The organism is Ruminococcus sp. (genome assembly GCF_024691275.1).
GTDB lineage: Bacteria > Bacillota > Clostridia > Oscillospirales > Ruminococcaceae > Ruminococcus.
The window spans coordinates 1-44,576 of sequence record NZ_JAILNU010000087.1; the positions used below are offsets into that span (position 1 = coordinate 1).

35 protein-coding genes and 2 pseudogenes are annotated in these 44,576 nt (G+C 43.2%); 18 read left to right on the forward strand and 19 right to left on the reverse strand.

The window, feature by feature from the left end; genetic code table 11:
- The 4 genes and pseudogenes from K6G33_RS10525 to K6G33_RS10540 all read right to left on the reverse strand — a co-directional run.
- Positions 1 to 276 (reverse strand): annotated as a pseudogene (locus tag K6G33_RS10525) (glycoside hydrolase family 11 protein); the annotation flags it as partial.
- A gap of 353 nt (positions 277 to 629) precedes the next feature.
- Positions 630 to 2,354 carry a hypothetical protein gene (locus K6G33_RS10530; protein WP_296779201.1) on the reverse strand — a complete coding sequence of 575 codons (1,725 nt, stop codon included), beginning with the start codon at positions 2,352 to 2,354 and terminating at the stop codon, positions 630 to 632.
- Positions 2,355 to 2,640: 286 nt separating this feature from the next.
- Positions 2,641 to 5,241, reverse strand: a complete 2,601-nt coding sequence (locus tag K6G33_RS10535; RefSeq protein ID WP_296779203.1) for a dockerin type I repeat-containing protein — start codon at positions 5,239 to 5,241, stop codon at positions 2,641 to 2,643.
- A 165-nt stretch (positions 5,242 to 5,406) separates the two neighbouring features.
- On the reverse strand, positions 5,407 to 5,976 hold the full coding sequence (locus K6G33_RS10540) for a haloacid dehalogenase-like hydrolase (RefSeq protein ID WP_296779205.1): 570 nt from the start codon (positions 5,974 to 5,976) through the stop codon (positions 5,407 to 5,409).
- Between the two features lie 271 nt (positions 5,977 to 6,247).
- On the opposite strand from K6G33_RS10540, the gene K6G33_RS10545 reads away from it, so the two are divergent.
- The 4 genes from K6G33_RS10545 (at position 6,248) to K6G33_RS10560 (ending at position 11,259) form a co-directional block, all read left to right on the forward strand.
- Positions 6,248 to 7,171 (forward strand): YwqG family protein, encoded by a 924-nt coding sequence (locus tag K6G33_RS10545; RefSeq protein WP_296779207.1) that lies wholly within the window; start codon positions 6,248 to 6,250, stop codon positions 7,169 to 7,171.
- The gene (locus K6G33_RS10550) at positions 7,171 to 7,779 is read left to right on the forward strand and encodes a M48 family metallopeptidase (RefSeq protein WP_296779210.1); all 609 of its coding nucleotides are present in this window, start codon (positions 7,171 to 7,173) and stop codon (positions 7,777 to 7,779) included. The genes K6G33_RS10545 and K6G33_RS10550 overlap by 1 nt, the downstream gene beginning before the upstream one ends.
- A 151-nt stretch (positions 7,780 to 7,930) precedes the next feature.
- Complete coding sequence (locus tag K6G33_RS10555; protein ID WP_296779211.1) at positions 7,931 to 8,668, forward strand: PIG-L family deacetylase; 738 nt, start codon at positions 7,931 to 7,933, stop codon at positions 8,666 to 8,668.
- On the forward strand, positions 8,665 to 11,259 hold the full coding sequence (locus K6G33_RS10560) for a YfhO family protein (RefSeq protein ID WP_296779214.1): 2,595 nt from the start codon (positions 8,665 to 8,667) through the stop codon (positions 11,257 to 11,259). Before K6G33_RS10555 ends, K6G33_RS10560 begins: the two co-directional genes overlap by 4 nt.
- Positions 11,260 to 11,483: 224 nt before the next feature.
- On the opposite strand, the gene K6G33_RS10565 is transcribed toward K6G33_RS10560, so the two are convergent.
- Entirely contained in the window at positions 11,484 to 13,112 is a 1,629-nt protein-coding gene (locus tag K6G33_RS10565) for a hypothetical protein (RefSeq protein WP_296779216.1), read from the reverse strand.
- Between the two features lie 418 nt (positions 13,113 to 13,530).
- On the opposite strand from K6G33_RS10565, the gene K6G33_RS10570 reads away from it, so the two are divergent.
- Complete coding sequence (locus K6G33_RS10570; RefSeq protein ID WP_296779219.1) at positions 13,531 to 14,262, forward strand: RNA polymerase sigma factor; 732 nt, start codon at positions 13,531 to 13,533, stop codon at positions 14,260 to 14,262.
- The gene (locus K6G33_RS10575; protein WP_296779222.1) at positions 14,249 to 15,313 is read left to right on the forward strand and encodes a hypothetical protein; all 1,065 of its coding nucleotides are present in this window, start codon (positions 14,249 to 14,251) and stop codon (positions 15,311 to 15,313) included. The genes K6G33_RS10570 and K6G33_RS10575 overlap by 14 nt, the downstream gene beginning before the upstream one ends.
- 57 nt (positions 15,314 to 15,370) lie before the next feature.
- Here K6G33_RS10575 and pncB read toward each other — a convergent pair whose 3' ends face one another.
- From pncB to K6G33_RS10590, 3 genes are all read right to left on the reverse strand, one after another.
- A complete protein-coding gene (gene pncB / locus K6G33_RS10580) occupies positions 15,371 to 16,576 on the reverse strand; it encodes a nicotinate phosphoribosyltransferase (protein WP_296779224.1) in 1,206 nt (401 codons plus the stop codon).
- Positions 16,577 to 16,595: 19 nt separating this feature from the next.
- Positions 16,596 to 17,120 carry a cysteine hydrolase family protein gene (locus K6G33_RS10585; RefSeq protein ID WP_296779226.1) on the reverse strand — a complete coding sequence of 175 codons (525 nt, stop codon included), beginning with the start codon at positions 17,118 to 17,120 and terminating at the stop codon, positions 16,596 to 16,598.
- 64 nt (positions 17,121 to 17,184) lie between these two features.
- Positions 17,185 to 18,003: an NUDIX domain-containing protein gene (locus tag K6G33_RS10590; protein WP_296779228.1), complete on the reverse strand. Its 819-nt coding sequence runs from the start codon at positions 18,001 to 18,003 to the stop codon at positions 17,185 to 17,187.
- Positions 18,004 to 18,208: 205 nt separating this feature from the next.
- On the opposite strand from K6G33_RS10590, the gene K6G33_RS10595 reads away from it, so the two are divergent.
- The 6 genes from K6G33_RS10595 to K6G33_RS10620 all read left to right on the forward strand — a co-directional run bounded on the left by K6G33_RS10595 (position 18,209) and on the right by K6G33_RS10620 (position 25,446).
- On the forward strand, positions 18,209 to 19,198 hold the full coding sequence (locus K6G33_RS10595; protein ID WP_296779230.1) for a LacI family DNA-binding transcriptional regulator: 990 nt from the start codon (positions 18,209 to 18,211) through the stop codon (positions 19,196 to 19,198).
- A 160-nt stretch (positions 19,199 to 19,358) separates the two neighbouring features.
- Positions 19,359 to 21,284, forward strand: a complete 1,926-nt coding sequence (locus K6G33_RS10600; RefSeq protein ID WP_296779231.1) for a PTS transporter subunit IIBCA — start codon at positions 19,359 to 19,361, stop codon at positions 21,282 to 21,284.
- A gap of 5 nt (positions 21,285 to 21,289) precedes the next feature.
- Positions 21,290 to 22,624 (forward strand): glycoside hydrolase family 32 protein, encoded by a 1,335-nt coding sequence (locus K6G33_RS10605; RefSeq protein WP_296779233.1) that lies wholly within the window; start codon positions 21,290 to 21,292, stop codon positions 22,622 to 22,624.
- Positions 22,614 to 23,579 carry a carbohydrate kinase gene (locus tag K6G33_RS10610; protein ID WP_296779235.1) on the forward strand — a complete coding sequence of 322 codons (966 nt, stop codon included), beginning with the start codon at positions 22,614 to 22,616 and terminating at the stop codon, positions 23,577 to 23,579. The genes K6G33_RS10605 and K6G33_RS10610 overlap by 11 nt, the downstream gene beginning before the upstream one ends.
- 11 nt (positions 23,580 to 23,590) lie before the next feature.
- Complete coding sequence (locus tag K6G33_RS10615; protein ID WP_296779236.1) at positions 23,591 to 23,848, forward strand: HPr family phosphocarrier protein; 258 nt, start codon at positions 23,591 to 23,593, stop codon at positions 23,846 to 23,848.
- 299 nt (positions 23,849 to 24,147) lie between these two features.
- Positions 24,148 to 25,446, forward strand: a complete 1,299-nt coding sequence (locus tag K6G33_RS10620; protein WP_296779261.1) for a GGDEF domain-containing protein — start codon at positions 24,148 to 24,150, stop codon at positions 25,444 to 25,446.
- Between the two features lie 83 nt (positions 25,447 to 25,529).
- On the opposite strand, the gene K6G33_RS10625 is transcribed toward K6G33_RS10620, so the two are convergent.
- From K6G33_RS10625 to K6G33_RS10660, 9 genes and pseudogenes are all read right to left on the reverse strand, one after another.
- Positions 25,530 to 25,940: a hypothetical protein gene (locus K6G33_RS10625; protein WP_296779238.1), complete on the reverse strand. Its 411-nt coding sequence runs from the start codon at positions 25,938 to 25,940 to the stop codon at positions 25,530 to 25,532.
- Positions 25,941 to 26,031: 91 nt separating this feature from the next.
- Positions 26,032 to 26,232 carry an FAD-binding protein gene (locus K6G33_RS15285; RefSeq protein ID WP_367270501.1) on the reverse strand — a complete coding sequence of 67 codons (201 nt, stop codon included), beginning with the start codon at positions 26,230 to 26,232 and terminating at the stop codon, positions 26,032 to 26,034.
- A gap of 95 nt (positions 26,233 to 26,327) precedes the next feature.
- A pseudogene (locus K6G33_RS10630) lies at positions 26,328 to 27,695 on the reverse strand (FAD-binding protein); the annotation flags it as partial.
- A gap of 219 nt (positions 27,696 to 27,914) precedes the next feature.
- A complete protein-coding gene (locus K6G33_RS10635; RefSeq protein ID WP_296779241.1) occupies positions 27,915 to 29,126 on the reverse strand; it encodes an alpha/beta hydrolase-fold protein in 1,212 nt (403 codons plus the stop codon).
- 141 nt (positions 29,127 to 29,267) lie between these two features.
- Positions 29,268 to 30,548 (reverse strand): HAMP domain-containing sensor histidine kinase, encoded by a 1,281-nt coding sequence (locus K6G33_RS10640; protein ID WP_296779242.1) that lies wholly within the window; start codon positions 30,546 to 30,548, stop codon positions 29,268 to 29,270.
- Between the two features lie 9 nt (positions 30,549 to 30,557).
- Positions 30,558 to 31,295 (reverse strand): response regulator transcription factor, encoded by a 738-nt coding sequence (locus K6G33_RS10645; protein WP_296779244.1) that lies wholly within the window; start codon positions 31,293 to 31,295, stop codon positions 30,558 to 30,560.
- A gap of 16 nt (positions 31,296 to 31,311) precedes the next feature.
- The gene (locus K6G33_RS10650; RefSeq protein WP_296779245.1) at positions 31,312 to 33,237 is read right to left on the reverse strand and encodes a serine hydrolase; all 1,926 of its coding nucleotides are present in this window, start codon (positions 33,235 to 33,237) and stop codon (positions 31,312 to 31,314) included.
- 14 nt (positions 33,238 to 33,251) lie between these two features.
- On the reverse strand, positions 33,252 to 35,765 hold the full coding sequence (locus K6G33_RS10655) for an ABC transporter permease (protein WP_296779246.1): 2,514 nt from the start codon (positions 35,763 to 35,765) through the stop codon (positions 33,252 to 33,254).
- Between the two features lie 5 nt (positions 35,766 to 35,770).
- Positions 35,771 to 36,532 (reverse strand): ABC transporter ATP-binding protein, encoded by a 762-nt coding sequence (locus tag K6G33_RS10660; RefSeq protein ID WP_296779247.1) that lies wholly within the window; start codon positions 36,530 to 36,532, stop codon positions 35,771 to 35,773.
- 340 nt (positions 36,533 to 36,872) lie between these two features.
- On the opposite strand from K6G33_RS10660, the gene K6G33_RS10665 reads away from it, so the two are divergent.
- From K6G33_RS10665 to K6G33_RS10675, 3 genes are read left to right on the forward strand one after another with little or no spacing between them, the layout of a single operon-like run.
- Positions 36,873 to 37,301: a GtrA family protein gene (locus K6G33_RS10665; RefSeq protein WP_296779249.1), complete on the forward strand. Its 429-nt coding sequence runs from the start codon at positions 36,873 to 36,875 to the stop codon at positions 37,299 to 37,301.
- A 5-nt stretch (positions 37,302 to 37,306) separates the two neighbouring features.
- Positions 37,307 to 38,059 carry a glycosyltransferase family 2 protein gene (locus K6G33_RS10670; RefSeq protein ID WP_296779250.1) on the forward strand — a complete coding sequence of 251 codons (753 nt, stop codon included), beginning with the start codon at positions 37,307 to 37,309 and terminating at the stop codon, positions 38,057 to 38,059.
- The gene (locus K6G33_RS10675) at positions 38,056 to 39,936 is read left to right on the forward strand and encodes a hypothetical protein (protein WP_296779252.1); all 1,881 of its coding nucleotides are present in this window, start codon (positions 38,056 to 38,058) and stop codon (positions 39,934 to 39,936) included. The genes K6G33_RS10670 and K6G33_RS10675 overlap by 4 nt, the downstream gene beginning before the upstream one ends.
- Before the next feature lie 126 nt (positions 39,937 to 40,062).
- Here K6G33_RS10675 and K6G33_RS10680 read toward each other — a convergent pair whose 3' ends face one another.
- The gene (locus K6G33_RS10680; protein WP_296779254.1) at positions 40,063 to 40,842 is read right to left on the reverse strand and encodes a hypothetical protein; all 780 of its coding nucleotides are present in this window, start codon (positions 40,840 to 40,842) and stop codon (positions 40,063 to 40,065) included.
- Between the two features lie 260 nt (positions 40,843 to 41,102).
- Between K6G33_RS10680 and K6G33_RS10685 the strand changes: the two genes are divergently transcribed.
- The 3 genes from K6G33_RS10685 to K6G33_RS10695 all read left to right on the forward strand — a co-directional run bounded on the left by K6G33_RS10685 (position 41,103) and on the right by K6G33_RS10695 (position 43,988).
- Positions 41,103 to 42,377, forward strand: coding sequence for a hypothetical protein (locus K6G33_RS10685; protein ID WP_296779256.1), 1,275 nt, complete (start codon positions 41,103 to 41,105; stop codon positions 42,375 to 42,377).
- A 136-nt stretch (positions 42,378 to 42,513) separates the two neighbouring features.
- Positions 42,514 to 43,419: a hypothetical protein gene (locus tag K6G33_RS10690; RefSeq protein ID WP_296779257.1), complete on the forward strand. Its 906-nt coding sequence runs from the start codon at positions 42,514 to 42,516 to the stop codon at positions 43,417 to 43,419.
- Positions 43,416 to 43,988, forward strand: a complete 573-nt coding sequence (locus K6G33_RS10695) for a sigma-70 family RNA polymerase sigma factor (RefSeq protein ID WP_296779258.1) — start codon at positions 43,416 to 43,418, stop codon at positions 43,986 to 43,988. Before K6G33_RS10690 ends, K6G33_RS10695 begins: the two co-directional genes overlap by 4 nt.
- A 365-nt stretch (positions 43,989 to 44,353) precedes the next feature.
- Here the strand turns inward: K6G33_RS10695 and K6G33_RS10700 are convergent.
- Positions 44,354 to 44,576: hypothetical protein (locus tag K6G33_RS10700; RefSeq protein ID WP_296779259.1), on the reverse strand; the 223-nt coding region annotated here is incomplete at its 5' end.

Sequence of the window (44,576 nt, forward strand, 5' to 3'; positions counted from 1 at the left end):
TCCGAAAGCCTTATAGTTCTTCTTCTGACTATCATAGTTCTTTCCCATACGTGCAAGGAAATTCTCGATGCCGCTCCATGAGCAGGTGAAAGAACCTGCGGAAGGCTTCCAAGAGAAGTTGCCCTGACCGTTCTGATTCCAGACTTCCCAGTCGAATCCGCCTATACTGCCTTTATCCTGATAGTCGGCAGCATTTGATATCATCGGCATACTTGATGCAATCATCAATGCTGAAACCGTACCGCTGACAAATCGTTTCAATCCTTTAAAATTCATAATACCAACTCCTCATTCTGTATTATTTGTTTGAATATGTGTGTACGAATCTGCCCTCCTTTTAGTAGAAGTAGGATAAAAATACTAAATAAATAACGCCTAAATTATTTGTTTTCACTCATAATACACCATTTGTACAGATTTGTAAAGATTATACAGCAAAAACCGCAAATAACGTTTACAAAAAAGCAATAAATGATTAGAACACTTTTTAGCACTTTATACAAGTAAACGTAAAAACAGCTGTTGGATAAATCTTCTTCCAGCAGCTGTTAAATAAAAGAACTCTTGCAGTATTTCCGCCGCAAGAGTTCTTTCGTAATTATAATATTTTAAACGAAGAATGTAAAATATCAGTCGTTTGTGTTGCCTAAGAGGATTGCACGGTCGTTTTCATCACGAACGCCGTCATCATTTGCATCAAGGAGTTCAAGCTGGAACTGTGAAAGATCACTGTGCTCAGGATCTGCGAAATATGCCTCTACAACAGCATAATCCTTCTCATCGTATGCGCCGTCGTAGTTCATATCGCCTCTTGGCAGATTGATAGAAAGATAATCCTCAAAATAGTTACCCGGTGCCAGTACTTTTAATCTTTCAGCAGCACCGTCATCTGAGATATACTGCTTTTTCGGTACAACAATATTTCCTTTATCGTCCTTTATGCATATGGACTTTGTAACTATTTTCGTATTGCCGGCTTTATTTCTGTTTTCAACAATTATTTTATAGCTTCTTCCGTTTCCGCGTCCATCTTCACAAAGCTCTGTTATATCTGTGAAAAAAGGACCGCTGTATACAACAGATGACTTCGTATCCACACTTTCAATTCTCTCAAGCTCATGCTTACCGCAAGCATTACCAATAGAAACATCATAGAAATTGTTTGTCAGTATTTCAACTTCTGAAACAAGCTTTATATTCTTCTTAGAAACATTTACAGTATATGCATTGTCAAATGCGTTAGCTCTTGTTAATCCTCCTTGTGCAATATCCGGCTTTTTCTCTAATCTGCTTTCAGCATATACCGCATCATACATTACCCAGTGCCAGCCTTTTACTCCAAAATCATCTCCGTAGGAATTATATACTTTGAATGCACCTTTTTCACCCGGATCTATTTTTTTGTTTTCGTTTATATCATACTCAAAATTATCATCATATCCAACTATTGTCAAAGCGTGATGACCATTTTTATCTGTTACTACATTCTGATAGATAATAACGTTATTTTCGCCATTTTTTTCTGTGATACCAAATATATTATTTTTATAACCGTAATGCGTTGAAGTTGTTACAATTTTTCCCTCATTCAGTTTTTCCTTGATGTATGTTATAAACTCATCTTCGCTAAGGTCATCATACAATTTCTTTTCTTCGTAATTATCCACTCTTACCCCAAGTGCTTCAAAGAGTGCCTGCTCATCTCTTGGAATTGCTCTGTATTTCTTGTCAATTCGGTAGTAAAGATCTTCTCCATTAACAGGAATAAAGTTTTCTTTTTCTTTTTCACTAAGTTTTTCAAATTCGTCAGAACTGATATATTCACCTTTTCGTCTATAATACTTTTCATTTACCTTTTCATATAAGTCCTGATATTTTTTACTAAGCTCTTCATAGCGCCAATTAATTAAGTAAGAAATATTACTAAGTTTTCCCGTATTATCACAATATATCCCATAATATGTATCATAAGGAAAATCCTTCATTTTAAGAGCACCTCTGTGCTTTAAAACAGAATAATTATTTGAGAAAGTTGTACCACAATTACATCCGCCGGTAGCCTGTGTATATGTTGAATACGGTGAATATGTAAAATCTATATCCGCCTTTGGATCAATTTTGCGTAAAGCTTTTCTTGCTTCATATGTAAACTGATAATAAGTGTTTGCGCAAGCTGTACACGAAGATGTTCTTCCCTGATCTATATAATCTTCCGGGAAATACTCTGATTTACTGAGGTCTACACTTGACGGCAGTTCATTTGATGCACATACTGATGTACTTGGTACAACTGATGCAAGAGTTGAGATCATGCCAAAAGCTGCAACAAGAGCTGTAATTTTATTCTTTTTCATTTTAATTTTCCTTTCTGGATCAAATTTATGTAAAGCTGTTTATCTTGTGTGATAAAACTGCGCTTACATCATACACTCTCGGCACATTCAACTCACATCGGACAAATGAGCAAATAATTTAATGTTAATTACATATTTTTTTAAATCTGACAGCAAAAAATATACACCTCTCACAAATCTCCGCCGTCTACGGTCACACATAACAGAACTGACTCCGCTTTGCCTGCGAAGTCAGTTCTGTTATTATATCTATATCATGTTTTCTTTTGCTCTGACATTTTTATTCTCAGAATGGTGAAATTACATTGTTATCAAGGATATTTATATAATAAATATCGGGGCCAAACGATGAATAGCTAAGATACTTTATATAATCCTGTAATTCCTTACAATCCACCCAGCTAAGACAATCTCCTGACGTAAACAAAAACTTAGCCATTGGCTTTCCTGATTTGTCGGCTCCGATAAGATATATCGTAGACTGACCTGCATCGTTCATCAATCCAACACCTTCAGTCGACTTATCATTCACATGATCGCTTATCTCATCTGAAAGCTTTCTTGTTCTGCCTATTACTTCGTCAGGCATACGTGATCTGACTGCTCTATTGTTTCCGATAAATCCTGAAATAGTGTCATACCAACTCGTATCGGCGGAACTATCCATTTTTATGAGCTTGTCATATGCATTAGCGGGAGCGTAATTATCTTCATACGGATAATACTCCATGCTGTAGCCGTCGCCGTTCTCATCATAGACAGTTATACGCTGCTGAATTCCCCATGCATGATTCTCATACTTGCATACAAGCATCGGCTTTGGGTCACTAACGAGCCCAAACTGTGCTGCACTGCCGTTCAAGAGCATTTTTCTCATGCTGATAAGATCGAAAATATCTATAACACCGTCTTCGTTTATATCGGCATTTTCAGCCTTTTTGAGCTTGCCCTTGTTTAAGAGCCACGACTGTAGAGTAACAACGTCGGAGATACCCATTGCACCGTCATAGTTGCAGTCGCCCTTTATGAGCGGATCTAACTCTCGTGCGCTGATCTCCTCAACATTGCAGTTGATATCGAAGCGATAGAACTTTGTTTCCTTTCCCTCAACAGTTCCGCTGTAATTGAAAGTCATCTTGGTCGTTCCCGGTCTTGTTCCTTTATAAAGGAATACCTGAGCGTATTCATCACCTTCTACGGGAAGAATGTGCGGATTATTGAAATAATACTTGAATACTTCCTTTACTTCAGGGATACCGTCCTGTATGGTCTCAAGGTAATGACCGTGTGAAGCCTGACAGAAGATGATATATCCGTCGCGTACTGATACCACACCGTTTTCCTTTGCGAACTCCTCAGCCTCAGCTACACAGTCAGGGAGCCAGCCAAAAAGATCGGTCTCCTTGATATTTCCGTCCTCATCTGTCTCAAACTTCAGGCGGCAGAATCGCTGATATTCACCCTCGACATTTACAGGAGCACAATCCCACTTTACCTCCAGCCATGAAGAAGCTTCCGGCTTGAACACCTCAACGCTGTAGCAAAGACCTGTAAGCGCATCATTGGCATTCTTCTCATTCAGGCCATACTTTTCAAGCGCCGAAAGGTACTTATTGTATTCTTCTCTATCATTCTTGTCAGGCTTTTTGGGGATACCAAGCCCGTATATCTTTGAAGATACCCTGCTCTCATACTCTACAGGAACATTCATGTATCCTGCTGAAGGCTTCTGTGAAGCTCCTGTTCCGCTTTTATCAGACACAGAAGCATCTTTGAAGGAAGAAATATATGTGTTGTAATCTTCACCGTTAGACTGCATTCTGCGGACACAGACAATATATCCGTCCTGTATGTACGTAGCACCGTGTTTGCACTCGAATTCACGGGCAGAATCGAAGTCCGTGGGTATCCATTCGGGAAGCTCAGTATGATTTTCAACTATTTTATAATTTCTGTAAAGTGATTCGTATGCTTCGATAGAAAAATTCTTGCTGATAGTCTGATCATTCTTATGATCCGGCGAAGTCACTGTGAATTCAACGTCGATATTTCCCGTTGAGACCACCTTATACAGCCTTACTACTCTATTTGTGCCGCCGTCGGTAATATAGCTCATACTCGGAAGGCTTTTTTCCACATTGTAGCCTAACATCTCCGCTATACGGCCGCTTCCGCTCTGCCTCATTTCAAGCCTATAACCTGCTGCTTCGGGAACATCTCCGCAGTAAACGATATAATCCTCATACGCACACAGATTTCCGTGTTCCTTGATGAACTCGTCATACTCTGCGGGACAGTCGGGCAGAAACCTGAACACATCAAGCTGCTCGCCCTCGAGACCCGACCTCTTGAACGTATACACATAAGACTCCGAGCCTGTTTTCACCGTGACATCAACGGTCTGGTAAAGGCTTGTATATACCTCGACCCTGAAATAGTTATCATCGCCAAGATGCTCAATATCACAGCCGACAGCATCAAGTCTTTCCATGAATGCTTCATAGGCTTCGGTATCGCTCTTATCAGGGATATCATTCCTGCTGAAACGCAGATCAGCATAATAAACCCTGTACGATTCTGCATCATCGCTTCCTTCAACTTCCGAAGAGATATCATAGTATCCTGCTTCCGGCACTTCATCTGTACGCTGCTGAACGATGCACATATGCTTTCCCTGAGTATAAGCCGAACCGTGCTCGTTGCTGAATTCCAGCGCGTCAAGATAGGTCTTGGGCACCCAGTCAGGAATTCGCTCCCTGTAGTATCCGTCTACATATTCCCACTCATCATCAGGGTAAATATCTGCCGATGCAAATGTTGAGGTCACTGACGACATTACCATTGCTGCTGAAGCCAGAAATGCGAATAGTTGTTTGTATAATTTCATAATAAGCCCTCCCTTTTGGAAAAAATGAACTGTATATAAAGTATAACGAAAAAAGAACAACAATGTGCGGAAGTAATTGTAAACAAACTGTTAACATTTATCAAACTATACTATTCGTAATCCACAAAAAAACAGCTCCGCACTTAAGCGGAGCTGCTTCAGGAATTATTTGGTCACGAGTTTAAGTTTGCCTTTTTTCACAATGAAGACCTTATCGGCTATATCCATCAGCGCTCTGTCATTGTACGAATCCGTAAACAGGCAATTTATACGTTTATTGCCGTATATTTCCTTATATCTTCTGACCTTGTTGTCGCCGAAATTAAAATACTTCATTTCATTTTTTTCGTCGTCGATCTCACTGCTTATGATATTCTTTGTATTCAGCAGCTTTTTTATCCCATGTATCAGAAAGTCGGGACCCGCCGTAATTATAACGTCGTCCTCTTTTATTCTTTTCAGCATATCCCTGTCCAGCTTGTGGAGCTTTTTCTTCCAGAACTGTTCAATAGAATCCATCAGCTCCTGTCTGTCAACGATGATCTTGCTCATAAAGTTATTTATCTTTTTCAGCAGCTTTTCCTTTTTTACCAGACACAGCTTGTATTTAATCATATTATAGAATACAGACGGAAGATAAAGAAGTATCTTCTTATTGTTCTTTATCATAAACAGTGCAAGATCGACTGAACTTTCCCCCCTATAGATCGTGTTGTCGAAGTCAAAAACTTTCATTAACATCACCTCTTCCTAAAGGATTGTTTTAAGGATCATACCGTAAAAGCGCAGCGCTACGGTATAATTGCCGGATTGCAGGGAGCAGATCTTTGACCTGCGCATCTGCATGGGCTTTTAGATAAAATAATAATTGGTCTTGTATTTATTATACCATATAAATATAAAAAAAGCAAAGACATTTTCAATGCATACTGTAAAAGTTGAAATCCTTCTACAAATATGCTATAATGAGTACACTTTAATATCAGAACTGAAAGGAAAATGATATATGGGATTATTTGATATTTTTAAAAAGAAGCCCCTGCAAAGTCCTGATGTACAGGAAGAGAAGTCCGAACAGCCTGCCGCACTTCCCGAGGAAAAATCTGCTTCGACTGAAAAAGATGACCGAGATGAAGCGAAAGACATGGACATCGCCAAAAAGGTCCTTGAACAGCTGCAAAGGGACACTCTGAAACCCGTTCTGCGGTTCAGTCTAACAGACGCTCCTGCTTCACTGTTTGCAAGCAAGGTCGGCGGCTTGCCGTATCTTCCGTCCGACTCGGATATCCCCGCCGATAAAAACGGCGACCCGTTGCAGTTCCTTGCACAGGCAGACTGCCGCGAACTGTCAGACCTTCCTGATTTTCCCCACAGCGGACTGCTGCAATTCTGGATAGGCAGGGACGACGGATACGGACTTTTCAATGAAGGGGGCAGCCGTGTTATATGGTATGAGACTATCGACGACACCGTCACAGAAGAAGCTGTCCGCGCAAGGCTCGATGCCCTCCCCGAAGCCGATTCACCTGTGAACGGCGAGTACGGCATGGTATTTACTCTGCAAAAAGAAGCTGTACCGTCGGCAGTTTTCAACTTTTCACAGCTTTTCACTCCGATATTCAACAAGCTATGTCCCGAAAATCCTATCGAGTCCCCTGATGATCTCGGCGACGATATAAATGAGATGATATGGAACTACACTGAAAACAGCGGACACAAGTTCGGCGGCTACCCAATGTTCACTCAATGGGATCCCCGCGATGAAGACGACGCAATAACAGTGCTGCTTTTCCAGCTCGACAGCGACTACAGTGGCAAAGAAACTAAGGTGATATGGGGAGATTCAGGTGTTTGCGGCTTTTTCTGCACTCCTGAGGAGCTTAAAGAGCGTATCTTCTCAAATGTGCTGTACAACTGGGACTGCTGCTGATGATGAAAAAGCAATATGCATCGGCAGCCCGTACCTTTCCCGAAAATTCTCAGCTTATCCGCAGCAGACGCAAAACTCTTGCTTTACAGATAGCCGAGGACGGTCATCTTATCATACGTGTACCCATGAAGTGTCCTGAGAGTGAAATAGCTTCATTCATAGACAAGCACCGCAGCTGGATAGAAAAGCACTCAGAGAAAGTGCGTCAGGCATATGCAATGGCTCAGCAGCTCGAACCCTTCTCTGCTCAGGACATACGCTCAATGGCTGAAAGAGCTGCCGTAATAATACCTCAGCGCGTAAGGTTCTACGCTGAAAAACTGGGTGTCACCTACGGAAAGATAACTATACGCGCTCAGAAGACAAAGTGGGGAAGCTGCACTTCAAAGGGCAACCTCAGTTTTAACTGCCTGCTTATGGAAGCTCCGCCCGAAGTGCTTGATTCCATCGTGGTGCATGAGCTCTGCCACCGTATCCACATGGATCATTCAAAGCTGTTCTACAGCAAAATATACAGCGTTTTCCCTGATTACGACAAGTGCAGCAGCTGGCTGAAAGACAGCGGCGGTATCCTTATTAAGCGTCTGACCATGGGAAAGGGTCAGTGATACCTGATATACGTTTTGGTAAAATATGCCGAATTACAGATATATGTGCCTATTATCTTTTACTTGATAAGCTCATATCCATATGCTATAATACAATAAGACATAAACACTTATAACATATATTGCAGCTTCGTGCTGTACAATAACTGCCATGAAAAATCAAAAATCAAATAATATTAAAAGGAATCTTATCATTGCCGCAGCTGTCCTGATATGCACAGCTGCGGTGATCGCAGGCATTTTCTGCATAAACCGCAAAAATGCCTTTTCGGTAGCTCCGCTGACACAAAGCCGCATCAATGAGCTTGATCTCAGCAGAGCCTCCAATATCATGATAGTCGCTCACCCTGACGATGAGACCATATGGGGCGGTTCCCATCTGCTGGACGGCGGTTATCTTGTGGTATGTATCACCAACGGAAATAACGCGGAAAGAGCTTCCGAATTTCGTGAGGCTGTAACAAGCTCGGGAAATATCCCGCTCATACTCGATTATCCCGACAAGGTTAACTTCAGACGCGCTAACTGGACAAGCATACAGGACGATATCGAAGCCGATATCAGCCTTGTGATGTCTGCCAAGCACTGGGATACGGCTGTGACCCATAATCCCAAAGGCGAATACGGTCATATCCACCATAAGTTCACAAACAGACTGACGGTTCAGGCGTTCAACGAAACACACTGCGCGGACAAGCTGTATTTCTTCGGCGATTACTACAAAGCCGCGGATATGAGCTCTGCTGCAAGCAAACTCACACCTATCCCACAGGACAGACTTGACAAAAAGACCGACCAATGCAGCATCTACAAATCTCAGAAACGTGTCATGAGAAATCTTTCGCATATGTTTCCGTATGAAAACTGGAAGGAATATACCACAAAATGAACATATATCAGAATAAATTTACGTTGCGGCGGGACATACCTGCAATATGCACCATATTTGCAGTTACGCTGCTGATAATATTCTCCTGCCTCAGCCCCGATACGGTCTACGGTTCAAAGGCTGACTGGAGCTCTCAGCACTATGCTGTCCCCGAATATCTTCGCACACTTTTTTATGCTACGGGAGAACTTTTCCCGTCCTATGCCCCAAATATCGGCGGTGGCGAGAATATCTTCTCGCTATCGTATTACGGACTTTTTTCTCCGCTCATACTGCCGTCATACCTTTTTCCCTCGATACCAATGGGAAAATACATCATGTTCACTGCTATACTCGGAGCGCTCCTTTCCGAGTGTGAACTGTACCTGCTTTTCAGACGGCGTTATACGCTGAAGATCTCTTTCCTTACGGTACTCTTCTTCGCGTTTTCCACACCGCTCATTCTCAATACCCACAGGCATATAATGTTCACTTCATATATGCCGTTCCTGCTCCTCACCATACAGGGAGCAGAACTGTACTTCCGCACGGGAAAAAGGTCGCTTCTTGCCTTCGGGACATTTCTCACTGTTATGTGCAATTACTTCTTTGCCATGTCCGCAGTCATGTCACTTATTGCATACGGTATATGGCTGACACTCGAAAAAAAGGGCAGTCCCGACTTCAGGAAGCTTATCCCATATACCTTATACATTGGCATAGGAGTGCTTTCCGCTTCCATACTGCTTCTTCCGACACTCCATGTGATACTTTGCGGCAGAGATGTATCGGAATGTACTTTTTCACTAATCTCGCTTGTCCCCGAGATACGCTTTGATAAGCTGACATATTACAACTCAGCTATGGGACTTTCAGGATTCGGCGTATTCTCGGCACTGTATTTCCTTGCAAAGGGAAACCGCCGCCAGAGATTCACAGCAGTACTCATCTTCTCATTCGCACTGTTCCCGCTTACCCTGTACGTGCTTAACGGAACTCTCTATGCAGACCCGAAGGTACTGTTCCCGTTCCTGCCGCTGGCACTTACTCTTACAGCTGATATGCTCAAAGAGCTGGATCGCTTCAAAGGGATACGCCTTATCATCGTTTTTGTCATGATCTCTGCCGTATCTTTCTTTGTGAACGATATGTCGCTCTTTACAGGTGCATTTCTTGCCGATGCGTTCATTGCAGCGATCGCTGTTTACGCATACAGCAAAACTCATAAGAAGTTCCTGATATGTGCTTTCTTTATCATTCCGTTCACAGCCTGCGTTTTAGGAAATCATTATGACGAGCTCACAAATATAAAGGCTTACGATACCGCCAACTCAAAAACCGTGTCCGAGCTGGTATCACAGCTTCCCGAAAACGAGCTCTACCGCACAGCTATAGATACCTCAAGGCTTTATACCGTCAATAAGGTGTACTCTCCCAGCCACTATCAGGATACACTGTATTCGTCGATCCATTCTCAGGACTACAACCGCTTCTACTTCAATGAGATGTTCAACGAAAACGAGTACCGCAATTCGGCTCTTACCACACGCACACGCAACGTATTTTTCAACAGCTTTATGGGCAACCGTTACTATATAACGAATCAGCCCGTAAGCTACTGCGGACTTGAAAAAATAAAGGAAACTCCCGACGGATATTTCCTCTATGAAAACAAGAATGCCTTCCCTATGGCTTATTTCAGCGCTAAAACCATGAGCGAAAGGCAGTATTCCTCACTGGGATATCCCGATAAGATAGATGCTCTCATGCGCTATACTATCGTTCCCGATGATATTCCCGACAAAGACTTCCGCTCGGAGTTCAAGCCTGTGGATATAGGTGATATATTCAGGAATTCCGACAATTATGACGAAAACGGCGAAAAAGTCATCAGAACTGTCGGCGGTTCAGCTGAGTTCAGCTATGAGCTGCCCGAGAATGTACGGGGAAAGCTGCTGCTCATACGCTTCCATGTCTCAGATCCCAAAAATATCGGCAAATTCAACTGGGAGACCAATGACGATATCCGAATAAAGATCAACGGCGTGAAGAACACTCTCAGCAGTCCCGAATGGAAGTACTGCAATCACAACAACTGGTTTGAATACGTTATTTCCGATATGAAGGATACTCTCGATATCAGCATCACAGGCAAAGAGGTGCATATCTCCGATATCAGCGCGTTTGCCCTTGACCCGAATGTGCTCGGAAATCCGGCTGCCGAACGCACCCCGTTCAAGCCGGATATGCGCGTTTCTCGCGGCGACATGATATGCGGCGACATAAATGCTCGGTCGGACGGATACTTCTGTACAAGTCTGGTTTTCCATAAGGGCTTCACGCTCCTCATTGACGGCGAAAAAACCGAGCCGGTAAAGATCAACAAAGCCTTCCTCGGCTTCCCTGTTAAGCAGGGAGAACATAATGTGGAGATACGCTTCAAAGCTCCCATGCTCACCGCAGGAAAAGCCCTCTCTGCACTGGGATTATCACTGCTGATACTCTGCATGATAATCGACATAATCTATGACAGAAAGCTGATATATGCTATCCTAAGGCATATATTCCGCCGCCGATCAGCTTCAAAGAAGCGCAGTACAGCACGTTCGTAAATACTGTGAAATGAATAAAGTACCAAAGCTCTCAGGAAGGTATCCTGAGAGCTTTTTGCAAAAAAATGCTCCCCTGAAAGCCTATGGATGGAAAGCTTATCAGAGGAGTTTAAACAATAGGGAGCATGGATAAATTAAATCATATCCGTGAATGTAAAATGAGTATATGAATTATGATAATGAAATGAACTGGAATGGTAATAGGGGGAAATTACCAAAATAACTTAAAGCTCTTTGTGTAAGAGCATATACTGGATACCTAAAGCGTCCATGTTGGTAACACCATCGTTGTTGCCGTAAATATCAGCATTTTTAGCACCCTGTGGTGTGAGTGTGTACTTTTCAGGATTTGCAAGGCTCTGCATTACGAAAACTGAATCTGCAAGATCAGTACCGCCGTCAACATTTGAATCGCCCTTCAGATCAGAAACTTTCTCTTCCTTATTTGGGATTATGCTGAATTTGCCGTAGTAAGTGAGGTCGTTCCAATCCTTTGAAATTGTTGATGTTGAATATATATCAAAACCGTCAAGGAAAACGAACCAACCTGTTACGGCAATGTGATCGCCGACCTTTACATTAGCAAGGTCAGGGCTTGTGTTTATGTTAAAAGCGACAGGAAGCTTATCGTTAAGGATGAGTAATTCCTCATCTACCTTCTCAGTAACTACTGCATCCTCAAGCTCGATATTATAAGCTATATTACCGAAGTATGAAAGTCTCTTGTCAAGCACCTTATGTGGGAATTCGTCCTTTATCTCGATTGTTGCATACTTCTCGTAATCATTGCTTTCAGAGATAAGCTCATATCCGCCGTCAAATACGCTGAACTCATCCTGCCATGGATAATACAGGAACCAACCGTCGATCTTTATAACATCGCCGTGTCCTAACTCATAGATGTCCTGCTTTCTTGAATCAAACAGCCATCTGATACCGTCCTCATCGACTACAGCACCGTAATCGATCTCGTGAACAGTAACTGTCTTTTCTACCTTATAAAGAGTCTGGAAGTAATAATGGAAAGGATATTTCCCCTCCGGCTGCTTCACATCATCTTCTCTGAGTGTAGGAATATATGCTTCAGTAGTTGTTGTCGGAACAACTATTTCCTCCACACAGGTAGTTGGTCTTGATAAGTATTCCTGAAGTTCCTCTTCAGTGCTGTAAGAGAAACACTCTGCATACTGGTGGATATAAATGTTTGAATCAACGTTATAGTACATATCTTCTTCAGCATCATAAGCCAGAACACCATCAATGCTTATCTCATTACCGAATTTGAACATATCGGTATACTTCTGCTTACCGCAGCTTACGAACACCTTCATGCCATTGCTAAGAAGTATCGTATCTTCAGTGCTTTCGATAACATATTCTCCCAATGTTGACAGCTCGACCTGTGGAAGTCCTGCTATTTTCTCTTCGAGAGCTTCATCCTTTGTTGTGTCCGTACAAGGTGTAAGTGCTATCTCACCTGTACAGTTAAAATATATATCTTCACTTTCTCTGTAAGCAAACACGCCTGAAATATCTATCTTATTTCCCTTTTTGAACATATATTTGTATTTTTTGTTTTCTCCGCAGGCAACATAGAGCCTTTTTCCGTCTTTGAGCTCTATCACCTCATCAGTAGAATCAACGACTTCAACGCCGCTGTATTCCAGAGTAACTCTTGGGAGCTTTGCAAAAGTCTGTAACTCAGTGTCTGCTGCCTTCTCACCTGCATTAATGCCCTCGGTCACATTTACAGGAGCCGTCTCATCAGAAGCAGCTACGACAGGAGTTGTGATCTGTGCAGAAAGTGACATTATTACTGAAAGAGCAACTGCCAGATTTTTTTTGATGTTCATTATAAATACCTCCTTATGAACAACCTGTTTTCGGATACACATAATTTACGTTCATGTCCTGATATTTTATTTCAGAGAGCGTCCTCTCAAATAATTATTATGATCTATAGATCTGTGAGCGAGGTTTCAAAACCTTTACACTTATTAGTCTTTCAAGATAAAAAAAACACTCACCTTTTTTCAAAAAAAATTTTCATTTTTTTGAAAAAAATACAAAATGACCGTATATAGGCAAATAATTCAGTAATATACCAATTCCAAAAATATCCTTGACACTTCTGAAAGATTGTATTATAATTAACAATATACAATTACTTCTTTTGTATGAATAAATTAAAATTAAAAAATATATCTTTCTGATGAGTGTTTTCAGCAAAAAAAGAGATCAATTGAATAATAATGTTAAGGAGGCAGGAGCATGATCTCTACTTATCCGCAAACAGATCGACTATACGAACCGAAGAATAAATTCCTGAAATATGCTGCTGCGTATCACGATGTTTTTTCAATAGCATTACAGATGCTGCTCTCTCCCGATGACGACAGCACGATATTTGATAAACCGCAAAACCGTTCCGAAGAAGAAAAGCTTAGGAACAGGAAGGGTGCTCTGGATTATCAGCGCTTTTTAGACGGCGACAACGACGGTATGTCGGAAGTGATACGTGAATTCAAGGACGGTCTTTCACTATATATCAACAGTATGATACGCAATATCTGCGAAGCTGAGGAGCTTATGGAGGAGACCTTTGTCGAGCTTATCGTCAAACGCCCGAAATATTCAGGAAAAAGTTCCTTCAAAACATGGCTCTATGCCATAGGAAGGAACATAACCTGCGACTATATCAAAAAGAGATCAAAGAACTATTCCCTTCCCATTGATGAGCTTTACGATATATCTGACCAGAAAAATCTTGAAGCCTCATACATCCAGCAAGAACAGAATATCACTCTTTATCATGCACTCGAAAATGTCAACACAGACTACAGTCAGGCACTTCACCTTGTCTATATCGAGGGTTTGAGCATTTCGGAAGCGGCTGAGATAATGCATAAGTCCAAAAAGCAAATGGAAAACCTTATCTGCCGCGGGAAAAAAGCGATGAGAGCTGAGCTTGAAAAGGAGGGCTTCGTTTATGAAGGACTATAAACAGGTCACTCAGAGCGTCTTCAAAAAAGCTGAGCAGCGTATCGCTGAGAAAAAACGACGCAGCTCCATAATCAGACGCAACGTTCTCGCAGGTGCGGGAATAGCTGCTGTGCTCTGTGTAGTATTGCTCCAGAACGACGATATCCGCAGTGCCATAAAATCTCTCCCCAAGCTTGCAAGCAGCAGCTGGTCAAATAAGAGCAGCAAGAATCCCTACACCACAACAGATGCCTCAACTACGGCAATTACGACCAAAAAGTCTGCTGTGACCACAAAAAACACAACTTCCGAAACCACTGCGTCAACAACGACAACAACAGAAACTACAACTGCTGAGACCGAAACCACCACAACTCTTGTCATAGGACAGCCGCAGGAGGAAACTGTTGTCACAACAGCTCCTCTCGATCCCGAAAAGCCTTCAAAGATCGCAGACAAGCCGCTTTTATACTTGAACAGCCTTCACGCAAACGTCACCCATGCATCAGGCGATATCCTCGAATTAGATGACGGCAACACCATAAGTCTTGAATACGGTGCCAATAACTACAGAGGAAGATTCAAAACGGGAGACAGGCTTCAATACAACGCCAACTTTGTATATGATAATAACGACGACATATACTATTTTGTTGACGGTTACATAGAAGATTCGGATTTTGAATATGATCCCGATACTTACCAAGATGAATTCACTTCCATCGACACTACACCTTATGAGGAATATTATGGTCACAAGGGGCAGCCTTTTGACACTGCTCCCATAATTGATTACAAGCTGCTTCATTCATACTCTAATTTCAGCTTTAAATCGGACGTATATTATAAAATGGAAGCACGAAACATCAAGATAGCATCTTTTGAAAGCACCTACGAATTCACAACAGAGGACGGACAGCTCTGGCGATTCAATACCTTTATGAATAATTCAAATATTGATTTTCATTCATTAAAACCCGGTGACACGATATCATTTGCAGCTGATTTTGCGTACAACGATTCAGATGATGTATTGGTCGCATTAGCCTTTGTTATGAAAAAAGAATCCTAACACATTCATCTCATAAAAACAGCCATACAGAATAACTTCTGCATGGCTGTTTTTTCATTATTTCTGTTTGTCGGATTCTCTCTGTATCCTGAAATCCACCGAGCGTTTCAGGTAGCTGAGATATTCATCGTCACGGCACATAGCCTTTCCGATATCATCTGAAAGCTTTGCGACGGGTCTTCCGTTTACATACTGAAGCTTTATAACTATATTAAGAGCCTTTTCATCTGTATCATTCGAGCAGAAAGTACCGATACCAAATGATACCTTCGTCTTATCGCAGAAATACTCGTGTAGTTTCTGGGCTCTGTCAAAATCAAGGCTGTCACTGAACAGCAGGAGCTTTGTCTTAGGGTCAACGCCGTACTTCTTATAGTGAGCTATCATCTTCTCGCCCCATGCATAGGGATCGCCGCTGTCGTGACGAACACCCGTATAGTTATTGACCATTGAACGGTTGAAGTCCAGCAGGAACAGGTCTGTTGTGACCGTATCAGTAAGAGCTGTACCGTTATCGCCGTCATACTCGTCGTACCAGTCCTTCATTGCGTAGTGATTGGTGTATGCAAGGGGTATGCTGTCTATTCCCTGATACATCTGCACGAACTCATGTGCATAAGTTCCGATAGGAGTAACGTTGTACTTCATTGCGAGATACACATTTGAAGTTCCCACGCAGCTCTTTGTCTCAGTAACAAGGCGCTTCACCACAACGTCCTCCCACTCGCGGGAAAGTCTTCTGCGGCAGCCGAATTCAGCGAATTTGAATGTATAAGTTCCGTCGTTGAGAGCTTTTATCTTAGCGTCGAGCTTTTCTTCCGCAGACTTGCGGAGCTTATCATAATCGTACTTCATACGGAAGTACACCTCGTTGACGATTTCAAGAAGATAGATCTCGAACTGCATTGCCGAGAACAGCGGACCGCTGACTTCTATCGAGAGTTCACCGTTATCGCTCAGACTCGTTGTAACGTAATCGCGGATAGGTCTCCACAATCTCAGGAACTCCACATAGTCGTTCTTGATGAAGCGTATTGAGCGGAGATAGTCCAGCTCCTCCTTTTTGAATGTGAGTGAGCAGAGGTGGTCGATCTGCTCATTTATCTCCTGAAGCATCTCGGGAGTAAAAACAACGTCCTTATTACGGCATTTGAAGAAATACTGTCCGCAGAGGTCTGTATGCTTATGGAAAATGACCTGATCCATATTGAATTTATACAGGTCTGTATCAAGAAGCGAAATAACAATAGGTTCAAGTTTCATAATTATCTTCCTTTCATTATCAGAGTATATCTATCTGGCAGCTCTTCATAGTTTCAATAGCTGCATTATGTTTTTCGGGAGTTACGCCTGCACAGCACTTTTCATCAACGCTGATAGGAGTTTCCGTGAAGTTCGCTTTCAGCAGCAGTGCGTTGCTGACAACGCATATATCAGTGCAGAGTCCTATAAGCTCAATGCTGAATTCTTCAGTCCCTGCGGCTTTTTTGATGAGCTCGGGAAGCTTTACCGAACCGAAGGTATACTTCTCGACCAAAGTATATTTCCTGCCTTTAAGAGCGTCGGCGATATCCTTGTTAAGCTTCCAGCCGTCTGTATCCTTGATGCAGTGCGGTACAGGGAGCTTTTTGCCCTCGGCTGTATCCATATAATCATCGAAGTGAGTATCCAGCGTAGCGAATATCTCGCCGTCAAAGTCTTTTATCTTCTTCACAGCAGCAGGAACTATAGCGCAAGCTTCCTTCGAGCCGAGAGCTCCGTCAATAAAGTCCTTCTGCATATCAACGATCACTAAAAACTTTTTCATAAGGCCACGACCTCCTGTAGTCAAAATATATTACTTACATTATAACTCAGTATCCACATCTGAGTCAAGAATTATTTTTCCGTCTGTAGAGCTTTGCGGGACGATGCCCCTCACCTCTTACGTACTCATCTGTCTCCTCAACGTAGCTGCTGACCATTCTGCGGAAATTCGCAGGCAGAACAGAAACGTTCATGATAGTTTCCTGCACCTTCTGAAAAGCCGTCAGTGTGAACTTTTCAGGAAGAAAATCAAGGATAGTATCGTAGTTCTTTGCCTCTGATCTGAGAGCCGAAAGCGCTTCTGCAATTATAGACGCATGGTCAAAAGCAAGTCTGCCGCTGTCAACGATCCTGAATTCTGTACGACCGAAATGTGATTTTTCCTCGGCAAGCACAGCTTTAAGCTCAGTATCGCCGTAAGTGAGGTTAAGATGATAGATGTCGCCGTCGCGCTCAAAGCTCACGCTGAACCACTGTGCGTCAGAAGCATCATCTTTTCCGACCTGTCTTACGGACTCCTCACTTATTATGGATACGTAGGCATTTGAGATGATCCAGCCGCGGGGATCGCGGTCGGGAGCGCTGAAAACTCCCACCGGCATGATAGAGACTGGCATTACATCGGTCTCCTCATATATCTCCCTCATGGCACATTCCTCGACAGTCTCGCCCTTTTGCAAGAAACCTCCGGGAAGTGCCCACATATCCTTGAACGGGTATCCTCCCCTCTTTATAAGAAGGATCTGAAGCTTATTCTCAGGATTTCGGCGGTAATCGGTCTTATCCCCCGAACTCACCATAAAAGCCGCAACATCGGCAGTGACCGAGGGACGCTCATAATCGCTGAGCTTATAGTTTTGAAGAAATTCCTTTTCGCTGCCCATTATCAACGCCTCCTGTGTTATTTCTATTATGATAATATCACAAAAGTAATAAGATGTCAAGTCTTTTTTGAAATTTTTCCAAAAAAATTTTCCTTACTATATTATTATATATTTGCAGAATAATAATATAAGCACTTGCATTTCATATGAAATCATGGTATAATATATATGAAATCGTTACCACTTTTTTCAGGAGGGATGCATCGTGAACATTTCAGATTTTGCAAAGGCAGCTGGAGTATCAAAATCAGCAGTCAGCCGATACTTCAACGATGGCTACCTGAGCAAGGACAAACGTGAAAAAATTGAGGCAGCTATAGAAAAAACAGGCTACTCCCCAAGTATTTCGGCTCGTTCGGTCAGAACACGCATCACAAAGCTGGTAGGAGTGATACTGCCGAAACTTTCCAGCGAGAGCTGTGCCAGAGTCACCGACGGCATAAGCTCTGTGCTCAGCGAATACGGTTACGAGCTGCTCCTCGTAACCACGTCCAACAACTACCACAAGGAGATCGAATCGCTGGAACTTTTTCGCCAGAATCGTGTAGACGGCGTAATACTGCTCTCAACAGTATTCACCGATCTTCACAGGGCTGTGCTGAGCAAAATGCACGTTCCTGTGATACTTGTGGGACAGAAGCACAAGGGCTTCAACTGTGTTTGCCACGACGATTACGGCGCAGCAAGAAATCTCACGAGAATAATGCTGGAAAAAGGCTCGGTCAAGCCCGCTTATATCGGCGTTGATCCCGAGGACAAAGCCGCAGGCGAAGCTCGTTACAACGGTTTCATAAAGGCAATCGAAGAATCAGGCAACAAGATCCGCAAAGAGTTCATGGAAATAGCCGAGTTTACCATGGATTCAGGCTACGAAAAGGCAAAGCATCTGCTTTCGGGCAAGGAGTTGCCCGACAGTATTTTCTGCGCGACCGATACCATAGCGCTTGGTGTAATAATGTACTGCCGCGATTCAGGTCTGCGTATCCCCGAGGATATAATGATAGCCTCTGTTGGCGACAGCAAAGTAGGCAGGATAGCCGCAGTTCCCATAACTACGGCGCATCTGCACTACAAGACCGCAGGCAGCGAAGCTGCAAAAATGCTTCTTTCCGCCATAAAGCAGCCCGACCTTATCCCAAGGGTGCTGCAACTGGATTATTACGTCATTGAGCGTCAATCCACGAACAAAATATGAAACTGTGTGAAACCTACTGAATGTTTTTGTGATGTTTTGCCATAATGTCAATAGATTTTTTGTAATCGACATGATATAATATAGCCATGATATGAAATCAATACCACAAATTCTACGTGTTGTATTGAACATTCTGCTCTGGCAAAAGGAGAGGTGTATTATGGATCACAGACAATGTGCTGCAGAGATACTTTCAGCTTTAGGTGGAAAGGATAATCTCGTAAGTGCCGCTCACTGCGCGACACGACTGCGTCTTGTTATCGCAGACAACAGCAGGGTACAGAAAAGCGTCCTTGAGGATATCGACGGAGTTAAGGGCGTATTTGAAGCCGCAGGTCAGCTTCAGGTAATTATAGGAACAGGTACGGTAAATAAGGTATACGCCGAATTCATCAGTATCGCAGGTGTCGAGGCAGCTTCCAAGGACGACGTGAAAAAGGCTGCCGCTTCAAAAGCACCGTGGTACAAACGTGCAATAAAGACCCTCGGCGATATATTTGTCCCCATTATTCCCGCAATAGTTGCAACAGGACTTCTGAACGGCATTTTAGGCGGCCTTTCAAAAGCAAAACCGTCGCTGGCAGGCTCCGATCTCTTCGCTCTGCTCAATATTTTCTCGAACGCAGCTCTCGTATTCCTGCCCATACTCATTGCGATCAGCGCAGCTAAAATATTCGGAGGCAATATATACCTCGGTGCTGTTGTGGGTATGATAATGATCCACCCCGACCTCGTAAACGCCTGGAGCGCAGGCGGCGGTGCTGAAACGAGTACCCTATGGTCATGGTTCGGGCTGTGGAACATACAGAATACAGGCTATCAGGGACACGTTATCCCTGTCATTATCGCGGTACTGATGCTGTGTACCATTGAAAAATGGCTCCACAAGCGCGTTCCCGAAACATTCGACCTCTTTGTTACTCCTCTTGTATCTGTACTGGTAACTTCATTCTTCACAATGACTGTTATCGGCCCTGTCTTCTCACAGATCGAAACATGGGTACTTGACGGCGCAAAATGGCTCATCGCTCTCCCTCTCGGCTTAGGTTCGTTCATCATGGGCGGTGTTTATGCTCCTACAGTCGTTGCAGGCGTACACCATATGTACAACGCCATCGAGCTCGCTATGATAGCCGATAACGGTCAGAACACATGGATGCCTATCGCTACTGCCGCAAACGTTGCACAGGGTGCTGCTGCACTGGCAGTTGCTCTCAAAACACGCAGCCGAAAGCTCAGATCTATGGCTCTTCCCGCTTCCCTCTCAGCATTTATGGGCATCACAGAGCCTGCTATCTTCGGTGTAAATGTACGCTACGGCAAGCCCCTCATTGCAGGTATGGCAGGCGGTGCCTGCGGCGCTATGGCAGCATCTGTCATGAAGGTATATGCTACTGCAAACGGTGTTACAGGACTGTTTGGATTTTTGATAACTACAGAATGCTTCTTCGGATATCTTATTACTATAATAGTATCATTCGCAGCTGCATTCGGCATCTCATGGATACTTTTCAAGGACGAGAAGTCCGAAAAGGACAGCAGCTCCGAAAAGCCTGCCCCATCAACAAAAAACTCCAACAGCGAAGCTGAAAAGCCTTCCGCTGATACTCTGCCCCAAACTTCATACGACGACAGCTGCGTATACTCCCCTATCAGCGGAACTATCGTCGCTATGAAAAATGTTCCTGACGAGACATTCGCAACCGAGATCCTCGGCAAGGGAGCTGCTGTAGCTCCTTCCGAAGGCAAGGTCATAGCACCTGCCGACGGCGAAGTAAGCACTATGTTCGATACCAACCACGCTATCGGTCTTACACTTGACAACGGCATGGACGTTCTTATTCACATAGGTCTCAACACAGTTGAGCTCAACGGAAACGGCTTCACAGGTCATGTCAAGGAAGGCGACAGAATCCGCCGCGGTCAGACACTTATAACCTTCGACAAGTCATTTATCGAAAGCAAGGGCTATAACACTATAACTCCGATCATCATCACAAATGCCGACGACTTCGCTGAGATAAACCAGGCTTCCGACGGAAAAATCGACTTTCTCGGTAAACTCCTTGAAACTAAAAAGGGATGAGGATAATGAAAAACAACTGGCGTCAAAAGCTGCATCTTGAACCGAAAAGCGGCTGGCTCAACGACCCCAACGGTCTGAGCTGGTTCAATGGCTGCTATCACGTTTATTTTCAGTACGCTCCCGATGATCCCTGCGGCGACGGAGACAAGTGCTGGGGACACTGGTGCAGCACGGATATGCTCCGCTGGACATATACGGGAACAGTTCTCGTTCCCGATATCCCCGAGGACAGGAACGGTGTGTACTCAGGCAGCGGAATCGCCGCAGATGATATGCTCCACCTGTTCTATACAGGCAACGTCAAAGAAGACGGCGACCACGACTACGTTACCTCGGGGCGCGGTGCCAATGTCATCACGGTCACTACCTCGGACGGGCACAACATGAGTGAAAAAAAGGTTGTCCTGCGCAATCAGGATTATCCCGACTACTGCTCATGTCACGTTCGCGATCCGAAGGTATGGAAAGACGGAAATATATACCGCATGGTTCTGGGAGCACGAACTCTCAGTAATGAGGGCTGTGTACTTATGTACAAGTCCTCAGACCTGAACAGCTGGGAATACGATCATGTTCTCGGCATACCCGATATGGGCTATATGTGGGAGTGCCCAGACTTCTTTACCATTGGCTCCCACAGCTACCTGAGCGTATCTCCGCAGGGACTTGCACATGAGGAAATGCGCTTTCAGAACGTGTACAGCTCGGGATACTTCCGCGCTGACGGTGAACTTACCGATTTCACCGAATGGGACTGCGGATTTGATTTCTATGCGCCGCAGACCTTTGAAACTCCCGACGGACGGCGAATTCTCATCGGCTGGATGGGAATTGGCGATATACCATATACAAATCCTACGGTCGAACTCGGCTGGCAGCATTGTCTGACTGTTCCGCGTGAAGTAACAGCCGCAAAAGACGGCTCACTTCTTCAGCTCCCTGTACGTGAAATGCGGAAGCTCCGCCGTGAAAACCGCGATCTTGAAAATGGTATGACCACCCCTCTTCCCTTTGAGCTTGTCGCTGATACCGATAAAGAGTTCACGCTAAACATAGGCGGTTATCTCACCATGAGCTTTGTAGACGGCGTATTCACTCTGCGATTTACTGACGACAATGCAAGCGGCGGCAGAACTGTCAGAAAAGCTGCTCTGAGCGACTGCAAAGAGCTGCTGCTCCTTGCCGATACCTCGTCCATCGAGGTATACCTCAACGGCGGCGAAAAGGTACTCAGCACCCGCTTTTATCCGAGCGATACTGAGGTAAAACTCGAATTCAGCGGCATGAGCGGCATTCTTTACGAACTCGATGCATTGGAGGTGAAGCTCGATGAACAATGATATGCTGATCGCTATCGGCGAAGCGCTTATTGACTTCATTCCCGACAAAAGCGGCTGTCAGTTCGGCGAGGTAACAGCATTTTCACCCAAACTCGGAGGAGCTCCCGCAAATGTATGCGGAGCTTATACCAGACTTGGGGGCAGATCGCGTCTGCTCACTCAGCTGGGAGATGATCCCTTCGGACACAGGATACTCAATGAACTTAACGGCTGCGGAGTCGATACCTCCTGCATAAAGCTCACCGATAAAGCCAAAACAGCTCTTGCATTCGTAAGCATCGGAGCTGACGGCAATAGAACGTTCTCGTTCTACCGCGATCCCTCCGCAGATATGCTTTATGCTCCCGAAAATATTACGGAAAGTCTGTTTGAAGACGCATACGCTCTACACTTTTGCAGCGTATCACTGGGAGACTTCCCGATGAAGGAAGCCCACCGTGCCGCAATCTCAGAAATGCGAAGACACGGCGGCATCATCAGCTTCGACCCCAATCTGCGCTTTCCGCTGTGGAAGAGCAAGGAGGCTCTGCGTGAGACAGTTCTCGAATTTCTGCCTCTCGCGGATATCATTAAGATATCCGACGAGGAGCTGGAATTCATCACGGGCGAGAACAATATCGAAAAGGCTCTCCCCGTGCTTCTCAAAGGAAGCACCAAACTTGTAATATATACCTGCGGCAGGGACGGCGCTCACGCTTACACCATGAACGCCTCTGCAAAAAGTCCTGTACGTCAGGTTAAAGCCATTGACACAACAGGTGCAGGTGACGGCTTCATCGGCTCATTCCTATGGAAGCTGCACAGTCTCGCTGTCACCGCAGATACTATCAGCACATTGAGCGGCGAAGTCCTGAAAGAGTGCCTTGACCTCTCCAATGAATTCTGCGCATATAGTGTGCAAAAAAACGGTGCGATAGCATCGTACCCGACCATTGCCGAACTTTTTAAAAAATAAGGAGGATATCCATGAAAAAATTCACTTACACCATAAAAGATGCATCAGGCATTCACGCAAGACCCGCGGGACAGCTGGTAAAGCTCGCAAAAGGTTTTGAAAGCACGGTTACCATTACAAAGGGCGATAAGTCCGTAAATGCCTGCCAGCTTATGAAGCTAATGAGCATGGGCATAAAATGCGGAGATACTATAAATTTCTCCGTTGAGGGCAGCGACGAAGAAGCTGCCGCAATAGTAGTGGAAGAATTCATGACTGCCAATTTGTAATCACCTTCCTCTTAGAATAATATGTTAAGCCTGATAAAAGCCGTCTTTAAAAGACGGCTTTTATCATTTATATAGCATATGCAACAAAAATATATCGTCATTTTTAACAATAAATATACATAAATATTGTGAGACATAACAAAAAATGACTTGAAATGCTATATATTAGCATAAAAACCTTGTTTGACCACCAAGCCTGTGATATAATAATTTTATATACCTGCCTTATGGTCATAAGAACCCTAACGGCAGAGATCGCACGAATTATACTTGAAACACCATGGGGGAATAATGTGAGTATGAATACTATTGGCGACCTTGATCTTAATGAAGTTTTGGGATATGTTACAGAAAATGTCGATGCAGTATTAGTAGTTGACGGTATTGCCGATACTTACAAATGTGTCATAAGACGCGGAGTTTTTACTGAGTATCTACAGGAAAGCGGACGCTATCACGATCTTATAAAAAAGCTCTGGTTTCACTTCAACAACAGCTCCGACTCGGTTATTGATGATTACCTTGTATTTGTCCCGAATTCAGGAAAATTTATAGGCAAATACGGAAAAAGAATGAATATAATTTGCAACGATATCACTCATGTCATTCAGCTGACGATCTATCCTGTTAAGGACAGCGTGGATCAGTACATATTTATCATGGACGAGCTCGACAAGAGCCAGTACCTCGACGAAACATTCACAAATAATAAAGTCGATACCATACAGAATACTTACCTGTTCTCTATGTATGTTGATCTTATGAAGGACACGACCTACAGCATAAGCGTCACCGAAATGTCCGATGACGTTATGAATCAGCAGATAAAGTATTCCGAATGGCGCGAAACGATCGTAAATATGATCTCCACAGAAGATCAGGCTATTTTCAACGAGCGCACCGATCCTGAGTATCTGAAGAAAAATCTTGCTCCGGGACATTCATCGTCTTTCGACTGCCTTATGAAGAATCTGGAAGGAAAATACATATGGGTAAAGCTCATATTCTGCCGCGCCGAAACACAGAACGACGAGGATTTCAGGTTTGTTTTCATGGTGCAGGATATCCACGAGAACTATGTTGAGCTGATGTCAACTCTGAAAAAGTACGAGGAACTCGCTTCCATGGATCCACTTACTTCAATATTCAACCACGGCAGGATCGAAACAGAGATCAACAACGCTATTGAGATGAAGAAGAAAAAAGGCACTGAGATATCCCTTATGATGCTCGATATCGACTTCTTCAAGCGCGTAAACGACAAATACGGACACTCCGTGGGAGATAATACCCTTATCCATTTCGTCGAAGTCATATCCGATTTCATAAGTGATTACAACGCTGTCATGGGACGCTGGGGCGGCGAAGAATTTGTCGTTATCTTCTATGATACGGATATTTCAAAGATAAACGACATCGCAGAACAGATACGCGATAAAGTTGCTGCCGAACTTTTCAACAGAGTCGGCAATATCACTTGCAGCATCGGCGTTACGACTATAGAGTATACCGATGACCTGTTCACAGCCTTTGACCGCATTGACAAAGCTGTCTACGGAGCAAAGTCGGCAGGCAGGAACTGCGTAAAGACCGTATAAAAAACAGTCGGAAATATAAGTTTTCAGCTTATACTTCCGACTTTTTATTTTATAACTCTCATAAAAAAGTTTCATGCAATAAATCATATCTTTGATTTTAATGATCCCCACCATTTTTCAGAATATTGATTTTGCTCTTTTGTATCCGGAAAACAGTTTATATCACAGTAATCCCAGATATTCACAATGTCTTTTAACAGCGCTTGTTTTCCAATTTGCACAAGATATATTTTTGGCGTATATGACATCATTGCAGATTGAATTGCGTTTATAAGCGAACCATTACATTTTAATCCAAAACCATTTTTGAGCAGTTCGTCTCTGATTATTTGATAAGCTGATAAATAACCATTTGATTTTGCTGTTATAACAATACTCTCAACTTCTGTTTTCAGGATAATGTCGTCAGATGATTCGCCTTCATCGGCAAAAACTACTCCTTCAATTTCGGAGTTACGTTTCATGTCATACAACTTAATATCATATTTTTCCATAAATCCACCTTTAAATCCCGATTTATACTTGAAACGTTTTTATACTCGTGGGCAGCGTCACGCTGCCCATGCAATGAGCTGACAGCTCAGATCAAAGCTTTCCGAGTGCGTGTTTAGCGGCGATCATGCCGAAAGTATAGCACCTTCCGAGAGAAAGTCCCGTCTGATGGAACGGATAATCAGCTCCGCCGTAGAACGGTCCGCCGAGATTTCCTGCGCAGTAAAGTCCCTGTATAGGCTCGCCGCTGCCGTCAAGAGCCTGTGCGTTCTCATTGGTGATAACACTCCCGATACCTCAGCAGACACGCGAATATGCTTTCTTGCTCCCCAGAACGGAGCTTTTTCTATTTTATGCATATACTTAGCAGGCTTTCCGAAATCCGTATCACAGCCCTTATCGCAAAGCTCGTTATAGCGGTCAACAGAAGCCTTCATCTTGTCATATGGTATACCCAGCTCACCTGCAAGCTCCTCAAGGGTATCACACCTGTGGAGGTCAATGAGATTCTTGAAAACTCCCTGCGGATTCTCAACAGCTCCCGGTATGAACTTCTCCATAACAAACGGCGGAACACAGCCGTCAACAAACTCATCTTTCCCCCAGTTCACATAGTCACTGTCATATATAGTGCAGTACCAGCCCTTTGAACCGTCCTTGTGGTCGGCATCGAGCATACTTCCCTTGAATGAAGGCTGATATTTCAGCAGATTTCCCATGTAAACGAAGCCTGTGTACTCATTTGTGAAGCGTTCACCATTCATATTCAGATACAGGAAGGGCTCCTCAAACATCAGTGCCGAATCGAAGTCATGCATCATCTTGGTGTGACCGAGATTTTCCATTTTCGCACCTGCACTTATCGCAAGAACATGACCGTCGCCTGTCTTGCCGAACTGCTTCTTGTCAAATTCCGCAATATCAGGACACCAGCGCTTGACCATAGCGGAGTTGTTTGTATAATCGCCGGTCGCAAGGATAACAGCCTTTGATGCATTGAACTGTATGTACTTTCCGTCCTTGTCCTTTGCAATAACGCCCGAAACTCTCTTTCCGTCCATAAGAAGCTTTACAGCGGGAGTCGAGAAATAAGCTTGTAAGTTATTATGCTCTGCAATAATATTATTGAGAGCGTTATGGAGTGCATTGCCGACGTTAAGCGGCTTCGGGCCTATCCACGGTGCCCAGAAATAGCAGTGATCGTCGCCGTAATCGTAGCTGTTCATGCGTTCTTTCCACACGCCTGTGAAGTCTCCGCTGGTGCTTCTGAAAGCACAGAGCTTGTCCCCGTCATTGAGGAGCTTAGCACTGTCTGTGTTGCTGTCCACCTTGCTTCCGTCGCCGTATTCAGTCTCTTTTGTAAGTCCCGCACGGTTGAGGAACCACATCATAGCTTCCTCGGAATGCTCGGCGTAAGCGCGGAGCTGCTTCGTATCTGCTCTCCAGTCGCACAGACTGTTGGTGTGGTGTATCCATTTAGCTATACCTGCCTCTGTGGAGCGTGACTTTATTATAGCAGAGCCGCAGTTTCCCTGTGATATGACAGTTGCCTCTTTTTGCAGGAGTGCCGTCCTTGCACCGAGCTCAGCCGCCCAGCCTGCGGCAGGAACTCCCGACGCACCTGCTCCGACTACAACGATATCATAATCGAGCATCTTATCAGGAACTATCTCTCCCAGTTCACAGCAAGAATCTTCGATCTCGGGAGCTGTAAGTCCCTCGGGCAGCTGATCTGCGGCATATTTTTTGTTGTCCATATCTCATACGTCCTTTCAGTAAAATAATAACACAGTCTATCAAAAAACTCAGTCCCTTTGGGATACCGTTATTAATTAAAACCGACTTTTTCAACAAGCTGAATAACAGCAACCTTAATAATTAACATATAATGTATATAAATATTATATCACTTAACTGATAAAAAGTCCATACCGATAAAAATATCTCCGCAAGAAACTCGCGGAGATATCATAATGTTATTTAGTTGCCTTAAATATATATCTGAGGAAATTGTACATATGAGGTCTTACGGAAGTTTCACCGTGACCGCCGTCAGGTATCTCATGCCAGATATGCTCAACGCCCTTGCTTTCCAATGACTTGTGGTAGCTCTCAGGGTGCTGACCCACAGTGCCGTCGTACTTTGCAGCCGATATCAATATAACATACGGAGGATTTGATTTCGCCTTCATACCGAACTCGCTCTCGGTGATGCTTCCCTCATGAGTCATATTGCCGTCAACTGTTGCAAATATACCGGGAGCAGCACAGGCGCTTCCCACATATCCGTATATCTCAGGTCTTGTAAGTCCCACATAGAGTGCCTCTCGTCCGCCCATTGAGAAGCCTGTTACAGCTGTATTCTCTCTGCCTGTCTTAACGGAATAGTTCTCCTTCATGAAAGGCATTATGCTGTTTTCAAGATCTTCACGGATAGCGTCGTAAGCTCTTGAAGATTCATTTGTGAATCCCGGGAAAAGGCTGTTGTTATTAGTGGTGAACATCTGCGGGAAGACAACTATCATTTTTTCAGCTTCTCCCTTTGCAATGAGGTTTCCGAGCATAGTCTGTATCTTCATGTTCTCATCTATCATGGAATCCTCTGAGCCGAAAATACCGTGGAAAACATAAAGCACAGGGTAGGACTGCGACGGATCATATCCAGGAGGCAGGAGAATATTCAGGTTCTTTTGCTTCGCTGCGTCCTTGGAGTAGTAGGACTTCTTCTCTATTTTTCCGTAATCCACACCGTTATTGCGGACTGTTGCGGCAGAATCCTCATGCACCTTGATATCCTTAGCCATTTTCTGCATATAGCTCTCACCGTTCGTATAAGTAGTAGTGGTAGTAGTCTGCTGAGAAGTAGTTGTCGTCACAGTAGTAGTTGCAGTTGTAGTGGTATTCGTTTCTTTCGGAAGCTCTTTTGTCTTTCCCAGAACGTACTTTGTAATGAGCACAAGATCGTTTATTTCAACAGAACCGTTTCCGTCAATATCCGTAGCGAGATCAACTTTTCCGCCCGCAAACGAATTGAGAATAGCTTTTCTGCAATTGACAACATCGAAGCTGTCGATACGTCCGTCGTCATTTGTATCACCTCTGTAAGCTGCCGCAGCCGGGAACAGAGTTCCGCAGGCACATATTGCAGCTGCCGAAAAAACCGCAGCTATTCTTCTGAAATATGTCATAACTTATTCCTACTGAAATGTCAAATTTATCATATTGCCATTTTAATACATTTTTCTGTCTAAATCAAGCTATTTTGACTAAATCAACTATATGAAATATTTATAGCATAAAATGATATGTCAAATAATATTTTGCTGTTTTCAGCGTGAGAGCGGTATAAACAGCGTAACTGTAAGTCCCTTGTCCCTGCACGAGCAAACGAGCTCGCCGTTCATTTTCGCCATAAGCTCGCTGGCTATATACAGCCCGAGACCGCTGCCGTCCTTGCCTGACGACTTTCCCACGCTTCCCCTGTAAAACTTATTGGTGATGAGATTTATCTCGTCCTCGGACACGCCCTCGCCGTGATCGCGTATGGACATTTCAAGGTAGCTTTCATTCGTCCTGTAGGTGATATCAATGGGAGTATCGGCGTATTTGTAGGAATTGCCTATTATATTGCCTATTATCTGCAAAAGACGGCTCCTGTCCACATTTATCATGCACTGGGGCAGAGATTCCTCCTTTACAAGGGAACGTGTATCCAGCTCCTTGACAATGTCATGAAGCAGCTCCGAAGATTCGTCCTGACAATTTACGTTCATTTCCCCGAGATCATCAAGAGCTGCTGCCATAAGGTCGCTGACCATAACGTTTATATGCTCTGCTTTTCTGCGGATATTGCCGATCTTTTCCAGAACATACTCATCTTTCACCTTGACTTCAAGAAGCTCGCACAAAAGTTTTATGCCCGTTATAGGGGTCTTCAGGTCGTGGCTCAGAGAAGCCACCATTTCCTTTTCCCTCATCTTTATTGCATTTTCGCGGCGCTGCGCCTCTTTCAGCTCCTCACGCATGATGTCAAAGCTCTCTGTAAAAGCACCGAAGAGATTGTTCCTGTCAAGTATCAGCGGCTCGTCGAGCCTTCCTGCTGCCACATGAAGCGCAAACTCCTCCATTTTGCGGAACGGCTTGACGATAGTCCTGTGAACGTAGACACCGTAAAGTATTATTGTTATTAGCATGGTGAGCAGCATCACGCAGCCCGCCGCGAACAGTCTCCACCTTATCAGATCATATTCCGCCTTATCGGGATCCGGTATGACGACCGTTCCGAATAGTCTGCTGCCATCAGCGATAGTCATACATATACAGCCCTTATGAACAGCCTCTTCAACCGACTTTACTCCCGACAGTTTATCATTTGCTGATGAATAAATAATAAAATCATTGCTGTTGAATACAAGCAATTCCGTATTCAGATCAGCCTTTTCCAGAGCGTCGATATCATTCCAGTTCTCCTTTATGGTCTGAACGATATCATTCAGGAGCAGCGTGTCTGTATCATGGCTCCTGTACGAACTTGATATCCCTAAACAGGCAGCTATGCCTGCTGCCATTATAACAGCGACCAGAATGAATATCCTGCAGTAATTCTTCATATTGCTGTATTATTCCCCCTGATCCTCGATGATATAGCCTACTCCCCACACTGTTTTTATGATATCGGGATCATTAGGGTCTTTTTCGATCTTTTCACGCAGATGACGGATATGAACGGCAAGAGTTCCCTCTCCTATGAATTCGTCCTCCCATACACACCTGAGAAATTCGTCCTTTGTGACAACTCTGCCGCGATTCTTGAGAAGGTACAGCAGCATTTTGTACTCCATAGCCTTCAGGGAGATGATATCGCCGTTTTTTCTCAGCTTATGCGTACCCGTATCAAGGAACGTACCCTCGGATATCGCCATTTCACGACTGACATCATTCCTGCTGTCAGAAACAGCTTTAGCGGAGACAGCAATTGCTGCCTCCGCTGCTTTTTCGTATCTGCTGAGTATCGCCTTGACCTTTGCCAGCAGTATATTCAAGGTATACGGCTTCTTTATGTAGTCATCTCCGCCTATATTCAGAGCCGTCAGAACATCATCATCGCTGGTCCTTGCACTTATGAAAAGTATGGGCATATCATAATCAGCCCTCACCTGCTTGCAGAGCTCGAACCCCGATCTGCTGCCGAGATTGATGTCCAGAAGCAGAAGTGATACCTGATTCTCATTAAGGAACGCTTCTGCTTCCTCATAGCTGAGAACATACGCTGTCCTGATATCGAAGATATTGAAATATTCTGCTGTTGTTTCAGCTATCGTTGCATCGTCATCTATAACAAGGCACTGATACTTCATATTAATAATTCTCCTTTTACTGTGAGATACTTACTTTGCCGCCGTCTTCTCCGAGGAAAACGATCTTGCCGTCCTGCGGAAGAGGAACATTGCTGCCGTATTCTGTCATATAGCTCGAATAAGTCATATTATCGTACTTATCGTAAACATATACAGCCGCGTTTTCAGGAATATCAAGATTTATCGACATATTTGCCGCACTTCCTATACTGAACCATGAAGCCTTCTTCGTACTGAGCTTAACCTCACTGATATCATTTTTGAGTTCAGGGATAGCGTCCTCTGATATGAATTCCATGGCACAGTTTGTGACCTTCATGTATTCCGCACCGTTTTCCGTGCTGAACTCGATATCACGGAGATCACGTCCTCCGGGCATAACTATGGCTGATTCCGCACGTTTTTCGTCGATGATCCTATTGGTTGAAAAATAACCGCCAAGTTCCGAGAAGGTCTTCATTTTTATGCTCGGCATCTCATTAAACATTACATTTGAGTATTTTCCGTTATAGAAATAGTACTTCTTGCCGCTGCGCTTATCCCATGCGCTCTGAACACTGCTGCTGACGTTGTTCGGTTCAAGTCTTTGCAGCATATAGCTCGATGCAGCATATCTTTGTTCGCCGCCGATGCTTTGATTGATGTCCTGACAGATATAGTCCCTTCCGTCCCTCTGACAGAAACTGAGCAACGTCTGCTGCGTATCCTGCACAGCCTTTCCTGCCACAATATTGCCGCTCATGAGTACGAATTTATCATCTGTGGTGTACTTGTAATTCGTCACACGTACCTTATCGCCGCTGATATCCTTTATTTCCATATACTTTCCATCAGGGAACGAAACTATGCATACACTCTCGCTCGAACCGTAAATTCTCGCATACGACAGATATTTCTCAGGCACTTCTTCGAGAGTCTCCATATTTTTCGGCTTTGAATGTTCTATCTTTATGCCCTTTTCTTCGAGAGCTATATCCATAAGCACCTGTGAGAGCGCTATATTCCCCATACTGCCGCCGCCTGAGCTAAGCACCGACACGCTTATCTCTTCGTCGGGAGCTACAAGAAGCTCCGCAAACTGGTGTATGACTGCTCCGCCCTTGCTGATGACCTTTACTCCCGAAGACTTGTAATCATCGTAATCCACCTGATCCCAGCCAAGTCCGAAACCGTCCTCGTATTTGTCCGTTACCTTTGTTTCCGACATTTCCTTCTTTGACTTTTCCGAGAGCAGCCTGTTGTCCCCTTTGAAAAAGGCAGTTCCGAAAGTGCAGATCTCGGGAGCAGTCGAAAGTATACCGCCCGAGCCGATATCCATGCAGTAATCGGGTACGAGCCTTACATTCCCGTCTTTGAAAACTTCAACGTGCTCGGGAGTACGAAAAGCGTTCCACGGCGTTCCCGTCTGCGACATACCAAGCGGTTTGCAGATATGTTCTTCCACATAATCCGTAAAGCTCTTACCGCTCACCTGCTCCACGATAAGTTCGAGCAGCTCGAAGCCGTCATTGCAGTAAGCTCCGAAATCACCTGGATCAGCCTTCAGTCGCTGTACGCGCATCTCATTCAGGAAGTTATCGTGAGGAAGCGCGTCCCTGTCGTTGTATAACATGAAATCCCCTTCGGTAGTGCCCATTATCCCCGATGTATGATTCATGAGCATACGCACCGTTATATCCCTGTATCTTTCGTCAGCCATGCGGAAATCAGGCAGATACTCCGTTACGGGAGCATCTATATCCACCCTTCCCTGCTCTGCAAGCTGCATTACAGCAGTCGTCACGAACATTTTGCTTACAGAGCCTACACATGAAAGTGTATCATGGCTCTCATATTTTTTATTTACCCCAACATTGTCAGCCTTTATAGGAGCTGCCGCTATTACAGCAGGAACAGTCAGAAATGCTGTGATAATCGCAGAAGCTTTAACAATTTTATTCATCACGTCTGACCTCCTTACTCAGTCATAAGCTCGTATACTGATATCTTCTTGATCTTTCTTGCGCCTAAATATGCACAGCCGAAGCAGAATGCAAGCAGGCAGATATCAAGTACTATCAGCGACGGTATATTCACTTCTACTTTTCCGATAAAGCTTGTAAGCGAATTTGTGGAGAGTACGCTCACAACTGTTCCGGATATGACCGAGAACAGTGCAGCAGGCATTATCCTTGCTGCCAACTGGAACATAAGCTCCTTTGAAGTATATCCCATCCCCTTCATTATGCCGAATTCCTTGCGCTGTTTTCTGACACTTGACTCCATAAGTATAAAGAGTATGACCATTACAACAAGCGCAGATATGAACATGAATATCTTCGTTATGATCGAAACTGCCGAACACAAGCCCGAAAGCTGCGTTCTCATGATATCACCGATATTCTGTACCGATCTGATACGGAAACCGCTGCTGTTGCCTGTTATCATCTTGTCTCCCGACTGTATAGCGTACTCAACATGATCTACTCCGTATACTGACATGAGCTCTGCTATCTTCTTTTCAGCTGCTGCTTTTATCCTTTCTTCATACGGAGCGCTGCTGTCAGCGTCCTGTTTTACATCAGCAACACTTCTGCCATACTTCTGAGTGAGCATATTCTTGAAGTCTGTCGCGTCTGTGCCATCTTTCAGGTATATCTCCATAGTGTTATGGTGGTATGTCGGAACAAGACGTTTATATCCCGCATCGGTGATATACAGGTTCATACCGCCATTGGTCAGGCAAGTCACGATACCGGAGATTATGTACTTTCTCTGCACTTTGTTGTATTCTATCGTTACAGTATCACCGACTTTGAGCTTATACTCCGAAGCCCACATACTTGTGAACATTACCTCGTTGTCATGCTCGGGGAAACGTCCCTCAAACGGAAATATATTCTCTGTTTCACTGAAATCATCAAAGGCAACAGGCAGCATTATCTGATTATGGTCTGCATAGGTCACAAAATTTTCCGCGTCGGAAGTCATAAGCACCTTGCGTACCTCTGGCATTTCCGTGATCTCATCATAAAGGTCTTTTGTGTCAGCCGAATTCATGAAAGTTACTCGCAGATCACTCATCTCTATACCGGAATTTGCTGCGATAACGTTCATATCCTTACCCATAAAGCTGTAAAGGATAAAGCTGAGAACGATAGCTATTGAGGACAGCGTGATACACAGAGTAAGTCCTATGCTCTGCTTGAAGTTCTGCGCAAATCCCTTCATTGCAAGGCGGATATGCACGTTCTTTTTTGTTTTTCTGAGCGGTAAATGATCCTTTCGGAAATGATTCGTACCTATGCCCTTTCTGAAAGCCTGTACGGGAGGATACTTTTTCACCATAGATGCTCTTATGTAAGCAATAAGTGCAATAAGTGCCAGCAATCCCACTGCCGAAAGCAGTATAGGTGCAATGAATATCCTGTCTCTGCCCTGATATCCGGACATCATCTCGCCCAGACTGAACAGCGCCGGTGACAGTACGAAACAGCCTGCAACACCTATCGTCACACCTGCCACAGCTATCATAAGGTATTCTATAACATACGAAAGAGTTATCTCCCTCGACTTGTAACCCAGCGCTTCAAGAACACCTATGGAAACTATCTGCTCCTTTATGTCGCCTGCTATCCTGAATCTTATCATAACAGCGACCGAGATTATTATGACAACAGCCATAACTATCAGCAGTCCGAGGAGGATCTTTGTAGTAGCAGTTGTATTTTCCCTGAATCCCTCATAGGTCATGCCCATAAGACCGCTCATCAGATCACGCTGCGAATATTCCTCACATCTCTTGATACAGCTGTCAAATATATCGGCATTATCGCTTCCCTTTACGGAATTGAATGCGATGAGCTCATATTTATTGAGTATGCTTTCAAGTACTACATAATCGCTGTCTGTGACCACGAACTTCATGCCCATACTTGAATTTGAAAGAAACAGCGTATTATAAAAGCCTGCAACTTCAAAATCAAATTTTCTCGTACCGTACACCATACTGAATGTGTCGCCCTCTTTGACAGAAAGCTCGTTTTCTGCAATGAACGGCATATATATCGGATGTCTGAGAGAAGCTATCTTTTCCTCGCTGAGCGATGATCTGTATCTGAAGCGCTCCAGCTTTTCTTCATTGTCTTTCGTGATAAAGCCCATATAAAGAGCTTTCTCATCGCCGTTACTGTCAAGATACTTCGTGCTCATATCATAAAGGAAGTTCGAATGCTCGCTGCCTGTAATGCGCTCATCTTCGTTGATGATATCCATAAAGTCATTATCGAAATTTTTCTCATATATCATAAGATAGTTTTCATAGCTTTCTGTCTTTTTCATAACATATGGGAAAATTGTCTTTATGCTCTTTCCGCTTGAAAGTGCCGAACCTATCAGCGTCATACAGAACATTATGAGTATTGTCAGCGAAAACGCTTCCAGCTTGTGCTTTTTTATATTGAATACAGAGAGTCTGACAATCTTGTTCATTTCCGTCACCAGCCCATTCTGTCAAGGAAATCCTGAAGACCGTCCCTGCGCTTTCTGATATCATCAGTACCGTAAGGCAGCATCTCGTACTCGCCTGCCACAGAACCGTCGCTGATAAATATAACGCGGTTTCCGCGAAGAGCCGTTTTCAGGTCGTGAGTAACAAGGACTATGCTCTGTCCCTTTTTGTGCAGATCGGTGAATATATCCAGCACATCGCAGCTCGATGCGGAATTGAGGCTTCCTGTAGGCTCGTCCGCAAAGAGTATCTTCGGATCGTTTATGACTGCACGGACTATGCCTACTCTCTGGGATTCACCGCCCGAGAGCTGATTGGGATACTTTTTCCATATCTCCTCGTTTATGCCAACCTTTTTGAGGAGCTCCTCTGCTTTTTTGACAAGCTCCGCAGAATTCTTCTGAACAACCAGTGCTCCTGTCATAACATTGTCAAAAACGGTCATATTCTCCAGAAGGTAGATGCTCTGGAAGACGAATCCGCAGTTTTTGCGCCTGAACACAGCAAGCTCGTCATTGGAATACTGTGAGATATCCTCATTTCCGAAGAATACCTTTCCGAGAGTCGGCTTATCCATGCCCGAAAGAGCATATAAAAGCGTTGATTTTCCCGATCCCGACGAACCCATGATAACTGTGAATTCCTTCTCCCTTATGTCGATGTCAAGATTTTTTATAACGTGCTGCTGAACTCCGCCATTTGAAAATGTCTTGCATAGTTTTTCAGTATGAAGGATAGAAGAACTCATAAAATACACTCCTTTTCGGCTGATATCATTTACCCTATGCATATCGCCTTTTTTCGTTCAGTCCTTTCCGACTGCAAGTACATTATACACTATCCGCGCCGAAAGTTCTTTATCATACTAATATTATATTCTTATCAATTTCTTAACTGTTTCTTACAACGAATATAAAAATTATATCACATAGTCGGAAATAAAGCAATATTTCTGTCCGGACAAGCCTGTTTTTTCAATATATGTTTGACAAAGCTATATATATATTGTATAATGTAATAAAAAGACTGATGATCTTTAATTAATTCAGATCATATGAACGTAAGATCATAGGAAAGGGTCCATATTAATGGAAAAGCTGATAAAAAAGTTTCTGCCGCTTATAAAATATGTATGTTTTTCGGGCATGACAGCTGTCATAGAGAGCGTGATCTCTCTCCTGCTGATAAACTTTTACGGTCTGTCAGAAGTCCCTGCAAATACGGTGGGAATCATAATAGGTTCTATCGTTCATTATTTATGTGTTACTCGCGGAGTATTCCACGGAAAAGTCAACTGGAAGACGATCGCTGTCTATGCATCGACTTTTCTCCTCGGAATGCTGCTGCAAAATTTCGTAGTATGGGGCATAGTTAAGCTAATAGGTGATGCACTCAATGAAAACATTCGTTATCTTGCTGCCAAAGCCTGCTCTCTCGTTGTCTCATTCTTCTTTATGTATTTTATCCGCAAGCTTGGTTACCGCATGGTATCCGAATCGGGGAATAAGGAGGCGTGATGCATATGCATCAGATTTTTGTATTTCTGCCTTGCTATAATGAATCAGGCAATATAGGCACTCTCATTGAGGAATGGCTGGCACTTGACGACAAACTCAAGGAAGCAGGCTTCATACTGAATGTCTGCGGCATCGACGACAAGAGCACAGATGATACCAAAGCGATAATAGCTTCTTACGCAGCTAAAGACAAGCGCGTCAGACTGATTGCTCATAAAAAGAATATGAACCTCGGCGGCGGTCTGAGAACTGCTTTCTGCTGGTTCGACATGAAGGGTACCGAGGGCGACCTCTGCGTCGTAATGGACGGCGATAATACTCAGGATCCTGTATATATCACAAGTATGCTCGAAAAGATAGCTCAGGAAGCTGACTGCGTGATCGCTTCAAGATACCAGAAGGGCGCGGAAGTCCACGGAGTTCCCGCACACAGACTCTTCCTCAGCGACGGCGCAAGAGCCTTCTATACGCTCCTGCTCCATGTTCCGAAAGTGCGTGATTATACCTGCGGATACAGAGTATACCGCTATGAGATCATACATAAGGCAAGAGCTCATTACGGCAGGCGTTTTGTCGAGATGAAGACATTCTCATGTATGCTCGAAGTGCTCTATAAGCTCCATCTCATCGGTGCAAAATTCGATGAAGTACCGTTCTCGCTGCGCTATGACAATAAACAGGGCGCAAGCAAAATGCGTATATTAAAAACTGTTTATGACAGCTTCAAAACAGCTTTTCGCCTGAGGTGCTGTAAATGAGTAAGACCTCCTCAAAAATAAAAAAAGAGCACATTGCTCTTGCGATCATTATAGTATTACAGGTACTTACCGTATTCTTCGTTTTCAAAACTCAGAAAAAGTCTTACGATACCGACGAGTTTTACTCATACGGCCTTGCAAACAGCTACAAAAAACCTTTTCTGTATCTTACCGAAGAAGAAACAAATGCTTTTGCCAATGCAACAAGTCATGTCCCTACGCGATGGTTTACAGGCGATGATTTCAAGTATTATTTACGCACAAATGATGAAACCGCATTCTGTTATGATTCAGTCTATTATAATCAGGTGCATGATACCATACCTCCACTGTATTACTCTGTTCTCCATACGATATGCTCTGTAAGATCAGGGCATTTCTCATGGTATTACGCTCTGTGGATAAATCTGTTCTGTCTTGTGATAACCCAAATATTCACGTATCTCCTTGCAGCACGGCTGACAAGAAGCAAGCTTGCAGCACTTCTCGTTGTTGCTTTCTGGGGATTCACATTAGGCGGCATCAGCTGTTTCATATTCCTGAGAATGTACGCAATGCTCACCATGTTCGGTGTGATCTATTCATATCTGACTGTAAAGCTGCATACCACAGAAAAGCCTGTTTTCAAAGGCTATGCAATGATAGCGCTCACCGCTTTTCTCGGTGCGCTCGTACATCACAACTTCCTTATCTTTGCATTTTTCTGCACGGCTTTCTCATGTATTTTCCTGCTTATGCAGAAGTCGATAAAGAAGTTCTTCAGCTACGGTTTTTCCGCACTGGCAGGCATCGCACTTTCTGTCGCAGTATTCCCTGCAACTATAAAGCATCTAACCCTTGATATCCCGTGGTCGGATTCACTTCCATTCTGGACTTCGCTGAGATACTTCACGATCACTCTGAAGAATTCGTTCACAGGCTCACTGGCACTCCACACTGAATGGACGCTTTACGTAAGGGTGGCAATAATACCGCTCATTCTATTTTCATTACCGATATTATTCCTTTTCAGAGACAAGCCATTTGTCAAGAATCTGCCTAAAAATGCAAAAAAATTAGCAAAAGCAATCTGGAGCAGACTTTCTGACCCCGATAAGATGAATCCGGGTTATCTGATAATTCTCCTTACAGTCATATCATATCTTTCCGTTATTGCATCAAAAACATTCTTCATGGATCTGTGGGAAAATTCTATCAGATACCTCTACATTCTTATCCCCGGCACGATAATCGTACTGTTCGGAATAGTTTTATGGATAATAAGAAAGTTCAAAAAAGAGCTCGTCAAAAAAATCTGTTCTGTGATATGCTCAGTCGGACTTGTCGGCTTACTGGTATATCAGCACAACGCTTCAGAAATCGTGTATCTTTATAAAGACAGTTATGATGTTGCTCCTGTTTCAGACTTTACAAAGGAGCGCGACTGTATCCTCCTGGTTGGTAAATCAGTCAATCTTCAGTGCTGCTCATTGATGCTCGAAGATGCCAAAAATGTTTTGTGTTCTGATGCAAATCCGAACTCAATAAGATATTACGAGTTCCTTGCCGAATACAACAAGATAATAGATAAGCATGAGCCTTTTATGCTCCTTCTTGATGTAAGCGATTACCTTTCAAGTGAAGAAATGGACGCTTATAAAGAAGCGCAGAAAGAAAAAAAGAAAAAAGAAACGAATGGTGAAGATACCAAAGTATCACTTTTTACCGATTCCGATTATTCCAATATTCTCCACCAGGTAGATATAGATGATCGCCTTACCGAAGATTCAACAATTAAATTTCTCGAAAAACACTCAGGATACAAGGCTTCTAAATGCTGTTCAGAGCAATCCTGCGGTGTAAGCATCGCAGCTTATTTATTCGAGCCTCAAAAATAATCAATAGCGCATACAAAAAAAACACCTCCTATGGCAATGAACCATAGGAGGTCTTTCTTATTTCAGAAACCAAATCAAAAATATAAGGATATATTAATGAAACACTTGGAGGGAGAACGCAGCAGCTTACTCCATATTGATAAATTCATCATCTGTCATTACAGTAAACAAAGAATATGCACCTTCATCAAGTTTAAGGATATTATTTTTCGTATCTATAATGAAATTCAATGTTCCGTTTTTGGTATTGATATCAAATTTTGTGAGCTCTGAGTAATTAACACTCATTTCTTCCATTAATGACATTTCTTCATCGCTTCTCGGATATGTCAGCGCCAAAAGATAATTATAAAGCTTTTCCTTCTGACCTTCATCCAACTCGCGTACTTCGCCGTTTATCGCAGCATTCTTTATATCGTCCTTAGAACCAATCGAAAATACATTTTCTATGATCCAGCTAATATCACTTGGTTCTGTTTCGTCAAACGAATAACTTACAAATTTCCATTCGGTAATATCATTACCGTCATCACATATTATAGTTTTTATGTTGTCAGAATCTTTCAGCTTATACCATGAAACCTCATCATTGCTGAACTCCTCGATCTTTTCGCCCTTTTCATTATTTAACATGAAATCCTTGATTCTTATAAGCTCCTCCTGCTCATAATACATATTGACACCGTTGTGCGAGAGGCTTACACCATACTGATTCAAAGTTCTGTTAGGCTTACCTGTAAGATAAACAGTTCCAGCAATAAGACATAAGCAAGCTGCAAGGGATCCGATCATGCCGATCTTTCTGCCTCTTCCGACACTTTTTGCCACAGTCCCCTCCTGTGCAGCTTCGTTTATGAATTTATCATCTATGCCATTGAGCATAAGATTTACCTCGTTTCGTTTCATAAAGATCACTATTCCTTTCTAAAAATTTATAAATCATTTTTTCACTTATCATCAAAGGCTCGATATCTTTCCTTTGCTCTATATGTACGAAACTGAATGATAATATTTCTCCTCGTGTTTAAAATTCACAAAAAATTCATATTTAGAAAAGTACTTGACTAATTATTCTAACCATGCTATAATACTTATGTTATACGCGCGAATAACATATTTACCAAAATCACACTATTGTGTTTCAACACATACCAAGGAGAAATTAAATGAAAAAATCAATTACTACTATCGCATCAATGATCTATGCGTTAACACTTGTTGCTCCAATGGCAGCATCAGCTGAAAATACTGAGTCAGGCGGCGACCTCCTCAAGGCAGCTTACACAGCAAGTGCTCCTGAATTCGATGCTGAAGAAATGGAACAGCAGCTCGAAAGCAATTCTGTTTACACAGAACTCACAGAAGCTTATGCAGATGATGAAGATTCTCTTTCTTTTGAGTATGCAGGCGGCTATATCAACGAAGATAACAATCTCGTTGTTTGCGCTGCTGATGCAGAAAGCTCAGTAGAAGAGATCGTAAATGAGATCGACAGCATCTGCTCAACAGATATTACAAATGTAGTTGTAGAAAAGGTAAAGTACTCATATGAGGAGCTTGAGCAGGCAAGAGAAGAATTTGACGCTGCACTTGCAGAGCAGATCGCTCAGGCTGAGGCAAACGGCGACACTGATCTTTATGATTTCCTTTCAACTATAACATCAAACTCAATTGATGAAGAATTAAATAAGCTTATCGTTTATGTTCCGGATCTTGACGATGATAAGCTCGCAATTCTCGACGAGCTCTTCGACTGCGATGATATCGTTTCATTTGAAAATGACGAGGATCCTGACGCTGAGATCGAAGCAACTGTTCGTCCCGGCAGAGCTATATATGGTATCAAGTCAAGAAGCGGCGGAAAGATCACTTACAGCCGTTTCAGCATTGGTTACAGAGCTCGTTATAAGAAGAACGGTACTATGTATTACGGTTTCTGTACAGCAGGACACGGCACTCAGGGCTTAGAGTCAGGCAAGTACATCTATTCCGAAACTACATTCAAGAATTCTGACCGTATCGGTGAGTGCATGAAGGATATGCGCTCAGGTAATGTTGACGCTGCATTCGTAAAGCTTTACAGCGGCAATACATTCTCTAACAGCTATGGCAGCTACTCATTTGTCGGATATAAGTATATGACAAATGTTGCAAAGAACTCAACTATCTATAAGGTTGGTTCTACTACAGGCTTCTCACAGGGTACAGTTGAGTCATCTGACTGCTCTGTTACAGTAAGCGGCGTAAAGCATACTCATCAGGTTAAGTGCAAGATCAAGGCTGCAGCAGGAGACAGCGGCGGACTCTTCTTTGCATACTACAATCCTGACGGAAAAGGCGGCTATCTTGCTGCAGGCGTTCTCGTTGGCGGCGGCAAGACCTATCATTACTACACAAAGTGCCCTTATGTCCTCAGCGATATGGGCGTAGAGCCATATTAATCGTATGGTCAAAAAAAGACGTACTTTATTAGCGTCAGTCCTAATAAGTATTTTTTTGATATTTATAGCGGTCATTATCTGGCGCTATTCTGTCAAAAGTCCGGATGAAGTCAAACTTCATCCGGAAATTTGCAGAATGATGGGATACCTTAATATTGATAAGTGCAGGATCACCGAGCTTAGTGAGCCTGATAAAATAAAGAAAATAAACATTTCTTCCGAAACACTAAGTCAGGAAGAAATAGATAAATATGTCTCGGATCAGCTTGACCTTGACCAATCATTCAAAGCCGATCCTTCAATCAAACAGGTCAAGGTAAACGATTGCGTTAATTTTTCAATCCAAAAATACGAGGGCGATAAGAAAATATTCTCAAGTGACGACGAATATTTGTGCATCGACGAAAAAGATGAATCCGTAGTTGCAAAGTCTCTGATAGGAAGTATGAAAGGCGATACGATAGAAGCTTCCGAAAATTTCGAGGGCTGTGACTACCGCTACGTTATGACCGTAAAAAATATCGGCAAAATGGTAACCCCCGAATTGAGCGACGATTATGTAAAACAGAATCTCAATGCGGATTCAGTTTCTGATTACCTAAAAAATCTCGAAAAATCGCTTAATAATGATAATGAAAGCGCTTCCATTCTGAGAGCACAGAACGATATCCTGGAGGATTACATCGGCAAGTGTAAATTTGATCTGGACAAAGAACAGGTCACCGAATATTCTAAGTCGATCGTTAACAGCTACGTTAACGAGGCTTACCTATACAATAAAGACCTTAAAACATATTATACCGAAGATCTCCATATGTCAGAGAAGCAGTTCTTTGATAACTGTTATAAACAGGGAGAAGACTATATCAAGAAAATACTGGTCGTTGGCGCTGTTGCGGAAAAGGAAAAATATTCAGTAGATGAAGAAGAATTGCTGAAAGCATTTGAACTTGAAAAGCACCCCAGCGATGAAGCTTACACCTATATGGAATATCAGTTCCTTACAAGTGATGTAACTGCTCCGTACATAATTAAACAATGATAAATAATATTGATGAAATAAGCGATGACCTGATAATCAATCTCTACAATAATGATCCTGAAAAAGCTATAAAGTATACGGAAAACAAATACGGCAGGCTATGTCGCAAACTTATTTCAAACTTTCTGCGTGTTCCCGAAGATGCTGAGGAATGTTACAATGATTTTCTGCTGAATATGTGGAAATCAGTTCCTCTGAAACAGCCCGACAACCTTAAAGCGTTCAGCTGCAAGGTCGCTCGCAACCACGCAATGAAAAAGCTGGAGTACGACCATTCACACAAGAGAAATTATCCAAAAACTTCTTTTGACGAACTCAGCGAATACATTTCTGATGTTGGAAATGCCGAAGAAGAATACGACGGCAATTACCTCAAAGAGCAGATCAACGCCTTTTTATCAGGATTGCCCGAGCTTGAAAGACGTGTCTTTGTAAAGCGCTTTTTCTTTGGCGAGTCAGTAAAAGAAATGAGTAAAAATCTCGGTATCGCTTCTTTCAGAATATCAAATATGATCTTCAAAACCAAGAAACAGCTTCATGCTTTTCTTGAAAAAAATAACTGTATCTGAAATAGATCAATAACCATAACAGCTTCGCATAAGCTCGGTGCTTATACAGAATTTTTACGTGAGATATTGAGGAAAACCCTTTTGAAAAAGGGTTTTCCTCAAACTTCTTTCCTAACACTCCCAGCTTGAATTTTTCTCTGATAGGGCGCTCCCTGCATTACTTGCAGGGCTTTTTTATTATCATGAGCGCCCCATCTGCGAAAAAATCGTGTTAAAAGTCTTTGGAAGGGGGTGCGGGGAGATGTCACGCAGTGACAGAGGGGAACGTCTCGGTCAGAGGAACCTTTTCTCAGAAAAGTTTCCCCAGATAATTTCGCGTAAAGTTTCTGTACGTGTACTCCGCTTAACCGAAGCCGATTTTATTTTTATAAGATATACTTCAAATATTTTCTTTCCCTGTCATGATCTTTGGCATTTTTCGCAATAAATCTCTTGAAACAGTTCATAAATATGTATGCTAAAATAAAACTGAGCCAGTTAGCCTCAAAATGATAATAAAAAAATGAGCCACTAAAATAAAAATCCTGTATAATAAGAGAAAGAGCTTGTGTACAGGAGGAACAAGGAGCGGCAATAGCAATGGAGATC

Bases quoted from the DNA above. Each gene is read 5' to 3' on its own strand.
- K6G33_RS10605 (WP_296779233.1), top strand. From the start codon at position 21,290: ATGAAAAACAACTGGCGTCAAAAGCTGCATCTTGAACCGAAAAGCGGC.
- K6G33_RS10530 (WP_296779201.1), bottom strand. From the start codon at position 2,354: ATGAAAAAGAATAAAATTACAGCTCTTGTTGCAGCTTTTGGCATGATC.
- pncB (WP_296779224.1), bottom strand. From the start codon at position 16,576: ATGAAACTTGAACCTATTGTTATTTCGCTTCTTGATACAGACCTGTAT.
- K6G33_RS10610 (WP_296779235.1), top strand. From the start codon at position 22,614: ATGAACAATGATATGCTGATCGCTATCGGCGAAGCGCTTATTGACTTC.
- K6G33_RS10575 (WP_296779222.1), top strand. From the start codon at position 14,249: ATGAAGGACTATAAACAGGTCACTCAGAGCGTCTTCAAAAAAGCTGAG.
- K6G33_RS10690 (WP_296779257.1), top strand. From the start codon at position 42,514: ATGATGGGATACCTTAATATTGATAAGTGCAGGATCACCGAGCTTAGT.
- K6G33_RS10570 (WP_296779219.1), top strand. From the start codon at position 13,531: ATGATCTCTACTTATCCGCAAACAGATCGACTATACGAACCGAAGAAT.
- K6G33_RS10665 (WP_296779249.1), top strand. From the start codon at position 36,873: ATGGAAAAGCTGATAAAAAAGTTTCTGCCGCTTATAAAATATGTATGT.
- K6G33_RS10660 (WP_296779247.1), bottom strand. From the start codon at position 36,532: ATGAGTTCTTCTATCCTTCATACTGAAAAACTATGCAAGACATTTTCA.
- K6G33_RS10585 (WP_296779226.1), bottom strand. From the start codon at position 17,120: ATGAAAAAGTTTTTAGTGATCGTTGATATGCAGAAGGACTTTATTGAC.
- K6G33_RS10565 (WP_296779216.1), bottom strand. From the start codon at position 13,112: ATGAACATCAAAAAAAATCTGGCAGTTGCTCTTTCAGTAATAATGTCA.
- K6G33_RS10680 (WP_296779254.1), bottom strand. From the start codon at position 40,842: ATGAAACGAAACGAGGTAAATCTTATGCTCAATGGCATAGATGATAAA.
- K6G33_RS10645 (WP_296779244.1), bottom strand. From the start codon at position 31,295: ATGAAGTATCAGTGCCTTGTTATAGATGACGATGCAACGATAGCTGAA.
- K6G33_RS10625 (WP_296779238.1), bottom strand. From the start codon at position 25,940: ATGGAAAAATATGATATTAAGTTGTATGACATGAAACGTAACTCCGAA.
- K6G33_RS10635 (WP_296779241.1), bottom strand. From the start codon at position 29,126: ATGACATATTTCAGAAGAATAGCTGCGGTTTTTTCGGCAGCTGCAATA.
- K6G33_RS10560 (WP_296779214.1), top strand. From the start codon at position 8,665: ATGAACATATATCAGAATAAATTTACGTTGCGGCGGGACATACCTGCA.
- K6G33_RS10650 (WP_296779245.1), bottom strand. From the start codon at position 33,237: ATGAATAAAATTGTTAAAGCTTCTGCGATTATCACAGCATTTCTGACT.
- K6G33_RS10620 (WP_296779261.1), top strand. From the start codon at position 24,148: ATGAATACTATTGGCGACCTTGATCTTAATGAAGTTTTGGGATATGTT.
- K6G33_RS10685 (WP_296779256.1), top strand. From the start codon at position 41,103: ATGAAAAAATCAATTACTACTATCGCATCAATGATCTATGCGTTAACA.
- K6G33_RS10640 (WP_296779242.1), bottom strand. From the start codon at position 30,548: ATGAAGAATTACTGCAGGATATTCATTCTGGTCGCTGTTATAATGGCA.
- K6G33_RS10540 (WP_296779205.1), bottom strand. From the start codon at position 5,976: ATGAAAGTTTTTGACTTCGACAACACGATCTATAGGGGGGAAAGTTCA.
- K6G33_RS10590 (WP_296779228.1), bottom strand. From the start codon at position 18,003: ATGGGCAGCGAAAAGGAATTTCTTCAAAACTATAAGCTCAGCGATTAT.
- K6G33_RS10600 (WP_296779231.1), top strand. From the start codon at position 19,359: ATGGATCACAGACAATGTGCTGCAGAGATACTTTCAGCTTTAGGTGGA.
- K6G33_RS10615 (WP_296779236.1), top strand. From the start codon at position 23,591: ATGAAAAAATTCACTTACACCATAAAAGATGCATCAGGCATTCACGCA.
- K6G33_RS10550 (WP_296779210.1), top strand. From the start codon at position 7,171: ATGATGAAAAAGCAATATGCATCGGCAGCCCGTACCTTTCCCGAAAAT.
- K6G33_RS10535 (WP_296779203.1), bottom strand. From the start codon at position 5,241: ATGAAATTATACAAACAACTATTCGCATTTCTGGCTTCAGCAGCAATG.
- K6G33_RS10675 (WP_296779252.1), top strand. From the start codon at position 38,056: ATGAGTAAGACCTCCTCAAAAATAAAAAAAGAGCACATTGCTCTTGCG.
- K6G33_RS10670 (WP_296779250.1), top strand. From the start codon at position 37,307: ATGCATCAGATTTTTGTATTTCTGCCTTGCTATAATGAATCAGGCAAT.
- K6G33_RS10655 (WP_296779246.1), bottom strand. From the start codon at position 35,765: ATGAACAAGATTGTCAGACTCTCTGTATTCAATATAAAAAAGCACAAG.
- K6G33_RS10695 (WP_296779258.1), top strand. From the start codon at position 43,416: ATGATAAATAATATTGATGAAATAAGCGATGACCTGATAATCAATCTC.
- K6G33_RS10545 (WP_296779207.1), top strand. From the start codon at position 6,248: ATGGGATTATTTGATATTTTTAAAAAGAAGCCCCTGCAAAGTCCTGAT.
- K6G33_RS10555 (WP_296779211.1), top strand. From the start codon at position 7,931: ATGAAAAATCAAAAATCAAATAATATTAAAAGGAATCTTATCATTGCC.